We start from the raw sequence: 56,621 nt of genomic DNA, 5'->3' as shown, positions 1-56,621 counted from the left end.
CAAGCCGGCTCCTACAGGTCTACGCGCAGTGTCTGACCACACCCACCCCGTTTGCCAGTAAACTCTCCCCCTTTAGCCGTTGTCATTTTTCCCCGCGGCCATCACCTTTTTTCCTACGGAGTTCGCCTTGCGTCTGTTCCACACCTCCGACTGGCACCTCGGGCAGAATCTGCACGGCCAGGATCGCGACTTTGAGCACGGCTGTTTTCTCGACTGGCTGCTGCGTCAGCTCAAGCTGGATCAGCCGGATGTGCTGCTGATCGCCGGCGATATCTTCGACACGGTCAACCCGCCGGTCAAAGCCCAGGAACGTCTTTACGACTTCATCGTCAGCGCCCATGAGCAGCAACCGTTGCTGACCATCGTGATGATCGCCGGCAACCACGATTCCGGTTCACGGATCGAACTGCCCGCGCCCTTGATGCGCCGTTTGCGTACTCACGCCCTGGGGCGTGTGCTGTGGCTGGATGACGGGCAACTGGACGCCGAACGCCTGTTGCTGCCACTGCCCGATGCCCGGGGTGAAATTGCCGCCTGGTGCCTGGCGCTACCGTTCCTGCGCCCAGCCGAAGTGACGGGCGCGCATTTGGGCGATGACTACCTGCGCGGCATCGGCCAGGTTCATGAATGGCTGATCGAAGCGGCCAATGCCAAGCGCCAGCCCGGTCAAGCGCTGATCGCCATCAGCCATGCGCACATGGCCGGCGGTTCGGTGTCGGAGGATTCCGAGCGCAGCCTGATCATCGGCAACGCCGAAGCCCTGCCCGCCAGCCTGTTCGGGCCGACCATCAGCTACGTCGCCCTGGGGCATTTGCACAAGCCACAGAAGGTCAATGGCGAGGCGCGCATTCGCTACAGCGGCTCGCCGATACCCCTGTCATTCTCGGAGATCGGCTACCAGCACCAGATTCTCGACATCACACTCGATGGCGAAACGCTGGTCAGCGTCGAACCGAAACTGATCCCCCGTGCCGTCAACCTGCAACGTATCGGCCCTGCGCCCCTGGCAGACATCCTGGTGCAACTGGCCGACCTGCCCATCATCGACCTGTTGGCCGACTACCAGCGCCAACCCTGGCTGGAAGTGCGAGTGCGCCTGGACGAGCCGCAACCGGATTTGCGCCATCAGGTGGAAAGCGCCCTGCAGGGCAAAGCCGTGCGCCTGGTACGCATCGCCGCCGAATACGCGGGCAACGGCAGCCGGGAAGGCTCTGATAACGGCGCCGGGTTGATTGAGCTGGACCAGCTCACGCCCCAGGAACTGTTCAGCCGCGCCTGGCAGGACAACTACGGCAGCGAGGTCGATGAGCAAACCCTCAAGGACTTTGCCGAGCTGCTGCAAGACGTGCAGATGGAGGACGAACAACCATGAAGATCCTCGCCATCCGCCTGAAGAACCTCGCCTCACTGGCCGGTCCGTTTGAAATCGACTTCACCGCCGAGCCCCTTGCCAGTGCCGGACTGTTCGCCATTACCGGCCCGACCGGCGCGGGCAAGAGCACCCTGCTCGACGCGTTGTGCCTGGCGCTTTTCGGTGCCGTGCCGCGCCTGAACAATACCGGGCGCGACGCCAAGGTGCCGGACGTCGATGGTGAAATCGGCACCGGCGACCCACGCACCCTGCTACGTCGCGGCACTGGCGAAGGCTATGCGGAAGTGGATTTCGTCGGCATCGATGGCAGGCGTTATCGCGCGCGCTGGGAAGCCAATCGCGCCCGGGAAAAGGCCGGCGGCAAGCTGCAAGTCAGTCGCCAGAGCCTGCGCGACCTCGATCAGGATCAACTGCTGGCCAGCCAGAAAGGTGAATACAAGACCCAGCTCGAGGCCGCGCTGGGGCTGAATTTCGAGCAGTTCACCCGGGCCGTGCTGTTGGCGCAGAGCGAGTTCAGTGCCTTCCTCAAGGCCGATGACAACGACCGCAGCGAATTGTTGGAAAAACTCACCGACACCGCGCTCTACACTCGCCTGGGCCGCCGAGCGTTCGACAAGACCAAGGAAGCCCGTGAAGCGCACAAACTGCTGCAGGATCAGGCCAGCGGTGTCACGCCGCTGGCGCCTGAGGCGCGCGCCGAGCTCGATGAGCGCTTCCATGCCGCGCAACAACAGCTGAAATTGCAGCAGGCGCAACTCAAGCAGCTCGAGCTGCAAGACGCCTGGCTCAAAGAACTGCGCCGTTTGCATGACGCGCAACTGGCCGCCGCCGAACAACTGCACAGTGCCAGACACACCTGGGAAAGCCTGGCTGGCGAGCGCTTGAAGCTGACACGCCTCGAACAGCTGGCCCCGCAGCGGCACCAGTTCGCCCGCAAGGCCGAGGTCGATTCGCTACTCACGCCCTTGGCAGAGCAGATTGCCCAGCATACCCGGCAACATGGCGAACTCAGCGAGCGTCAGGCGCTACTGGAACAGCAATTGGGTGCAACGCGGATCGCCCTGGGCGAGGCACAGCAACGACAAACCGAATGTGCGCCGCTGTTGCGCCAGGCTTTCGAGGAACAAAGCACCCTCGCCCGCCTGGCCAAGGACGCGACCCTGGGCGCCGAAGCCAGGCAAGCCGCCGAACAGGCCTGCACCCAGGGCCAGAACGCGATTCAAACCTTGCACGAGCAACTGGCCCGGGCGACCGAACACTTGCAACGCATGGCGGCCGAGCTGGCCCAGAGCGCTCATCTGGCGCCGTTGAGCGATGCCTGGAATGCCTACCGTGATCGCCTGCAACAGCTGATGTTGATCGGCAATCGACTGAACAAGGGCCAGGCGGAACTGGCGAACCTCGAACAAAATGCCGAACGCACCGCACAAGCCTTCGCAGCGCAGAAACAGCAACTGGAGCTGCTGTTCAAAGAGGCTGGCGCCGAGCCGGATGCCGTCGCCGAGCAGATCGGTATCCTTGGCAGCCTGTTGCAGGACAACCGCAAGCAACTGCGTGCCATCGAAGATCTGACCCGGCTGTGGGACAGCCAACAGGACCTGGACAAGCGCGGCGCCGAGTTGCAACAACGCCAGGTCGCCGCGCAACAGGAACGTGAGCGCCTGACCCAGGACGGGGTAAAGGCCAAGGCTGAACTTGCCGTCGCCGAGCAGACCCTGACGGTCACTCGCGACCTGCTGGAACGCCAGCGCCTGGCCCGCAGCGCCAGCGTCGAGGAACTGCGCGCACAGCTGCAAGATGACCAGCCATGCCCGGTCTGCGGCAGCCAGGAACATCCTTATCATCAACCCGAAGCCTTGCTGCAAAGCTTGGGCCGCCATGATGAAAGCGAACAGGCCACCGCGCAAAAAGCCGTAGACCAGCTCAAGGAAAAGCTGACCGAACTGCGGGCGGAAGTGGGTGGACTGATCGCCCAGCAAAAAGAACTGCTGCAACAGCAGGATCAACTGGCGACCCAGCAACAAGCTCTCGCACCAAGCCTTCAAGCGCATCCGTTGGCCACCACACTGCTCAATCAGGATGCCGACAAACGCGGCGCCTGGCTCAGCCAGCAAAACAGGCAGTTGAACCAGAGCATCACCCAGGACGAACAACGGCAAAGCGCCCTGCTCACCTTGCAACAGGATGCTGCGCGTCTGACCCAGCAATTGCGCCACGCCGAAACCGCGCATCAGAGCGCGGCCCAGCACCTGGACAATCAACGGCGTGAACTGGGCAATGATCGTCAGCGCTTGGACGAAGAACTCAGCGCATTCGCCAGCCTGCTGCCAGGCGATACCCTGGAAGCACTTCGCACTGAACCCGCCGCGACCTTCATGCAGCTTGATCGGCAGATCGCCGAGCGCCTGGCACAACTCGATCAGCAAAAGGAAGAGCTGGCCGAACAGCAACAACGTCAGCAACAGCTTGAGAAGGAACAGGATCGGCAGCAGACCCGCGTGCAGCAATTGCAAATCGCCGAGCAGCAGTTCAATGCGCTGGCCGCACAACAACAGGCCAGCCAGCAGGCGCTTGGACAATTGCTCGGCTCGCACGGCAGCGCCGAGCAGTGGCAGCAGCAGCTTGAGCAGGACGTTGAACAGGCGCGTAACGCCGAAACCACGACGGCCACGGAACTGCAAAACCTACTCACCCAACGGGTGCGAATCGCGGCCGAACTCAAGGCGCAGCAAGAGCGTTTGCACACACTGGAAAGCGAAAACCGCGAACTGAGCGGCAAAATCGCCGAATGGCGCGCCCGTCATCCAGAACTGGATGACGGTGGCCTTGAAGACCTGCTGCAGGTCGACGATGCCCATGTGAGCGAACTACGCCAACGCTTGCAGCACAGCGAAAAAGCCATCGAGCAGGCCAATGTCCTGCTCCAGGAACGCGACAAGCGTTTGCTCGATCACAAGGCGCAGCACATCGGCGACCTGGATGACGAGCAACTCGCCAACGCGCTCACTGAGTTGCAAAACCAGTTCACCGTCAGCGAACAACGTTGCGCCGAACTGCGTGCCGAACAGGCCGAGGATCAACGCCGGCAGAATGCCAATCAGGCCCTGGCGCAACAGATCGCCGACGCGTACACCGAGTACCAGCGCTGGGCTCGCTTGAACGCGCTGATCGGTTCGGCCACCGGCGACACCTTCCGCAAGATCGCCCAGGCCTACAACCTCGACCTGCTGGTGCACCACGCCAACGTGCAATTGCGCCAACTGGTGCGGCGCTACCGCCTCAAGCGCGGCGGCAGCATGCTGGGCTTGCTGGTGATGGACACCGAGATGGGCGACGAACTGCGCTCGGTGCATTCATTGTCTGGCGGCGAAACCTTCCTGGTGTCGCTGGCCCTGGCGTTGGGCCTGGCATCGATGGCCTCGAGCACGCTGAAGATCGAATCGCTGTTCATCGACGAAGGTTTCGGCAGCCTCGATCCGGAGTCCCTGCAATTGGCCATGGACGCCCTCGACGGCTTGCAGGCCCAGGGGCGCAAGGTCGCGGTGATTTCCCATGTGCAGGAAATGCATGAGCGGATTCCGGTGCAGATCCAGGTCCGCCGCCAAGGTAACGGCTTGAGCACCCTGGAGGTGAAATGACCACCCTCTACTCGTTCCGTCGTTGCCCTTACGCCATGCGGGCACGCATGGCGCTACGCTACAGCGAAGTGGCCGTGGACATTGTCGAAGTCAGCCTGAAGGCCAAACCCGCCGAGATGCTCGCATTGTCGAGCAAAGGCACGGTTCCGGTATTGAACGTAGACGGCCAGGTCATTGATGAAAGCCTGGAGATTATGCGCTGGTCCCTGTCACAGTATGATCCGCAGGATTGGCTGCTCAAGGATGATCCGCAAGGGCAGCTCGCCATCGCGGCGTTGATCGAGGAGAACGATCAGGTCTTCAAGGTGCATCTGAACCGCTACAAGTATGCCGAGCGCTATCCGCAACAGCCGATGGCGTTTTATCGCGCAGAGGGTGAGGTGTTTTTGCGTAGGCTGGAGGAGTTGCTGGACGGTCGCGATTATCTGCTGGCCGACCACCCGACCCTGGCCGACGTGGCGCTGATGCCGTTCATACGGCAATTCGCCCATGTTGATCGCGAGTGGTTCGCGCAAACGCCCTATCGACGGCTGCAGGACTGGTTGCAGCGGTTTCTGGCGTCGGCGTTGTTTACATCGGTGATGGCGAAATAACCCGATCCTTGTAGGAGCGAGCATGCTCGCGATAAACCCGAGGGCGCCGCGGGGTATCAGGCACCCCACGTAATCGTTGACGACCATCGCGAGCGTGCTCGCTCCTACAGGAATCGGCGTTTCAGGCCAATACCTCGCACATGCCAATCACCGAGCAATCCACCTGGAACGGCCCGAAAAACCCGCTATCGGGCTCGTGTGGCGGGTTGCCCGCGAGCATCCCCATGGCCTTGGCTATCTCGATGTTGCGCGCGATGTTGTGGTTGGCCTCGATGGCCCGTGCCACCCCGCCTATTGACCCGTGCCCGATCCCCAGCAGGGAAAAGCCATTGGTTATGAATGCCAGGAAGGCGATAAGCAAAAGTTTGCAACGGTTCATGCTCCGGCCACTCCCGCCAGTTCGGCCGGATCGACCATCGCCTGTTGTGCGCGATGTTCAAACTGGATGCCAGGGTGCGCGACGTGAATCGGCGGCTCGACGGTTTGCCGCGACTGCGGCGAAAGACTGACAACCAGCACCATGACCAAATAGAGACCGATTGCTACGTAGGCGCCGTGTTTGGCAGAGGTGATGATGGTGCTGGCCATGATGAACTCCGTGGACATGTTTCAGAGTCCATAGAATCAATCAAAAAAGCAGCGGTAACCAACGAGTCTGATGCATAGCAAATATCAACTTCGTTGATCATTGAGCCAGTCTATCTCAGTCTTCAATAAAACTGATCATGCGCTCGCGCGCAGCGTCGGGTTCGCCGGGAATGGGGTCGGCAGCAGACAGGATCGGGGTCGAATAGAGGAACAACAGCACCACGGCAAGACGCATCGTCATTTTGGCAATCCTTTTCTTGAGAAGGAGGAGTCAAAAAATCAGCGTCAAATTTAGAGATATGGCCACCTGATATCAAGCATTACATCGATGGCTAAATGATATTGTCGCAAACGCGTTATGCAGGAGCGACATCACTTCAACGCCTTTCGCTGCCTGGGCTTCGATCGGCAAGTGACTTCGCTCCTGCATAAAAGGCTGCTGGTCGGGTCTTTCAGTGCTGGGTTTTGTGATCCAGGGCGGCGTAGAAGTTGGCGCTCTGTTGCAGGTATTTCTGGGTGTAACTCTGGGCGTGGGCTTTCTTGTCGCTGATTTCAACGTTGGCGCTGGCTGGCAGGGCCACGGTGGCGGAAATGGCGGAAGCGGCGATTACGGAGAAGAGATTGAAGTTCATGCGGATATTCCTCGAAGTCAGTTGGCTTGCTTGCCCGGTGGGGCCGTGAAGCAAACTTAACCCTCGAGGGTTATCAGCCTGAAATGCTTTGTGACACTTACAGATATCACCCTCATTGATAGAAGGATGCAGGCCCCATCAACCGGAGCCTGCGGCCTATTGACGCACCATGAATTTCAGGTCACTCGGTGCATCCATCGGCAGTTTTTGCACGGTTTTACCCAGCAAGCCGGTGATGGCATCGCGCTCGACGACGACAATCTGGTTACTTTTCTGATTGGCGATCAGTACGAACTTGCCGCTCGGATCGAGGCTGAACTCCCGTGGATGATCGCCCTCTACCGGGCGCCTTTGCAGTTCCTTGAGATGCCCCGTCGCCGGGTCGATGGCGAACACCAGCAGCTGGTTGGCCGTACCACGGTTGCTGACATACAGGAACTTGCCGTCCCTGGATGCGTGCAAGGCAGCGGCGGCCTTGTCCGAAACGGGCTGACCGGCAGCCAGATCGACCAACTGGGTTTGCTCAAGCTTGCCGTCGCGGTAATCGAACACCGCCACTTGCGCGCTCATTTCCATGGTCAGCCAGGCGTGCTTGCCATCGGCACTGAACAGCAGATGGCGCGGCCCGCTACCGGGCGGCAGCTGCACGAACGACGGTGTTGCCGGGGTCAACGGCAAGTCAGGATTGGCCTTTGGGTCGAAGCGGTAGGCAAAGACCTTGTCCGCCCCCAGGTCGTTGGAAAACACGTATTGGCCGTCTGGCGACGGTATCGTCGCGTGCACGTGCGCCGACATCTGCCGCTCGGGGTTGACCCGGCTGGCCGGATGGCTACTCATCTGCACCACCGGCTTCAACGAGCCGTCCGCCGCCACCGGCAACACCGCCAAGGTGCCGCCCGGATCTTCAGCCACCGAGTAGTTGCTGACAAACAAGTGGCTCGCTTCAAGGCTCAGGCTCGAATGCGTTGGCTCGTTGCCCAGGCTCTGTACCTGATTGATCAGGGTCAGTACCAGGGTCTTGGGGTCGATGGCATAACTGCTGACCCGCCCGACCGGATCGGTCTGGCCCGGGCCATTTTCGTTGACCACGAACACCCGCTGCTGATCCCTGGACAGGGTCAGCCAGGACGGGTTTTCGCTCTGGATCACTTGCAGCGGCCTGGCGTCGATCTGCCCGGTCGCACTGTCGAAGTTAAGCCGGTAGATACCCTGGCTTTGCCCGGCGGTGTAGGAACCCACGAGCAATTGATAGTTATCGGCGGATGCCACCTGGACGCCCATCGCGCCGAGGCTGCCGGCGATCAGCAGTGGCCAGACGTTACGCATCCTGTTGATCATCATCGTCGTCGTTGTCGCCGCTGATGACGTCGCCGAGGCATACCAGACGGTGTTCGCCGACGTTATCGCGGATCAGCCAATTCTGCTCTGTGGTGTCAAAGGTCGCGGCCTGGATCTGTGCCGGGGTGAATTCCCAGTGCCTGGCCGCTCGACCGTCCATGCATTCGATGTGCAGGTTGTCGTCGACATCGAGGGCGAATTCGAAGGCGTGCAGCCCGTCGATTTCCACCATCCCGCAATGTTCGAGGGCGTTGAGCAAGGTATCTGTTACGGCAGTCATGGCAGTCAATCTTTGAATGGGAAAAACGCAATGATAGCTCATGCACCTGATGATCGACTGATCGTTCCCACGGTCCCCTTGGTAACGCCTGAACGGACGCTCCGCGTTCGGCTCTGGAAGGGACGCAGAGCGTCCCGGGCTGCATTCCCACGCAGAGCGTGGGAACGATCATGTCAAAGGGCATCGCGAGTCGGCTTGCCATCCACCAGGCGCTGGATACCCAGCGGGTTTGCGTTCTTCAGCACATCCGGCAGCAGGCTGTCGGGGTAGTTCTGGAAACACACCGGGCGCAGGAAACGGTCGATGGCCAAGGTCCCTACCGACGTGCCGCGCGCATCCGAGGTCGCGGGATACGGCCCGCCGTGCACCATCGAATCGCAGACCTCCACGCCGGTCGGATAACCATTGAGCAGGATTCGCCCGACCTTCTGCTCCAGCAACCCCGTCAGTTCGCTGAACTGCTCGAAATCGGCCTGCTCACCGATGATCGTCGCGGTCAATTGACCATGCAGACCGTTCAACGCGGCGCTCAGTTGCGCCTGATCCGCCACTTCGACGACCACTGTGGTCGGGCCGAAGACTTCCGCTTGCAGCACTTCATCAGCCTCGATCAGCAAGCTGGCATCGGCCTTGAACAATTGCGGTTGCGCCTGACGCCCTTGTTGCGGTTTACCCGCCAGGTGTTCGATACGGGGATGGTCAAGGAGCTTTTGCAAGCCCAGTGCATAGCTGCCCAGCGTGCCGGCGTTGAGCATGGTCTGCGGCGGTTGATCGGCCATCATGTCCGCCAGTGACTCGAGGAAAGCAGTGAACTGCGGCGAACGGATACCCATTACCAGGCCAGGATTGGTGCAAAACTGACCGCAGCCTTGCACCACCGAAGCCGACAGGCCGCGAGCGATGGTCTCCATGCGCACTTGCAGTGCCTGGGGCAGCACGATCACCGGATTGATGCTCGACATCTCGGCGAACACCGGGATCGGTTGTGGGCGTGCCGCTGCCATGTCGCACAGCGCCCGACCACCCGCGAGCGAACCGGTAAAGCCCACCGCCTGGATGGCCGGGTGCTTGACCAGCGCTTCACCGACTCCGCCGCCGTAGATCATGTTGAACACGCCGCCCGGCATCGCGGTTTTTTCTGCCGCACGGATGATCGCATCGGCCACCTGCTCGGCCGTGGCCATGTGGCCGCTGTGGGCCTTGAACACCACCGGGCAACCGGCAGCCAGGGCCGATGCCGTGTCGCCACCGGCGGTGGAAAACGCCAAGGGGAAGTTGCTGGCTCCGAACACTGCAACGGGGCCGAGACCGATACGGTATTGGCGCAGGTCGGGACGTGGCAAGGGCTGGCGCTCAGGTTGCGCCTGATCGATGCGCGCCCCGTAGAAATCGCCGCGCCGTAGCACATTGGCGAACAAGCGCATCTGCCCGCTGGTGCGGCCACGCTCACCGATGATCCGTGCGGCCGGCAATGCCGTTTCGCGGCACACCAGGCTGACAAACTCATCGCCCAGCACATCCAGTTCGTTGGCGATGGCATCGAGAAATTCTGCGCGACGCTCCGCGCTCAGATTGCGATAAGCCGAATACGCCTGCGCGGCGGCCTTGGCGGCGGCATCGACTTCTTGCGGCGTGGCCTGGGTGAAATCGTGGGGCAACGCCTCGCCTGTCTCGGCGTCGACACTGTGCAATTTGACGCTGCCCAGCGCACTGCGCTGGCCGCCGATGTAGTTGTGGCCAAGAATTCGAAGCATGGGGAAATTCCTTAAAGAGTGCCGACAGTGCCGGGTTCGAACGCCGCATCGACCGCAACGATGCCATTGATTAACGGCGCGCCGAATTCGCCCTGGCTGATCTCGAACACATCGCCCGGTTGTGGGCGAATGCCGTCAGCGAAGGACAGGGTCGCGGTACCGAAGAAGTGAATGTGCACGTCCCCAGGACGCAGGAACTGGCTGTACTTGAAATGGTGGAATTCAAGGTTCGCCAGGCTGTGGCACATGTTGGCCTCACCACTGAGGAACTCGTTCTGCCACAGCACCTGGCCGTCGCGCAGGATGCGACTGGTGCCGGCCAGGTGTTGCGGCAGCTCGCCAACCCGCAGCTCCGGACCGTAGCTGCAACTGCGCAGTTTCGAATGGGCCAGGTACAGGTAGTTCTTGCGCTCCATCACGTGATCGGAAAACTCGTTGCCGACTGCAAAGCCAAGGCGATACGGCTTGCCGTCGTGACCGATGACATAAAGGCCGCTGAGTTCAGGCTCTTCACCGGCGTCTTCGGCAAACGGTGGCAAGGGGAATGGCTGGCCGGGGCGCACAACGATGCTGCCATCGCCCTTGTAGAACCATTCCGGCTGCACGCCCGCCTGACCGGCCGCAGGCTTGCCGCCTTCCACGCCCCATTTGAAGATGCGCATCGTATCGGTCATCGCGGCTTCGTCACCGGCCTGCTGGTGCATCTTGTCCCGGGCCGACGCGCTGCCCAGGTGAGTCAGGCCAGTGCCACTGACCAGCAGGTGCGCAGGATCCGGGTGATCCAGCGGTGGCAGGATGCGCAATTGCGCCAGCAGTCCAGCATAGTCGTGGCTGATGCCGAGCCCCAGGCTCTGCACCTGTTGCTCCAGATTGAGGCCTGCTTGGATCGCTGCCAGCGCCAGGTCGCGAACCGTGCGTGCCTCACGAACTTCCAGGACCTGCGCCCCCTCGACCACGCCGACACGGCGCTCGCCGTTACTCAATTCGAACTGAACCAAACGCATGATTTTTCTCCTGTGACAAATCTCAAATCCAACGAAGGTCCCCGTGGGAGCGAGCCTGCTCGCGAAGAGGTCATCACATCCAACCTATCTGTTGGCTGACACTGCGCCTTCGCGAGCAGGCTCGCTCCCACAGGAGATCGTTGTGAATCCTCAAGTACGGGTAGCCCCACGCGCACTGGCGGCAAACTCATCCGCCGGCAACACATGCTTGCGCTCCAACTGGCGGTACACCACGCCGGTCAACACCAGGCCGAACACCATCACGCAGGACAGGAAATACAGCCCCGACGCCAGGTTGCCGGTGTATTCCTTGAGCGCGCCGATCACGAACGGGCCGATGTAGCCGCCGAGATTGCCTACCGAGTTGATCAGGGCAATCCCCGCCGCCGCACTCGCGCCGGCAAAGAAGCGCCCGGGCAAGGTCCAGAAAATCGCCGTGCAGGAAAACAGTGCGAACGCCACCAGGCACAGCGCAATCAATTGCAGTACCGGAAACGTCAGCCAGGCGCTGAGGAACAAGCCGATGGCGCCCAACACATACAGCACCGCCAAGTGACCATAACGATCATTCAATCGATCGGAGCTGCGCGGGATGATCAGCAGACCAACGATCCCGAAGACATAGGGCACCGATGACACGAACCCGGTCACCAGGTCGCTGCCGCCGAACTGCTTGATCAGGGTCGGCAGCCACAGGCCCAGGCCATAGATGCTGAGGGTCACTGGCAGGTAGAACAGCGCCAGCAGCAACACGCGTTTGTCCTTGAGCGCGTGCAGCGGGTTGCCGTGGCGGGTCTGGCCGTATGCCTGCAGGTCTTTTTGCAGTTCGCCGCTCAACCAGTCCTTTTCGGCCTGATCCATCCACTTCACCTGTTGCGGGCCATCCGGCAACCAGCGCAGTACCGGCCAGGTCAGCAGGATCGCCGGGGTGCCGATGACGATAAACAGCCACTGCCAGCCGTGCAGGCCAAGAACGCCATCCAGGCCCAACAGCCCGCCGGACACGGGCCCGGTGATCATCATCGCGATGGGTTGGGACAGGATGAACAACCCCAGGATCTTGCCGCGATGGCGCACCGGGAACCACTGGGTGATGTAGTACAGAACGCCAGGAAAGAACCCGGCTTCCGCCGCACCGAGCAAAAAGCGCATCAGGTAGAAGCTGTTCGGCCCCTGGACGAATGCCATGCCGATGGTAATGGCGCCCCAGGTGACCATGATCCGGGCGAACCAGCGTCGTGCGCCAAAACGGTCAAGCATCAGGTTGCTGGGGATTTCCAGGAGGAAATAGCCAATGAAGAACAGCCCTGCGCCCAACCCGTACGCCGCATCACCGAGACCGATGTCGGCGCCCATGTGCAGTTTGGCGAAGCCCACTGCGGAGCGATCCACGTAGGCGATCAGGTACAGCAGGATCAGGAAGGGAATCAGTTTCAGTGTGATGCGGCGGATCAGCCGCAATTCCTGGCTCATGAGATCGGTCTCCGATTGTTGTTTTTATAGAACCTCGGGGGACGCCTCTCACGGCTAACCGTCAGGGCCATCCCTCCGCTGAAAACGACTATATAGTAATACTATTTATCCAACAACACTTCCAAACAGGCGAATTTGCGCTTATGTTACGCCTCAGCTCGAACAATATAGTCATACAATAAGAGAATCGATCATGTCTGATAAGAAACCCACCCTGCGCTCCGCCCAATGGTTTGGCACCGCCGACAAGAACGGCTTCATGTACCGCAGCTGGATGAAGAATCAGGGCATCGCCGATCACCAGTTCCATGGCAAGCCAATCATCGGCATCTGCAACACCTGGTCGGAACTGACCCCGTGCAACGCGCACTTCCGCCAGATCGCGGAACACGTAAAGCGCGGAGTGATCGAGGCTGGAGGCTTCCCGGTGGAATTTCCGGTGTTCTCCAACGGTGAATCCAACTTGCGCCCGACCGCCATGCTGACCCGCAACCTGGCGAGCATGGACGTGGAGGAAGCCATTCGCGGCAACCCGATCGACGGCGTGGTACTGCTGACCGGCTGCGACAAGACCACCCCGGCATTGCTGATGGGCGCGGCCAGTTGCGACGTGCCAGCGATCGTCGTCACCGGCGGGCCGATGCTCAACGGCAAGCACAAAGGCAAGGACATCGGCTCGGGTACCGTGGTCTGGCAACTGAGCGAACAGGTCAAGGCCGGCACGATCACCCTCGACGACTTCCTCGCGGCCGAGGGCGGCATGTCGCGCTCGGCCGGCACCTGCAACACCATGGGCACCGCCTCGACCATGGCCTGCATGGCCGAGGCACTGGGCACCTCCCTGCCCCACAACGCGGCGATTCCCGCCGTGGATGCTCGTCGTTATGTGTTGGCGCACATGTCCGGCATGCGTGCCGTGGAGATGGTGCGCGAGGATTTGAAGCTGTCGAAGATCCTCACCAAGGAAGCCTTCGAAAATGCCATCCGGGTCAACGCCGCCATCGGCGGTTCGACCAACGCCGTGATTCACCTCAAGGCCATCGCCGGCCGCATCGGCGTGGAGCTGGACCTGGACGACTGGACCCGCATCGGTCGCGGCATGCCGACCATCGTCGACCTGCAACCGTCCGGGCGCTTCCTGATGGAGGAGTTCTACTATGCCGGTGGCTTGCCAGCGGTATTACGCCGCCTTGGCGAAGCCAACCTGATCCCGAATCCCGATGCCTTGACCGTCAACGGCAAATCCATCGGCGAAAACACCAAGGACGCGCCGATCTATGGCGAGGACGAGGTCATCCGCACCCTCGACAACCCGATTCGCGCCGACGGCGGGATCTGCGTATTGCGCGGCAACCTCGCGCCACTGGGCGCAGTGCTCAAGCCCTCCGCCGCCACACCCGAATTGATGCAGCATCGCGGGCGAGCCGTGGTGTTCGAGAACTTCGACATGTACAAGGCACGAATCAACGATCCGGAACTGGACGTGGATGCCAACTCGATCCTGGTCATGAAGAATTGCGGGCCGAAGGGTTATCCGGGCATGGCCGAAGTCGGCAACATGGGCTTGCCGGCCAAGCTGCTGGCCCAGGGCGTGACCGACATGGTGCGCATTTCCGATGCGCGCATGAGCGGTACCGCGTATGGCACCGTTGTCTTGCATGTCGCCCCGGAAGCAGCGGCTGGCGGTCCGTTGGCAGCCGTGAAGGAAGGCGACTGGATCGAACTCGACTGCGCCAGCGGTCGCCTGCACCTGGACATCCCGGATGCCGAACTGGCGGCGCGCATGGCCGACCTGCAGCCGCCACAGCAATTGTTGGTGGGCGGCTATCGCCAGTTGTACATCGACCATGTGTTGCAGGCGGATCAGGGTTGTGACTTTGACTTCCTGGTCGGTTGCCGAGGCGCCGAGGTACCCCGCCACTCCCACTGACTCCGTTGCCCTCCCCCTGATCGTTCCCACGCTCTGCGTGGGAACGATCACTTCAAGACTTTGCCGCGCCTGTTATCATGCGCGGCATCGCCATCGCACAGGACCGCGCCGTTCCCCATGGATTACCGCAAACCCTCCGACCGCAAAAGCATGCACTCGCGCATCGTCCAGGAACTGGGCATGCAGATCGTCTCGGGACGTTTCCTGCCGGACGACAAACTGCCCGCCGAAGCCCTGCTCTGTGAGGAGTATGCCGTCAGCCGGCCGGTGTTGCGCGAAGCCACCCGTGTTTTGGTCGCCAAGGGCCTGGTCTATTCCCGTCCGCGGGTCGGCACGGTGGTCAAGCCGCGCAAGGAATGGCACATGCTCGACCCGGACGTCCTGCATTGGCTGATGCAAAGCAGCCCGCAGAACCAGTTCTTCGACCTGCTGACCAGTGTGCGCAGCATCATCGAACCGGCCGCCGCCGCCCTCGCCGCGCAGTTCGCCACCGACGCGGACATTGCCGCCATCGGTGAAGCCTACCAGCGCATGGAGGCGGCACCGACGCCGGAAGCCTTGCTGCAACCGGACCTGGATTTCCACAGCCGTATAGCCGACGCCACCCACAACGACTTGCTGGCCAACCTGTGCAACATGCTGTCGGTAGCGATTGCCGAAGCGTTGAAGCATTCCAATCAGCGGCCAAACCTGCATGAGCTGGCGTTGCCGCGGCACAAGGCGATTCTCACGGCCATCGAAAACCGCGATGCGCTGGGTGCGCGGCATGCAACGCTGGTGCAACTGGACGATGCGCGTAGTGCGCTGAATGTGGTGCTGGGTAGCGATCCCTCGTAAAGCAAAATCAAAAGATCGCAGCCTGCGGCAGCTCCTACAGGGGAATGATGTACATCTGTAGGAGCTGCCGCAGGCTGCGATCTTTTGATCTTCACGCACAAAAAAAAGCCGCAACCCTGAGGTTGCGGCTTTTTTGTTTCAACCAGGGATCAGTGAGCAAACAGCGAATTACCCTTCTGCCCCGCCAGCTTCTCCGGTTTTATCAGGAACCGCGCCAGTGCCGGCAGCAGCCACAACGCACCGAACATGTTCCACAGCAGCATGAAGGTCAGCATCAGGCCCATGTCAGCCTGGAACTTGATGGCCGAGAAGATCCAGGTGCACACGCCGATGGCCAGGCACAAGCCGGTGAACAGCACGGCCTTGCCGGTGGATTTCAGCGTCTGGTAGTACGCCTCTTGCAACGGCAGGCCGGCACGCAGGAAGCTTTCCAGGCGGCTGTAGATGTAGATGCCGTAGTCCACGCCAATCCCCACCCCTAGCGCCACCACCGGCAGGGTCGCGACCTTCACGCCGATGCCCATGAAGGCCATCAGGGCGTTGCCCAGCACCGACGTCAGCACCAGCGGCAACACGATGCACAAGGTCGCCGCCCAGGAACGGAAGGTGATCATGCACATGACCGCGACGCAGATGTACACCAGGATCAGGATGGTCAGTTCGGACTTCTTGATCACCTCGTTGGTGGCCGCTTCAATGCCCGCGTTACCGGCAGCCAGGATGAACTCCAGGTTCTCGGTGTTGTGTTCCTTGGCGAATTCCTGCACCGCATGCACCGCACGGTCCAGGGTTTCGGCCTTGTGATCGTTGAGGAACACCAGCACCGGTGCCAATGAACAGCTGTTGTTGTACAGGCCATCGGCGCGGGCGATGGAATTGTTCAACACGTCCGGGTTACGCGACAGGGTTTCCCATTTCAGGTTGCCCTCGTTCATGCCCTTGATCATCTGCTTGGACACGGTGACCAGCGAGATCGCCGACTGCACGCCCTCGGTGTTCTGCATCTTCCACATCAGCTCATCGATCGGCGCCATGGCTTCGTAGCGCGAGCAGCCTTCGGCCTTGGTCTTGACCATCACCACCAACACGTCGGAACTGGTGGAGTAGTTGCTGATGATGAAGTTGTTGTCCTTGTTATAGCGCGAGTCCGGACGCAATTCCGGCGCGCCCTGGTCGAGGTCTCCGATCTTCAGGTTCTGGCTGTACCAGAGGCCACCGCCAAAGGCGACCAGCGCCAGGAAAATCGAAACCGGTGCAACCTTCGCGCTGGCAAAATTCGACAACAGCCGCCAGAACGGATGCTCGCGGATCGCATCCTTCTTGCTGCGAGCCACGGCACGCTTGCTGATGCCGACGTAGGAAATCGCCACCGGCAACAGGATCAGGTTGGTGAACACAATCACTGCCACACCGATGGAAGCACCGATGGCCAGCTCGCGGATCACACCGATATCGATGATCAGCAGCGTGATGAAGCCCACCGCATCGGCGAGGATCGCGATCATCCCTGGCAAGAACAGCTGGCGGAAAGTGCGCCGCGCCGCCGTCAAGGCGTTTTCCGCCTCGCTGGATTGCAGGGCGATGCCGTTGATCTTCTGCACGCCGTGGGAAATACCGATGGCGAAGATCAGGAACGGGACCAGCATCGAGTAGGGATCGAGCCCGAAGCCGAAGAAGTGCATCAACCCCAACTGCCAGACCACCGCCACCAGGGTGGTACTCAATACCGCCACTGTGCTGCGCATGCAGTTGGTGAACCAGTACAGCAGGATCAGGGTGATGACGAAGGCAACACCGAAGAACATCACAACCATCACCAGGCCGTCGATCAGGTCGCCAACTTTCTTGGCGAAACCGACGATATGGATCTTCACGTTGGGGTTCTGTTTCTCGAACTTGTCGCGGATCTTATCTTCCAGCTCGTGGGAGAACTTGCGATAGTCCAATGCCAGCAACTTGCCCTGGTCCTGCGGGTCCGGGTAGGACTCCAGCAGCGGGATGTCGACGATGCTCGACTTGAAGTCGTTGGCCACCAGGCGCCCGACCTGCCCGGACTTGAGCACGTTGTTACGCAACAGGTCGAGGCTTTGCTGGGAGCCGTTGTAGCTCTGCGGGATCACTTCACCCCCAGCAAAGCCCTCCTCCGTCACTTCGGTCCAGCGCACGCTCGGGCTCCACAGCGACTTGAGGCCGGAGCGGTCGACGCCAGAGATGTAGAACACCTCGTCGTTGATCTGGCGTAACGTCTCCATGTACTCCTTGGAGAAGATGTCGCCGTCGGTGGCTTCCACGGAAATGCGGACGGTGTTGCCCAGGTTCGCCAGGTCGTTACGGTGCTCCATCATCTTCTGGATGAACGGATGCTCGAGCGGGATCATTTTTTCGAAGCTGGTGGACGGGCGGATCAGCGTCGCCTGCCAGAACAGGAAAACACTGACCAGCAGGCAGATGAAAATCACTGCCGGGCGATTATTGAAGATCAGGCGCTCAAGAAACGTCGCCTTGTCCTGATGATGGGTGCTTAAGGATGTCATGACTACGCCTTCTTATTATTAACCCGGCTCATTTGCCCAGCTCAGCGCCATTTGGCGAAGTGGCGCGAACGCCGCCCTGTCCAGCCAGAATCAGATTGCCATTCCCTGCGGCGACGACCGATGAGAGCGAGATACGATCCCGACGGTTGAAGACGCTGAAGGTTTCACCGTTGTCGCTGCTGCTGATCACCGAACCGCCGTTGCCGACGATCACAATGGAACCATCGTCAAGCAATGTACCGCCGGACAGGCCGAATTCCAGATCACCGCGTTCAGCCTTGAGTTTGACCTGCTCCCAAGTGCTGCCGAAATCCGTGGAGCGGTAAAGATTGCCGCGCAGGCCATACGCCAACAGCGTATCGGGTTGCGCGGTGCCGATCACACCGAACAGCGAGCCCTCATACGGACCTTCGAGCTTTTCCCAGGTCTGGCCCCAATCGGCCGAGCGGAACATGCTGCCCTGCTCGCCAACGATAAACAGGCCGGCATCCTTGACCGCCGTGATGGCGTTGAGGTGGAACTGGTCTTCGTTGTCCAGGCGGTCGCTGACGTCTTCCCAGTTCTTGCCGCCGTCGGTGGTGGCCATCAACGCACCGTAGGCGCCCACGGCGAAGCCGCTGTTGGCGTCCTGGAACCAGACGTCGAGCAGCGGCGATTCGCGTTTCAGATCTTCGAATTGCTTGGTCCAGGTGACTCCGCCGTCTGCGCTGCCGAGGATTTGCGCGTCATGCCCCACGGCCCAGCCGTGCTTGTCATCGACAAAGAACACTGAAGTCAGTAGCTGGCGGGTTGGCACCTTGGCCTGGGTCCAGGTGGAACCCTGGTCGTCGGAATACAGAATGTGCCCCCGATCCCCGACGGCCACCAGGCGCTTGCCAGCGTGTACGACATCGAGCACCAGGCTTTTGCTGGCCTTGGCCGATTCAACGGAATAAACGACGTTGGACGCTGGCGCGTCAGCGGCCAGCACCGATGTTGACCACACGGCACAGCCCAACAGCGAGAGCGCTGTAGCCAGCAACGCGAATTTGCGCAATGCCGGCGGGCGGCAGATACCCACACCCATGACAGGCTCACTCATAGACCTTCCCCCTTTATTATTGTTAGGTCGTTCAACCTTTCAGGGCGCCGAAAGGGGTACTCACGGGACGTCCTGTTTCAAAAGCATAGTCTTGAAACCCGCAATCCAGAGCCCCTTCGGAAGCTGGCTTATCCTATCGGTGTTTTTCGACGGCTGACAATCGACGGCACGTTATGTTTTGTTAACCGCGGGTCGATGCGTCCCGGGTGAATGGTCGGGTATTACCGCGGGTGATCGTGTTATCCATGGACGGTCTATGCCGGTGTTTGGCTGATCCATGCAGTCCAGCAAATTGTATCGATGAGCGTTTTTTGTCAGAAGCCGACTTGTCGTTCCCCTATGGTGGCTCGCATTGACTCCCCATGGACAGCAAGAAATGATTCCTTCCCCAATTGGCGCCTCATCCAGCCGCCCTCTCGCAAACAACGACCGTCCGATAGTCCCTACACCCATTGCGAAAGCGGTGAATTTCGTTTGCCAGGGACAGGAGAAGTTTGTGGCACTCGCGCAATCACCGGAGGAAAAACCAGGGCGTGATTCGTCTGCGGCGGGACCGAAGCCAATCGGGGGTGGCCGTAAGAACAGAGTGGTCGCGATGCGAGAGCAAAAGCAGCAGCGCTTCGAAGAGCTAAGGCAAGATCTGAAGGAGTTGCTGCCGCAACTGATACAGACGAAAAAACGCGTTGGTGTCACCTACAACGTCATGCAGAAAAAAACAAACGATCCGTCATGCTCCGAACAGGAACGGGCAAAGTTCAAACAACTTTACCTCACCGAGCTACACGCTCAACGCGCAGGCGATGTCACGATGCTGGGCTTCATCGAGGAAATGACGGGCTTGAGGCCGGATTCTTTCGCCGCTCAAACACGTTGCGACTTGCTGGAACAACTGATCAACAATGCTCGTGCGCAAATCACCATTAAAAGCCTGGATATCGACGCAGCTAAATGCAATTACACCCATTCCAATAGTGATGAGGTGCAGCTCGCTACAGCCCTGCTAACCGAAGGTACTGTCGTAGTGGATGGTTTTTTGGAATACATGGGTGAACTCTGCGAAATCTACGAAACGCTGATCAAGCTTCATACGGAGGTGGGAAGCCGTCTTCGCCAACTTCAAGGGATGTCGCACCACGGGGCCGAGGCCTGGGAGCGATTGACCAGCAACAGGCCCGATAATGACGCTAGCGTGCTGGGTACCAAGGTCTGCCAACTGACCACCTTGACCTCTCTCGGCGCCAAGGAGCCTGGCAGCGACACGTCAGCAGCACTGCTTGACGTTATGGCACCCCTGCAGTTGTTGTTCTCGTCCTATATTGAGCTTCAAATCTCAAAGCACTATAAAAGCGACGATCGTATTGCCGTACTGGATAACCTGGTCAAACACTACGACACCGCAATGGTAGGGCTCACCAGTATTGGCATCCTGAGATCCGATGAATTGCAGCCGGACCGGTTCGCCCATCTGTGTGAAATCGTTGGACAGTTGCGCGACGATGCCGAGCTCCGTCTGGCTGATGAACTGAAGAGCGCTGAAACGCCGTCCCCGACATCGAAAGCCGAACTTCCCGCTACATCGCCCTCCCGCAAGCGGGTCATCCACACTGTCAAAGGCACATTGATCGGAGAGGTTCGGGCTCGAGTTGCCAATCAGGGCACAAACATTGTCGACGTCAGAAGCCCTTTCGAAGACCAGCCACTGGCCTCGTTCCGCGAAGATAAATCGAATGCCTGGGTGGAAATCGTCGAAGCGAGTAAAACCGCACCGAAAGCGCGCGTGACTCCCTACCCGCAACTCAAGGGCGATGCTCGAAAGGCGTTGGCGAAAATCGATGAGCTGGTGCACAAATTCGAGGGCTACGCACGAGGGGCGAGCCATCCAAAGGGAATCGAAGAGAGCTTGCAGAACACGGCTCAGTATCTGATCGACTATGCGGACCGCCTGGAACGCCACGAAAACGCACCGTCAAACTCGCAGAAGGATGCCGACCTCGTCAAAGACCTGCGGCTCACGGCTGGAACAATCAAGGAAAAAGCAACGCAACTGCGTATCCAAATATCCCTGGCCCAAGCCCCTACCAGCGAAGCCGTGGAGTATCTGTTTCGTCACAAGGAGGTTCACCCGCAAAAAATCGGCGAACGCATACAACTGAAAACCGGACGCCAGGACTTTTTGCAGGAATACGTTCTGATGAACAATAACAATCGGCCATTGTGGTATGCGCACTTTCATTACAAAACATCAAGTGATGCCAACGCCGATTACACCGCCGCCAGCCTGAAAACCAAAGATCAGCGCTTTGAAACCAATGCCACGGCACTGGCCAAGGCACAAAACGCTCACCAGAAAATCGACATTTATCGCGGCCACATCGACAAGGAACTGGCCACGAAAATTTTCTCGCTGCCGTAACCCGTTCGCCGCGCAGTGACTGGCACTGCGCGGCATCAGGACCAAGCCAGGCTGATTCACGCAGTCCAGCGAACTGTATCGATGAGCGTTTTTTGTCAGAAGCCGACTTGTCGTTCCCCTATGGTGGCGCGCATTGACTCCCCATGGACAGCAAGAAATGATTCCTTCCCCAATTGGCGCCTCATCCAGCCGCCCTCTCGCAAACAACGACCGTCCGATAGTCCCCACACCCATTGCGAAAGCGGTGAATTTCGTTTGCCAGGGATAAGAGGAGTTTGTGGCGCTTGCGCAGTTACCGGAGGAAAAACCGGGGCGTGATTCGTCTGCGGCGGGACCGAAGCCAACCGGGGGGGCGCCCGTAGGAACAGAGTCGTCGCGATGCGAGAGCAAAAGCAGCAGCGCCGAACTGTAGTCATGATCGTTTTTTGACAGATATCGAATTGCCCCCGCCCTATTTTGATTCAAATTTACTAACCATGAAGGCGTGAAATGATTTCCTCGGTAAACGGCTCCTCATCCATTCAGTCTCTCGAACGCTGCTCCCAACCAACGGGCTCCACACCTGTTTCAAAAGGGTTGGATAAAGCATGCCAAGGAAAAGCTGAATTAGTGCTGACCAAGAACAATCGGCTCAATCAATTCACTGTTCCCAATGGGTATATCTTGACCTCCGGACGCCTAATCACCGTGGCGCGCCCTTATTCGAATGACAGCGCGGCGAAGTCACTCGAACAGACTCTGGCCAATGCGAAAACCATCCTGAACACCGCGCTCACCATGCGCAACCTGATCAAGGAAGGGCATGAACTCGCTGAACTAAAACCTGCAGGCAACTCACCGCAGATAGAACTGGCCACACGCATTCAGTCCAGCTTGGGCGACGCTACAAAGGGTCGTCTATCAGTACTCACCTCACCGATTGCCTTGACCGTCGACAACAGCAAGGTCACTTCACTCAGCCCTTCCAAGAGCGACATGGCCGTTTGGATAAAAAGCCATGACACGCCGGGCAGCTACATAGTATTGAACGGCAACAACGACGAAACCTACGTCTCATACATCGCCGACAAACTCGCGGACAGCAAGCACATCAACTTTATTACCAGCGGCTTCGGTGGCCACGGCACGACGGATCGCCATGCCATCGCGACCAACAAAACAGAAGGTGACCGCTTTAAAGAGTTGCTGATGGAAAAAGGCATCGCCCCACAACGGATCACAGTTGACCCCTTCTCGACCAACAGCGGTCAAAACGCAATTAACGTCGCGGACATCATCAACCGTGACATTCAGGGTGGAAAACCACTCGGCACGGTTATTGTCAGCGGTACGCCCGCCGCGGTGTTTCGACAAACCTACACCTATGCCCAACAACTCAAGATAAACAGCGAGACGCCATTTCAGATTGAATCATTCCCGTTCTGTGATGAAGCCAAATACACCACGCTCGCCGATAATCTCGCCATTATTCGCGAGTTTTCCACCACGCTGAATTACTTGTTTAATACTGCTTATCTACCAAGTAATGCAGGCCTCTACCCGGATGCGTTTTTTTCCTCGGTTCTGGATTGCCTGGCGACGTTCGCTGATAAGTTGACTGCGGACCATCCGAAAGATGCGGATAAATATGGAACGGTTGTCAGAGCTATTCGAACGATCGATCAACAGATGATTGAGCGATTCAAGTCGACGCAGTTGACCTCGGAAGACAAAATGGCCGTCCGCACAGTCGACGACTTCTTCAGATCTCTCTTCAACCCGCTGGAACTTACATTCAATCGCGGCACCGTATAAGCCACAAAAAAATGCCCGTAGCGCAAGATACGGGCATTTCAGTATTTCAACAGCCGTTGCGAAAAAACTCGCTCACACGGTCATCAAGCCAAGCTTTTACTCACCACCTCAAACACGTCACTGGACAACTGCCCCGAAGCACGAATGCGCTCCAGTTCGCCTTTCATCAACGCCTGACGGGCGCTGTCGTACTTGCGCCAGCGAGTCAGCGGTGCCAGTTGGCGCGAAGCGATCTGCGGGTTGAAGCCGTTCAACTCGATCACCAGATCCGCCAGGAAGCGATACCCGGAGCCATCCGCCGCATGGAAGTTGATCAGGTTCTGCCCGGCGAACGCGCCGATCAGGGCCCGCACCTTGTTCGGGTTCTTGATGTTGAACGCCGGGTGCTGCATCAATGCCTTGACCCGATCCAGGCCACCCGGCAGCACACTGCCGGCCTGGACGCTGAACCACTGGTCCATGACCAACGGGTTGTCCTTGAAGTGATCGGCGAAGCTGGCCAGTGCCTTGGCTTTCTGCTCTTCGAATGGCGAGTTGACCAGCACGGCGAGCGCAGTCAGGCGTTCGGTCATGTTGTCGCAGGCGTCGAACTGCTCCAGCGTCGCCGCCAGCACTTCGGGCTTGCCGCTGAGCATCAGGTACGACAGCGCAATGTTCTGCAGTGCGCGACGGGCAAAATGCTCGGCTTCGGCCACGTACGGGGTCTTTTTCGACAGGTCGCGGTTGGCCTGGTAACGCAGCCACAAGCCTTCGAACAACGCATCGGCCAGTTGCTTGCGGGCAAACTCGCGGGCGGTGTGAATCGCCTCGACGTCGGCCACTTCGCTGATTTCGGTGAGGTACGCTTCGCTTGGCAGCGACAGCATTTCAGCGACCATCGCCTGATCCAGCGACTCGTCGGACAGCACGGTACGCAAGGCCGAAACCAGACGCTGATCCAGTACCAGCGCTTCGCCCTTTTGCTGCTGGGCGATCAGTTCCTGCAACACCTGCACCGACAGTTGCTGACCGGCATCCCAGCGGTTGAAGCCGTCGCTGTCGTGCTGCATCAGGAACATCAGTTGGTCACGGTTGTACGGGAAGCTCAGTTTCACTGGCGCCGAGAAACCGCGCAGCAGCGAAGGCAACGGCTGTTCGGCGATGTCGACGAAGGTGAACGTCTGCTCGGCTTGGGTGACCGAGAGGACCCGGGAAGTCCCCTGTGCCGACGCTTCGCCGGCAAGACGCAGGGCAATTTCACCGCCCTGGCTGTCGAGCAGGCCGAGTTCGACGGGAATCACGAACGGCAGTTTTTCAACTTTGTCCGGGGTCGGCGGGCAGCTCTGGCGGAAGGTCAGGCTGTATGTTTTCGCCGCAGCATCATAAGACTCGCTCACCGCCAAACGAGGTGTGCCAGCCTGGCTGTACCAGCGCTTGAACTGAGTCAGGTCGACGCCATTGGCATCTTCCATGGCCTTGATGAAGTCATCGCAGGTCACGGCCTGGCCGTCATGGCGCTCGAAATACAGGTCGCTGCCTTTACGGAAGCCTTCGGCGCCGAGCAGGGTGTGGATCATGCCGACCACTTCCGAGCCCTTTTCGTACACGGTCAGGGTGTAGAAGTTGGAGATCTCGATGAAGCTGTCCGGCCGTACCGCGTGAGCCATGGGACCGGCGTCTTCGGCAAACTGGTGGGTGCGCAGGTAGGCCACGTCCTGGATGCGCTTGACCGTCGCCGAGTTCATGTCGGCGGAGAAGGCGGAATCGCGGAACACCGTGAAGCCTTCCTTGAGCGACAACTGGAACCAGTCGCGGCAGGTCACGCGGTTGCCCGACCAGTTGTGGAAGTATTCATGGGCAACGATGGCCTCGACCCGCTGGTGCGCGGCGTCGGTGGCAGTCTCGGCCTTCGCCAGCACGGCGCTGGAGTTGAAGATGTTGAGGCCCTTGTTCTCCATGGCGCCCATGTTGAAGTCGTTCACGGCGACGATCATGAAGATGTCCAGGTCGTACTCGCGGCCATAGACCTCTTCGTCCCAGCGCATGGATTTCTTCAGGCTGTTCATGGCGTGCTGGCACTTGTCGATGTTTTCCGGCTCGACATAAATGCGTAGCGCTACATTACGCTGGGTCATGGTGGTGAAAGTGTCTTCGACGCACCACAAATCACCGGCCACCAGCGCGAACAGGTACGCCGGCTTCTTGAACGGGTCTTCCCAGGTCGCCCAGTGCCTGCCGTCTTCGCCAGGGCCTGAGGCAATCGGGTTACCGTTGGACAGCAGTACCGGATAGCTGTGCTGCTCGGCGACCACCGTGGTGGTGAACGTGCTCATCACGTCCGGGCGGTCGAGGTAATAAGTGATCTTGCGGAAGCCTTCGGCCTCGCACTGGGTGCAGAACATCGTGCCGGACTTGTACAGGCCTTCCAGCGCGGTGTTGGTTTCCGGGTGAATCCTGACGCTGGTATCGACAGTGAACGTGGTGCTGGTCGGCTGCAGAGTCAAATGATTCTCGGTGAGTTGGTAATCGGCAAGGCCCAGCTCGCGGTCGGCCAGGGTCACCGACAGCAACTCCAGCTGCTGGCCATCCAGCACCAGCGGCGGCAGGCCCGGACCACGCTCGGGGTTGCGGCGCATCACCAGTTGCGCATGGACCAGGCTGTGGTCCTCGAACAACTCGAAGGTCAGGTGAGTTTCGTCGATCAGGTACTCAGGCGCCTGATAGTCCTTGAGGTAGATCATCTTCGGTTGTTCGGTGCGCATGCTGGAGTCCTTAACTATGCACGGCGAGCTGATAAGCCGTGTATTTACGAATGTTGATCACGCCGGTATCGAAGATCAGGTATTGGCCCTTGACCCCCATCAACGTGCCTTCGGCAATCGGGTTCTTGTCCAGGTTGAAGCTGACGATTTTCGCCGGATACTGATCGACCGGGAAGCGGATCTCGAGCGGTTCGACGTCGGCAATAGTCTGGATCGCCTGCAGGCCGAATCGTTCCTGCAAGCCTTGCAGGCCCTCGGCGCAGCTGTCGAACAACTGGTCACGGATCTGCGGCAGGTCCACCGATACCGCGTCCCCCTTGAGCAAGGCACGCCAATTGGTCTTGTCGGCGACCTGGCTGCGAAACAGATCTTCGACGAAGCCTGATTGCTGGCGGGTCGCGACGCGCATGATGGGCAACGCCTGGCTGGCGCCCTGGTCGATCCATCGGGTCGGCAGCTGGGTGGCGCGGGTGATGCCGACTTTTACCCCGGAAGAATTCGACAGGTAGACAATGTGATCGGTCATGCAGAACGTCTGGCCCCACTCCGGCTCCCGGCAGGTACCGGCGTCGAAATGGCAGCGTTCCGGGCTCATGATGCACACATCACACTGGGCCAGCTTGGTCATGCACGGGTAGCAGTAGCCCTGGCTGAAACTGGTCTTGGTCTTGCGCCCGCAATGGGTGCAGTGGATCGCCCCCAGGTATTCCAGGCGCACCGTGGTGCCGATCAACGGATTGACCGGCACCTCGAGATCGCCCAGGCGAAAGGCATATTGCACATTCGGCCCGTCCAGGCGCGCCGACATTTTACTGATTGCACCGCGGCCAATCTCGATCAATGGATGGCATCCGACTTGAACAGGATATTGGGTACTTGAATCGATTTGGAGCTGCATTCCTGCGGCCCCATGTAGCCAGTACGTTCTTCTTCAGGCAGGTTCTTGATTTCCCAGGCGATCATCGCCTGCAACGACAGTTCGCGTTGTTCGGCGGTGAGCTTGCCACCGTCGGACCATTTACCGATCTCCACTGCCAGTTTCAGGCTCTGGTAGATATCCGGGGTGATGTTCTTGATCATTTCGTTAAAAGAGGACATTGGGTCTCCGCGCTCTTTGAATCACATAACAGTTTTAGACGGCCAGTTTACGGCGGTTGTACAAACCACCCAACAAACCGGTCAAGCATCCGACGAGCAGCCCGCCAACGTGGGCCGCGTTGGCTATTTCGCCGAAACCGATCATCGAGACCAGTCCGGACATGCACAACAATAGCCATATCAGCATCATCGCCAATACCCCTCGGGGCAGGCGATAGGCGCTGTTGGGCGACAAAACCTGAAAAATCCAGCAGTGCCCGAGCAGGCCGTACAGCACCCCGGACAATCCGCCAAACAGGGTTGGCCCGCTGAACACGAACTGGGCATAGTTGGACACGAGGCTGAACAACAAGGTCAGGCCGATGAGGTTGACACTGCCCTGGCGCGATTCGATACGACGCCCCAGCTCCCAATACCACATGCCGTTCATGGCCAGGTGCAGGAAGCCGAAGTGAATCAGCATCGGTGTCACCAGGCGCCACCACTGCCCCGCTGCCAGGCTGTCGGCCAATGGCACAAAATGGATGTACTCGCCGACCACGCGAAAATCGAGAAACGTCAGCCAGCGCAACGTACTCAGGTTATCGCCCAGCAGTGTCAGCGCGCCGACGACCATGCTCAGCAACAGCACCGCCGCGGTCGCTTTGCCATGGCGTACCTGCTCGGCGAAGTTCGGCCGGCGAATCGACTGCGCGATCGGGATATCGAGCTTGTGCTCCGGATCGCCCTCGGGATAGCGCTCGTACAACACACGCACGTCGTCGCTGATGTTGGCCGGTACCCAAAGCACCTGTTCACCGGCTTCCTCGCTGACCCGATGCGGCACCTGCATGCGCTGCAACAAATTGACGAACCCGCTCAGGTCCACCGCCAGCGGCAGGCGCAAGACTGCGACGCGGCTCATTGCAACACCTCCGGTCGCTCGACATCGACCCAGACAAACTTGTGCGGGTCGAGCCGGGTTTCCTGGTCCAGTCGATAGGCCACCAGTTTTCCGTAGAGCACCGCACTGTAGTCCAGGCACGCCAGGTTCGGACGAATCGGCGCCGGTTTGCCGCTGCGCCAGTAGTGACCGACAAACAGCAACGGCTGGTCGGCGCCGTAGCGCAGCAGGTTGTTTTTTTCGGTTGACGACAGTGGCGTTCGGGCCACCGGGTCGGGCAAGGCGTCGGGCTGGAACACGATGTCTCCGTAGGTTTGCGGATCGTCTTCCCAGAATTTGGTACGGAAGAACGAGCGTGTCAGGCCATCGCCGCTGGTCATGGTCAGGCCATGGGGCAGGCGCATGTCGGTGCCGCGCAACAGGCGGTCGAACACGGTACAGGCAAAACTGTCGGGCACGGCCGAGGCCTGGAGGAAGTGCTCGTCGATGCAGCCATCGGGGAACAATGCCCGCAGCGGCTCGATCAATCCGGCGTCCCAGCAGGCATGCACCACCCGGAAGCGTCCGGCATCGATAAACAGCGGCAGTTCATAGAACCACTGCTGGAAGTCATGCCAGTCACCCGGATGATGTTCGAACTGGGTTAACGTTTCATGCAGCAATCGAGCGTGGCGCGGCGTGTGTTCGCGCACGAACTGCTTGCCACTGCCAGGCAATGCCGGGGTTACCCAGCCCAGGGCGTTGAATTCATGGTTACCCATGATGCACAGCGCCTGCCCTGCCTCGACCATGTCGTGGACGATGTGCAGCGCCTCGCGAATCCGTGGGCCGCGGTCAATGATATCGCCGACGAACACCGCCATGCGCGAGGCATGACGCCAAACGCCGGCTTGCTTGTGATAACCGAGCCGGTCGAGCAAGTGCTCAAGGGTCAGAGCGCAACCGTGCACGTCACCGATCAGGTCGTAGCTACGCGCGGGATCGAGCATCAGTCGCCTCCACCACCCAACCTGCTGCCCCAGCCGAGTTTGGTCCGGCACACTTCATAGTAGTTGTGGTCGAGGGGGTGGATCAGCCGCAACTTCTGGGCTTTCTTGCTGATGGTGATGGTGTCGCCGGGCGCACAGGTAAAGTGGTTCTGCCCGTCACACGAGACTTGCGGGTATATCTGCATATCCTTGGACACGACGATTTTCAGCTCACTGTTGCCATCGACCACAATCGGCCTGCCTGACAAGGTATGGGGGTACATCGGCACAATCACAATGGCGTCGAGCTTGGGATGCATGATCGGGCCACCGGCAGAAAGCGCATAGGCCGTGGAGCCCGTGGGCGTGGCGACGATCAGGCCGTCGGCCTTCTGACTGCAGACGAACTGGCCGTCGATGTACAGCTCGAACTCGATCATGCGCGTCGATTTGCCGGGGTGCAGCACCACATCGTTCAGTGCATCGCCCTGGCCAATGGCTTCGGCGTGGCGACGAACTTCAGCTTGCAACAGGAAGCGGTTCTCCACCAGATAGTGGCCATCGAGCACTTCGGCGACCTTGATTTCCAGCTCATCGGGGCGGATGTCAGTGAGAAACCCCAGGCTGCCCCGGTTGATGCCGAGCACCGGGATATTGTGCCTGGCCAGCGCCCGTGCCGCGCCAAGCAGACTGCCATCACCGCCCACCACAATGACCATGTCACAGACTTCACCGAGCATCTTGCGCGACGAGGTCTGCAAACCGTGGCCCGGCAGGACTTCGGCAATGGTGTCCTCAAGGATCACGTGCAGGTGACGATCGAGCAGAAAACGTTTCAGTCGGCGGACGGTATCCAGCACCTGGGAACTGCCGAGGCGTCCGATGATGCCGATATTACGAAATTGCTCCATGGGGCTCCTATGGGGACGCGGGGGCCTGCGACGGCGAAAAACACGATTATGGGTGAAAGCGCGAGATAGACAAAATCCTTTCAGCCTCAAGGTGCACCCACGATTCGGGCTATGCTCGCAAGATGATCCTATTTCCAGATTTGCTGCAGTTACCCCACCAGTTGCGCCACCCCGAAGTGCGCGACCTGGCGTGGGTCATCCTCGCCCCGCCGATGCTCGGCGCCACGCCCTGGCCGCAGAGACATCCATTGGCTGGCAGTGACTGGGTACAGGCCCCGGAACACCTGGAAACCTGGCTTAGAAAACTCGACCGGGACAGTTACGGTTTGCTGCACTGGCTGGCCCAGGCCCGCACCCGACGCCTGGGCCTTTATTATGAACGGCTTTGGCAGTTTGCCGTGCAGCATGCGCCCGGCATCGAGTTGATTGCCGCCAACATGCCGATCCGCCGCGAAGGTCACACCCTGGGCGAGCTGGACCTGCTGCTGCGCGATCGCGACGGCGTGCATCACCTGGAACTGGCGATCAAGCTCTACCTCGGCCCGCAGAACGGCGACGGGCACGACACCGCGCAGTGGCTCGGTCCGGGCTGCCACGATCGGCTGGACCGCAAACTGGCCCACCTGAGCCAGCACCAATTGCCGATTTCCGCGCGTGCCGAGAGTCGCGAGGTGCTGGCGGCGCTGGATATCCGGGAGTTCAGCGCGCATTTGTGGTTGGGCGGTTATTTGCTCTACCCATGGCCGGGACAGGCGGCCTCGCCCAGTGGCGCGCACCCACAGCACTTGCGCGGTCGCTGGCTGCATCAAAAGGATTGGACGAGGTTTTTCGCACGGAGTCCGCCCGGCCGCTGGCAACCCCTGCCCCGCCATGCCTGGCTGGCACCGGCGCACTATCCCGCGGAGCAGACCTGGGACGATGAACAGTTGCAAGCTTGGCTCAGCGATCTGGAGCCTTTGGCGCCGGCGCAATTGCTGGTACGCCTGACGGAAAATGCCCACGGCGATTGGGAGGAAGCGGAACGGTTGTTCCTGGTGTCGGATCTTTGGCCGAATGTGCCGGGGCAGTATTGAGTTTTTCGCTGGCTGAACTCCCCCCCCTTCGCGAGCAGGCTCGCTCCCACAGGGGAATGCATTTTAACTGTGGGAGCGAGCCTGCTCGCGAAGGGGCCACCTCAGTCACAACCGAATCACATGCCCCTCCACCGGCGCGACCTGTCCATGGAACAGGCGTGAAATAACCGACTGCGCCGCTTCGTAACCCTGGCTTTCCACCACCTTCAGCAATGGCGCTTCACTGGCCGTCACTTTCCGGAAAAACGCCTGCAAACCCTCGCCGATATGCTGGCTGACCCCTTCCGGCCCCCAATCGGCATTACGCTTGCGAATCTGGATCGGCGCAAAAAAGAACACCGGCTGCGGGCCCTCGATGGCTGTCAATCGCGCCTCATCGGTGCTTTGTGCCGAGCCGGCGAAACAACTGTAGGCCAGCTGTCCGGCGAAATGCCGGTGCACCTGGTCACGCAGCTCAAGGTCGCCGGAAAAATCCACATACAGTGTTGCACGATCATTGGGCACGTCCGCCAAATCCGCGTAAGACACCGCTCGCTCGTAACAACCAAGACTCTCGACAAAAGCCTTGTTACCGGTTGAAGTCAGCGCAACGCGTTCCACGCCGGCAAGATTGCCCAGGCAGACTGCGGTGCCGTAGGCGGTTTTGCTCGAGGCGCTGGAGAACACCAGTCGAGTTGCACCAAAGAACTGCTTGTCCTGCAAAAAGTCCGCGAGCATCGAAGAGGTCAGAAACAAGGGCTTGAGTAAAATCTGCAGGTTTTCGGTCTCCGGGCTGTAGTACGAATCCCAACTGCAGCGGGTGTATTGGTTGTACGCCGAGGTCAACCCGAGTCGATGCTCGGCACCGTCGTAGAAACCACGTTCGGTCACCCGTTCAGGGCGCATCCACAGATGGCTGGCAATCGGGAAATACCCGTAGAAACGTTCCCCGACCTTGATGCCAGCCACGTCAGAGGCCACGACATCGGCAAAGCCCCAGGCAGGGACGTGCCCCCACTGCTCTAATCCTGTAGGAAAGAACCCCCAGTAGTTCATCGAATTGCCATAGGCGGCGTAAGTAATGTTATTGGTCGTCAGCGCGCAACGGTCAATCTTCAAGATCACCTCGCCGGCCGCCGGAATCAGACTTCGCTGCAGCTCTTCAATCCGACTCTGGTCCAAGGCGTTTTTACGGGTTATCAGCCGTGTTACCGTACATGAACTTTGCATCCTTCAATCTCCTGCTGCGCTAGTGTGGCGGGTAGCACCAGAGTAATGGCCGCCGATGAAGAGCGGGTTCGGAAACACCAGGGGCGGCGCGCCCAACGTCAATCCCCGGGCAAAACCGCTGAAACGGCCGAGTCAGGCCCGGGCGATTTTCACCGTCGAAGCGATTTACCAGGCTTTTGTTCGGATTTGGCGCAGAAACGGTTGGCCTGGCTTGACCACCCGGGAAGTGGCACTTGAAGCAGGCGTTGCGATTGGCACGCTGTACGACTATTTCCCGAGCAAGGAAGCCCTGCTCTCCGGCTATATCCGACATCGACTGGATGCCTTGTTGCAGCATCTGGATGAAGCGGTTGTGCAAGCCAATGAACTGGACTGGGCAACCCGGATTAAACGCCTCATCCGCCTGACCTGTACCCCCGACGATGAGCACCAGCCCTTTTTCAACCATGCCGTGCTGCTCATCGAACACCAGATCGCCGAGCCCAAACACCATCGAAGGCTGTTCGACGAGCTGTCGCAGAAATGGCGCGAAGCGATCGCAGCCTGTGGCGATCTGCCTGTACCCCCCTCACAGGCGACTATCGATGCCTGGGTCATCATGGCGTGGGGCGGACGGCGTTATTGTGTCACCGCGCAACCAGCGGCGGCGCAAACCGCCGCATGGTTGTCGGAAATGGAAACAATGATTTGTAGCCGACTGGCTAACGGTTCGTAATCCGATGCATCAAAGCTTCTTGTGTTGCTCGACCCACTTGCCATAGGCATCGACGAACTTCTGCAAGAACGGCCTGACGGATTCCGACAGGTTGCCCGCCTCGTCGAACGCGGCACCGGCGCCACTGAGGTAGGCTTCCGGTTGTTGCATCATCGGCACATCGAGAAACACCATGGACTGGCGCAAGTGGTGATTCGCACCGAATCCACCGACCGCACCCGGCGAAACACTGATCACCGCACCCGGCTTGCCACTCCAGGCACTCTTGCCATAAGGGCGCGAACCCACGTCAATGGCGTTCTTCATCGGGGCAGGCACCGAACGATTGTATTCCGGGGTAACGAACAGCACTGCGTCGGATGAACTGACTTGTTGTCGGAAAGTACTGTAGGCTGCCGGCGGTGAAGCACCATCGATGTCTTCGTTGTAGAGCGGCAAATCCCCGATTTCGACGATGTTGAGCTTGAGGTTGGCCGGCGCCAGATCCGCCAGCGCGAGGGCGACCTTACGGTTGATCGATGCTTTACGCAGGCTGCCGACCACTACGGCGATGTTATAGACATTACTCATGGAAGACGCTCGATTGTCCGTGGGAGGAGCCTGTAGTTATAGATGATCAGGCGACGGTTCAGCCAATAAACACAGTATTGTGCGTCCTGATATATTTTTTTTACGTAGGAAAACTTACCGTGCCCAGTGGCGGTCTACCCCACCGCACATTGAGTGATTTATCTCCAGAGGTTCTAAGCAGATGGCAGCAGTACTCGTCGGTCAGTTCCATGCAAGAGATGCGGAAGGCCGTGTTTATTCCGTACATGAGTTCCAGGAATCCACCCAGTCCGCTGACGGCACGTCTGTCACCACGTACAAACTGGCAATTGGCGACCGCGTCAACAAACTCGATAACAACGAGTTTCAATTGGTGCAAACGGGTGTAACGCTGATCCGCGAACCGGAACCGATCGCCGCTTCATAACTCGGTGTTATGAGCAGAAGTCATATGCGCAGACTTGGGTTAGGATTCAGTCCTGACTCCTTCTTCACCTGCTGAACATGGACTTCACGCATGCGCTTACGCCATATCGAAGTGATCCAGGCGCTCTTGCAAACCGGTCACCTGGGCACCGCCGCTGAATGGCTGCAGTTGCCGGTGGCCGAAGTCGAACGCATTTTGCGCGACGCCGAGGATCAGTTGGGCTTCATGCTGTTCGCAAGCGTTCGCGGACGCTTGCAGGCCACGCGTGAGGCGCGGGCGTTGCAGGTCGAAATCACCCGTGTCTACGATGCACTCGAACCGGTGCAGCGCCTGGCGAGCAGCCTGAGGCAATACCTGGCCGCGCCGTTACGCATCATCTGCACCCCGCCCCTCGCCCAGCAATTGTTGCCGCACAGCATCGCCGCGCTGCGCCGACGCTTGCCTGACGCACCCTGTACGCTCCTGAGCCACCCCACACGCGAGATCGTGCGCAGCCTGCTGCTTCGCGAAAGCGACCTGGGCTTGAGCCTGCATGATCCCGATCACGCCGATATTCATTGCCAGCCAATCGCTCACGGCAAGCTGCAGCTGCTCGCCCCTCACGGCTGGCTGCAACCCAAGCAGAAGTACATCTCGCTCCAGGACCTGGCCGGCCAGGCGATGGTCGGGCTTGAAGGCCATGACCCGCTGAGCCCGGCGCTTGAAAACAAACTGCATGCGCTGCGGCCGGCGCCGGTGATACAGACGCGTGTGCAAACCCACCAGATGATGCGCAGCATGGTCGAGGCCGGTGAAGGCCTGGCCATTGTCGACCCTTTCACCGCCCTGGGCGCCAAATCGACCGGGCTCGACGCCTGCCCGCTGGCACCGGCCGTGCCGATCACCCTCTACGCCCTGACCCTGAAAAACGGCGAGCCCTCGCCAGCCCTTCAGGCTTTGCTGGCGATCATCACGGAACAAGCCGCGGTGATGTTGGCGAACTGATGGGGCTTTCCAGCGGGTTGTCGAACAATCGGTACCAGAACAGCGCCACTTCGGCAGTATTGGGGTCAATACCCCGATAACGCAGATGGTCAATGCCACCGATCATGAAGCCGCAACGCTCGTAAAGCCGACAGGCGCCCAAGTTGTTGTTCTGGGTTTCCAGCATGACGCCGGGCAGTTTCTTCTTGCGACTCCAGAACTGCGCCACATCCAGCAACGCCTTGGCCACACCGTGTCGCCTGGCCGGCGCATGCACCGCCAACTCATCGATATGGGCAAAACCGTTCCAGTTGGTGCTGATCACCAGGTGGCCAACAGGTTCGTCGTCCAGGTACGCCATGAAAATCGCGCTGTCGGCGGCATCGCGAAAGCTGCTGAACTCTTCCGGATCGATGCCATAGCATTTGCGATAAGGGGTGATGGGCGTGACCTGCCACTTCTCTACCGGCTGGCCGATTTCGGCAGCGCCGTAGGCGGCGACTTCAAAACTGAAATCACTGCCCCATATATAAGCGGCAAAGCCCTCGTCGGCCACGCGCACCGACAGCCCTGGGTAATTCGGATTCATAACCGGTTGCATACTGGGAAAGGTCCTCATTCCTTGATGCAATCGACGGTGTAGTGCCGTCCATTGCCCTCGTCTTCGTGTTGCAATCCATGCACATCAGCGACGAAACCCGGGAAACTGCTGTCGAACGTGCGAGCAAACGCCAGGTAGTCGATGATCGAGCGGGTCGCCTCGGTAAAGCGCTCTCCGGGCATGATCAACGAAATGCCCGGCGGGTATGGCACCAGCATCACGGCGGCGATACGTCCGTCCAGCGCATCGATCGAAACCGCTTCGACTTCGCCACGTACCAGATGATCATACGCATCCGCCGGCTTCATGGCGATTTGTGGCAGTACGGTGTACATCCGCTTGAGATGCTTGGCCGTGGCATTACTGCGATAACAGGCGTGCAACTGATCGCACAAGTCTCGCAAGCCCATGCCCTGATAGCGCGCGCCGTGCTGTTGCGCCACGCAAGGCAGGCAGCTGGCCAGACTGACGTTGGCGTCGTAGCTGCGCTTGAACTCCAGCAACTCGGTCAGCAACGTGCTCCACTTGCCCTTGGTGATCCCCATCGAAAACAACACCAGGAACGAATACAGCCCGGTCTTTTCGACCACCAGCCCGCGCTCCCAGAGAAACTTGCTGACCACGGCCGCCGGAATTCCGCGCTCGCTGAGCGCACCGCCCGCGGTCAGGCCCGGCATCACCAGGCTGACCTTGATCGGATCGAGCAAGACATAGTCGTCGCTCACTTCGCCAAAGCCGTGCCAGTCATCCGCAGGTTGCAGCAGCCAGTCCTCGGTCACCACACGGTCGATGCCTTCGACCGACGGCGGCTGCCAGATGGAAAACCACCAATCGTCGGCGGCGATATGCTGGCGCAGATTGGCCAGCGCCCGGCGAAAGCTCAGGGCCTCGTCGAACATCTCCTGCAACAGCGAACGCCCGGCCCCGCCCTCCATCATCGCCGACGCCACATCCAGCGACGCGATGATGCCGTACTGCGGTGACGTGGAAATATGCATCATGAAGGCTTCATTGAAACGATCACGGTCCAGTTGCCGGGCGCCGCCGTCCTGCACATGGATCATCGACGCCTGGCTGAACGCCGCCAGCAGCTTGTGCGTGGAATGGGTGGTGAACACCAGCGGGCTGTCTTCACTGCGGGACGTGCCCATGCCGTAGCGGCCGGTGAAAAACTCATGGAACGCCGCATAGGCGTACCAGGCTTCATCGAAATGCAAGACTTCGACGCTATTGCCCAATTGCTGCTTGATCAGTTCGGCGTTGTAGCAGAGGCCGTCGTAGGTTGAATTGGTCACCACCGCCAGCTTGACCTTCGGCGTCCGGCCCTTGGTCAACGGACTGGCTTCGATCTTGGCCTGGATCGATTCGCGGCTGAACTCACTCAGCGGAATCGGCCCGATGATCCCCAGTTCATTGCGCTCCGGGCACAGGTACAGCGGAATGGCACCGGTCATGATGATCGAGTGCAACACCGACTTGTGGCAATTGCGATCAACCAGCACCAGATCGTCGCGAGCAACCATCGAATGCCAGACAATCTTGTTCGCTGTCGAGGTGCCGTTGATCACGAAGAAGGTGTGATCGGCGCCAAAGTTACGCGCTGCCCGCGCCTCCGCCTCTGCCAGGGGCCCGGTGTGATCCAGCAGTGAGCCCAGTTCCGGCACCGAGACCGATAGATCCGAACGCAGGGTGTTTTCCCCGAAGAACTGATGGAAAGCCTGCCCTACCGGGCTCTTGTGATACGCCACCCCTCCACCGTGACCGGGGGTGTGCCAGGAATAATTGGAATCGGCGGTGTGCTGCACCAACGCCTTGAAGAACGGCGGCAGTAAGCCATCGAGGTACTTGCGCGCGGCCCGCGCCACCTGGCGTGCGAGGAATGGCACGGTGTCTTCGAACAGATACAGAATGCCGCGCAACTGATTGAGCTCGGCCATGGCGTCGGCGGGGGCGTTTTCCAGGGTCACTTGCTCGCCGAGGGCGAAAATGGGCAGGTCCGGCGCCCGCACTCGCGCCAGCCCGATCAGCTCGGCCATATTCTGTAATAAATGCGAATGGGCACTGGCGTCTTCTGCCGCTATCAGCATGCACGAGAGACCATGATGGGTCGACGCGACCAGCCGGCCTTCGGTGTAGTCCATCGCCGAGACGATACTGAAACCTTCCTGCTCCAGTTCCCGGGCGATACCCCGCACGCGATCACCAGCGACGGTGTCGGCCTTGATGTCGCGATGAACGATCAGGACCGGGAATTTCAGATCTTTATACATGGGGCTCAGTGTCCTGAGGCGGCAGGCCAGAGCCTGTCAATCACCTCAGGGTAGAGGGTTGGAGCGGATGTGGCGAGTGCGACGCACTGAAATGGGTCAACTGATCGGCGTGAAGATCAAAAGATCGCAGCCTCGCTTCACTCTGCAGGAGCTGTCGAGTGAAACGAGGCTGCGATCTTGTTAACGGACCTATGCCGAAGCCTCAGCCTCAGCCTCAGCCAATTGCAACCAAAGCGCCGGCCCACCGGCGGATTTGCTGATGATTTCCAGGCGCGCCATGTGCTGGGCCAGCTCTTCTTCAGTGGCGCGAATGATGCGCGCTGGCTGACGGTCGGCCGGCAGGCGGCGGATTTCAGTGGCGGAGTTGTCCGCACCCTCGCCGGAACCATTACCGTCCGACGCATTGCCCGCCAGGGACAGGCTGGTCTGGCCGCCGGTCATGGTCAGGTAGACGTCGGCCAGGATCTCGGAGTCGAGCAAGGCGCCGTGCAGCTCACGGCCGGAGTTGTCGACGCCATAGCGCTTGCACAAGGCGTCGAGGCTGTTGCGCTGCCCCGGGTGACGTTCCCGGGCCATCATCAAGGTATCGAGGATCGAGCAGTGCTGGGTGATGTCCGCACGATCGTGCTGGCCCATCAGGGCAAATTCGTTGTTGATGAAGCCAACGTCGAACGCCGCGTTATGGATGATCAGCTGCGCGCCCTTGATGAATTCGAAGAACTCTTCGGCCACCTCGGCGAAACGCGGCTTGCCCACCAGGAATTCGTTGGTGATGCCGTGGACGCCGATGGCGCCCTCGTCACTTTCGCGGTCCGGTTGCAGGTAAACGTGAAAATGCCGGCCAGTGAGGCGCCGACCGATCAGCTCGACACAACCGATCTCGATAATCCGGTGGCCGTCGGTCACCGGCATGCCGGTGGTTTCGGTGTCGAGTACAACGGATCTGGTGGCCATCGGGTGCTCAGCTCTCAATCGGTCAATCGGGCAAAAGCGGCGATATTAACACGCTTGCCGGGGTCTTTCAGATACACCGTGTCACGGCCTTCGCGAGCAGGCTCGCTCCCACACTGGATCGCAGGTGAACGCAGAATTTGCGCTCAAGGAGATCAAATGTGGGAGCGAGCCTGCTCGCGAAGGCAGCGACACAGTATGTCTTTGGCGTTGAATTCAGGCCTGTTTGAAGCCGCGCACTTCATCCACGCCACGGTTGGCCAGTTGATCCGCCCGTTCGTTGCCGTGATGGCCAATGTGCCCACGTACCCATTTCCAGGTGACGTTGTGGCGATTGACCTGCTCGTCCAGCAGCATCCACAGGTCAGCGTTCTTGACCGGTTCCTTGGCTGCGGTTTTCCACCCGCGTTTTTTCCAGTTGGCCATCCACTCGTTGATGCCTTTCATCACGTATTGGGAGTCGGTCACCAGCAACACATCGCACGAACGCTTGAGCTCTTCCAGGCCACGAATCGCGCCCATCAGCTCCATGCGGTTGTTGGTGGTATTGGCTTCGCCTCCCCAAAGTTCTTTCTCCACGCCCTTGCACACCAGCAATGCGCCCCAGCCGCCAGGGCCAGGGTTGCCCTTGCAGGCGCCATCGGTGAAGAGTTCTACGCTATCGCTCATGCCAATCTATCCAGAAAATGCAGTGGTTCGCCAATTGAAGATCGACGACGCCCAGGACCGGGGCAACCCCGGTCGGAAAAAAGGAAGTATCACGGTTCGATGTTACGACGATTGACCTTGGCCATCGGCAACGGGATCAGCTTGCCCATCGGCTCGCGACGCTCCTGACGGAGCGGTCGCAGGCCTACCACGATCTTGCGCGCCACCAGTAGATAGAAGCCGCCACCGGACAATTGCCAGTCACCGGCCTTGCGCTCCCAGCCGGCCAGGCGAGCCTGCCACGTGGGTGAAGCCAGCGGCGGACGATAGCACCCGAAGCGGCGTTTCTCCAGCGCGAAGCCCAGCAGGTTCAGCCAGTCCGCCACCCGCGAGGGGGAAATGCAGCGTGCCTTGCGCAATCCGTCATGGGCAAACACATGGCGCAGTCCCCAAGTACTCCAGGGATTGATGCCGATGATCAGCAAATGCCCGCCGGGCCGCACGCTGCTGGCCGCCTCCCGCAGCAAACCGTGGGGCGACAGGCAGAAATCCAGCCCATGCTGCAGCACCACCACATCGGCGGCATGCTCACTCAGCGGCCAGGCTTGCTCCTCGCAGACGATCTCGACCCCGGGCAACGGTGCACCCAGGCGCACGTTGCGCTGCACCTGCGGCGCCGACGGCGGGGTCTGGGCCGACGGCCCGTAATGCACCAGGTAGCCTCCGAAGAAACGCCCCAGCTCGTCTTCGAGCATGCGCCGCTCTTCATCCAGCAGCAGTTGCCCAAGGGGACCGGACAGCCAGTCACGTGCTGCGCTGATCAACGCCAGCCAGTCAGGATCAGCCTGAGCGAACGCTTTATCGGTCATTGCATTCTCCAACGCGCCAGGAAGTTCTAAGATGCGCCATTGTTTTCCGCTTGGCGAATCCGACGATGATACAGATCACTGCCCTGCCCGCCTTCACCGACAACTACATCTGGTTGTTACAAGACCCCGACACCCGACGTTGCGCGGTGGTCGACCCGGGCGATGCCGCGCCCGTAAACGCCTGGCTCGCGGCCAATCCGGGCTGGGTCCTGAGCGATATTCTGATCACTCACCATCATCATGACCATGTCGGTGGCGTCGAACAGCTCAAGAAAGCGACGGACGCGACCGTCTATGGTCCTGCCAGCGAAAGCATCCCCAAGCGGGACATCGCGCTCAAGGATAACGATCGTATCAATGTGCTGGGCCATGACTTCGAGATCATTTCGGTGCCCGGTCATACCCTGGGACACATTGCCTATTATCACCCCGGCCTGCTGTTTTGTGGCGACACCCTCTTCGCGGCAGGTTGCGGGCGCCTGTTCGAAGGCACGCCCCAACAGATGTACACCTCGCTGTCGCGCCTTGCCGCGCTTCCCGAGGACACCCGGGTGTATTGCACCCATGAATACACTCTGAGCAACCTGCGCTTCGCTGCCGCGGTCGAACCCGGCAACGCCGACACCCTTGAACGCCTGGCCAGCGTGGCCCGTCAGCGCGAAGCCGGCATCATCACGCTGCCCTCCACGGTGGCCCTGGAAAAACGTACAAATCCGTTTTTGCGTACCGGTGAAACATCCGTTAAAGAAAAAGCGGATGAACGGACCGGCACCGATAACTCCGCGCCCGATATGGTTTTTGCTGCACTAAGGGCCTGGAAAGATACGTTCTGAGCAGTTTGCACGATGGTCCAAAAACTCTGAAAGGTTGACCGCAGAGGGTGTGCTTTCTAGAATCGCCCGACATTTTTGCCCGGAACTTACTTCCAGCCAATGTCGTCATCTATACGCAAAGCCATCAATTCGGACGCACTGACCCGCCTGGCGCAAGCCATAGCGGTGGCTGTGTCCGCGACATTGGCGGGCTGTTCCAGTCATGTGCCGCAGACCGATGCGGCACACGCACCGAATATTGCCGCGCGCGCCAAGCAGAAACCCGTCTTCCTCACTGAAAAGCCCAGCCCACAGATCCCGCAGGATGTCTGGGAGCGTATGCGCCAGGGTTTCCAGCTGCAGGATGGCCTGGGCGTCAACCCGCGCATCGAGCAGCAACGACTGTGGTTCGCCAGCAACCCGTCGTTTCTCGAAAACGCCGGCGATCGCGGCAGCCTGTACATCCACTACATCGTCGAGCGCCTTGAAGAACGCAACATGCCGCTGGAACTGGCGCTGCTGCCAGTGATTGAAAGCGCCTACAACCCGATGGCTTATTCCCGGGCCAATGCAGTGGGCTTGTGGCAGTTCATTCCCTCCACCGGACGTTACTTCAACCTGCGCCAGACCCGTTTTTATGATGGCCGGCGCGATATCACCGCTTCGACGACGGCGGCCATGGACTACCTGACCCGCCTGCACGACATGTTCAACGGCGACTGGCTGCTGGCCCTGGCCGCCTACAACGCCGGTGAAGGCACGGTCAGCCGTGCCATCGAACGCAACGAGCGACTCGGCCTGCCAACCGATTACTGGAACCTGCCCCTGCCCGCCGAGACCCAGGCCTATGTGCCGAAGTTGCTGGCACTCTCGCAGGTGGTGATGGCGCCGGACGCCTACGGCGTGAACCTCAACCCGATTGCCAACGAACCGTATTTCCAGGTCGTCGAAATCAACCAGCGCATGGACCTGTCCAAGGTCGCCGCGGTGGCCAACATCGACGAAGACGAACTGTTCCAGCTCAACCCCGCTTTCAAGCAACGCACCACCATCGACGGCCCGCAGCACTTGCTGGTACCCACCTCCAAAGCACAACTGCTGACCACCAGCCTGCAGACCATGCGCCCCGAAGAGTTGATCAGCAAGAAGCAGCTCAAGCCGGTTTTCGAAGGCGCGGACGATACGCAACTGGCGAGCGCCAAACGTAGCTATCGGGTCAAACGCGGCGATAACCTGGGCTCCATCGCCAAGGCCAACAATGTCGACGTCAAGGACTTGCAACGCTGGAACAAGTTGAGCGGCAAGAATCTCAAGCCTGGCCAGACGCTGGTCATGCAAGACACCGGCAAGCGCAACTCGGGACGCATCAACACCGTGGTCGCGGCCAAGTCGAAGACCCAGAAGCCGCAGTCGCAATACAAAGTCCAGCAAGGCGATTCGCTATACATGGTGGCCAAGCGCTTCAACGTTGAAATGCAGCACCTCAAGCGCTGGAATCCTCGTGTCGGCCAGGCGTTGAAGCCGGGGCAAATGTTGACGGTTTCCAGTCCGCATTAAAAATTGATGTGATGCCGAAAAGATCGCAGCCTGCGGCAGCTCCTACAGGGGAATACGTTTCCCTGTAGGAGCTGCCGCAGGCTGCGATCTTTTTTGTACCCGAACACTGCTTTCGAACCCCGTCTTTTTCCTGTCCATACAAGCTGTTACTGTACGATCCACAATGCCCAAGCCGCCCGGATCGGATTCCTTATTTGAAGCGTCCCCTCCTCCTGCTCCTGATCAGCCTGGCCTTGAGTTCCACCGCAAGCGCGACGATCAGCGAAAGCCACGGTTATGCGCAGTTCGGCACGCTCAAGTACCCGGCCAGATTTACCCACTTCGACTGGGTCAACCCGCAAGCGCCCAAGGGCGGTACGTTGCGGGTCATGGCATTTGGCACCTTCGATACGCTCAACCCCTACACTTTCAAGGGCACGAGCCCGGTTGCAACATCCAATTTCCTGCAATACGGCATCAACGAGCTCAACGAGCCGCTGATGGTCGGCACTGGCCAATACGCGCCGTCAGGTGACGAGCCGACCTCCAGTTACGGCCTGATCGCCCAATCGGTGGAATACAGTGAGGACCGCAGCTGGGTCGTCTTCAATTTGCGTCCGCAAGCCCGCTTCCACGACGGCACGCCAATCACCGCCTTTGATGTGGCATTCTCCTACCGCCTGCTGCTCAAGGAAGGCCACCCGCAATATCGCACCAACCTGCAGGAAGTGTCGCGGGTCGACATCCTCAACCCCCTGCGTATACGGTTCGTGTTCAAGCGTGCCGGCAATCCCTTGCTAATCCTGCGTCTGGGGGAGTTGCCAGTGTTGCCGCAGCATTACTGGAAAGGCCGCGACTTCAAGGCGACCACCTTCGAGCCGCCGCTGGGCAGCGGGCCGTATCGCATCACCTCGGTTGCGCCGGGACGACAGATCGTGTTCGAGCGAGTCAAGGACTATTGGGGCAAGGACCTGCCAGCCAATCGCGGCAAGTACAACGTCGATCGCATGGAAGTCGAGTTCTATCGTGACAGCGATGTCGCGTTCGAAGCGTTCAAGGCCGGCGAGTTCGACATCTATATCGAGCACCAGGCAAAAAACTGGGCCACCGGCTATGACTTTCCGGCGATTCGTCGTGGCGAGGTGATCAAGGCGCAGATCCCGCACCAGATCCCGACCCAGACCCAGGGCCTGTTCATGAACAGCCGCCGCGCGACGTTCGCCCAAGCGAGGGTTCGCGAAGCACTGGGCCTGATGTTCGACTTCGAGTGGACCAACCGCACGTTGTTCAGCGGCGCCTACCAACGCGCCATGAGTTACTACCCCAACAGCGAGTTTTCCGCCAGCGGACTTCCAGTCGGCCACGAATGGCTGTTACTCAAGCCGTATCGCGAGCAATTGCCAGCGAGGTTGTTCACCGAGCCTTTCAGCCTGCCGCAGACCCAGGGTCGCGGCATTCCCCGGGATACCCTGCGCAAAGCCTTGGCCCTGCTTGCCGAAGCCGGCTGGAAGCTCAACGGCCAGCGCTTGCAGAACGCGGCCGGGCAACCGCTGCGCCTGGAGATTTTGCTGGTCAACCCGAACCTGGAGCGCATCCTTCAACCCTATGTCGAAAACCTGGCCAGCATCGGCATCGACGCCAAGCTGCGCACGGTCGATCGTGCACAGTACAAGCAGCGCCTCGATCAGTTCGATTTCGACATGATCCTGATGACCCTTAACCAGACCCTCAGCCCGGGCCTGGAGCAATGGCAGTACTTTCATTCCAGCCAGGTCACGGTCAAGGGCAGCAAGAACTACGCAGGCATTGCCAATCCGGTGGTGGACCACCTGCTCGAACAATTGCTCGCCGCCAAGACCCGCGATGAACAAGTCGCCGCCGGCAAGGCACTCGACCGCACACTGCTGTGGCAGCACTACATCATTCCCAACTGGTACCTCAATTATCACCGCCTGGCCTACCGTAACCGGTTTGGCTTCGTCACGACGCCGCCCTACACCCTGGGCCTGAGCGCGTGGTGGCTGAAATCTTCGGAGAAAGATCGATGAAACCCGCAAGCGCGCTACTCCTGCAGGCCAGCGCTCTGTTGTTCGCAGGATGGGCCTTCGCCGCCCCGCAACATGCCCTGACCCTGTACAACGAACCGCCGAAATACCCGGCTGACTTCAAGCATTTCGACTACGTCGACCCGGACGCGCCCAAAGGCGGAAAATTCCGTCAGGCCGGGTTCGGCGGGTTTGACAGCCTCAACCCGTTCATCAGCAAGGGCGTGTCGGCCAACGACATCGACTTGATCTACGACACCCTGGCCCGACAGAGCCTGGATGAACCTTTCACGGAATATGGCCTGATCGCCGGCAAGATCGAAAAAGCCCCGAACAACGACTGGGTGCGTTTCTATTTGCGGCCCGAAGCGCGTTTCCATGATGGGCATCCGGTTCGCGCCGATGACGTGGTGTTCAGCTTTCAGACCCTGGTCAAGGATGGCGCACCGATGTACCGCGGCTACTACAGCGATGTCGAAGACGTGGTCGCCGAAGATCCGCTGACCGTAGTGTTCAAGTTCAAGCACAGCAACAACCGCGAATTGCCGTTGATCCTTGGTCAGTTGCCGGTGCTGCCCAAGCACTGGTGGGCGAGCCGCGACTTCAACAAGGGCAACCTGGAAGTCCCACTGGGCAGCGGCCCGTACAAGGTTACCGAAGTGAAGGCCGGGCGCTCGGTGCGCTATGAGCGGGTCAAGGATTACTGGGGCAAGGACCTGCCGATCAACCGCGGCTTCTACAACTTCGACGTGATGACCACCGACTACTACCGCGACAATACGGTGGCGCTGGAAGCCCTGAAGGCCGGGCAGTTCGATTACTGGTTGGAGATGACCGCGAAGAACTGGGCCAACGCCTACAATATCCCGGCGGTGACCGAAGGCCGGCTGATCAAGGAACAGATCCCCAACGGCAATCCCACCGGTATGCAAGGCTTCGTGTTCAATCTGCGCCGCCCGCTGTTCCAGGACGTGCGCGTGCGCCAGGCCCTGACCCTGCTGCTGGACTTCGAATGGACCAACAAGCAATTGTTCAACGGTGCCTACGCAAGGACCCGCAGTTACTTCGAGAACTCGGAAATGGCTGCCACCGGCTTGCCCGATGCCGATGAGTTGGCAATCCTCGATCCGTTTCGCGGCAAGATTCCCGAGCAGGTATTCAGCGAGGCGTTCCAGAATCCCGTGACCGACGCCAGTGGCATGATCCGCACCCAGCAACGCAAGGCTTACCAACTGCTGCAAGAGGCCGGCTGGCGCATCGCCGATGACAAGATGGTCGACGCCACCGGCAAACCGGTGAGCATCGAATTCCTGTTGGCCCAAACCGAATTCGAACGGGTCCTGCTGCCGTTCAAGCGTAACCTGAGCGACCTCGGCATCGAACTGGTGATTCGCCGGGTCGACGTTTCGCAGTACGTCAACCGCGTGCGCTCGCGGGACTTCGACATGATCGTCGGCAGCTTCCCGCAGTCCAATTCGCCGGGCAACGAACAGCGTGAGTTCTGGATGACCGCGGCCGCCGACAAACCCGGCAGCCGTAATTCCATGGGCCTGAAAGACCCGGTGGTGGACCAGTTGGTCGAACAACTCATCAACGCCGACTCACGAAGAAGCCTGGTGGCCCACGCCCGCGCGCTGGACCGCGTGCTGCAATGGGGCTATTACGTAATCCCCAACTGGCACATCAAGACCTGGCGCGTGGCGTACTGGAACCACATCGGCCACCCCAAGGTCTCGCCTAAATATGACATCGGCATCAACACCTGGTGGATCAAGCCCGATGCGAAACCGGCCATAGAGATCGAAACCAAATTGCAAGCCGACCCTGCGGGCACGGAGTAATCAGATGCTGGCGTATATTTTTCGGCGACTGCTGCTGATCATCCCGACACTGTTCGGCATCTTGCTGATCAACTTCGTGATCATCCAGGCCGCCCCCGGTGGCCCCGTGGAACAGATGATCGCCAAGCTCGAAGGCTTCGAAGGCGCCACCAGCCGCATCGCCGGCGGCGGCGCCGAGGTGTCGGTGGCCGGCTCCGCCTATCGCGGCGCACAAGGCCTGGACCCGGCGCTGATCAAGGAAATCGAGCACATGTACGGCTTCGACAAATCGGCGCCGGAACGCTTATGGATCATGGTCAAGAACTATGCCTCCCTGGATTTTGGCGACAGCTTTTTCCGTGATGCCAAGGTCATCGACCTGATCAAGGAAAAGATGCCGGTATCGATCTCCCTCGGGTTGTGGAGCACCCTGATCATGTACCTGGTGTCGATCCCGTTGGGGATCGCCAAGGCCACGCGGCATGGCAGCCACTTCGACGTCTGGACCAGTTCGGCGATCATCGTCGGCTATGCGATCCCGGCATTCCTGTTCGCCATCCTGTTGATCGTGGTGTTTGCCGGCGGCAGTTACCTGGACTGGTTCCCGTTGCGCGGGCTGACCTCGAACAACTTCGACGAGTTGAGCATGGGCGGCAAGATCCTCGACTACTTCTGGCACCTGGCGCTTCCGGTGACCGCATTGGTGATCGGCAACTTCGCGACCATGACCCTGCTGACCAAAAACAGCTTCCTCGATGAAATCAACAAGCAGTACGTGGTCACCGCCAAGGCCAAGGGCCTGACCAATCAACGCGTGCTGTATGGTCATGTATTTCGCAACGCCATGCTGCTGGTGATCGCCGGTTTCCCCTCGGCATTCATCGGTATCTTCTTCACCGGTTCGTTGCTGGTGGAAGTGATCTTCTCCCTCGACGGCCTCGGCCTGATGAGTTTCGAAGCGGCGATCAACCGCGATTACCCGGTGGTCTTTGGCACCTTGTTCATCTTCACCCTGCTGGGGCTGGTGGTGAAGTTGATCGGCGACCTCACCTACACCTTCGTCGATCCGCGCATCGACTTCGAAAGCCGGGAGCATTGAGATGAACCTGTCCCCGCTCAATCGACGACGTTTCGAACTGTTCAAGGCCAACAAACGCGGCTGGTGGTCGCTGTGGCTGTTCCTGATCCTGTTCGGTGCCAGCCTTGGTGCCGAGTTGATCGCCAACGACAAGCCACTGGTAGTGCACTACGACAATGGCTGGTACTTCCCGGCCCTCAAGCGCTACCCGGAAACCACCTTCGGCGGCGAGTTCCCACTGGAAGCCAACTACAAGAGCCCGTACATCCGCGAACTGCTCAAGGCCAAGGACGCCTGGGTGTTATGGGCGCCGATTCCCTACAGCTACCAGAGCATCAATTACGACCTGAAGGTCCCTGCCCCCGCGCCGCCATCGGCCGATAACCTGCTGGGCACCGATGACCAGGGCCGCGATGTGCTGGCCCGGGTGATCTACGGCTTCCGCATTTCCGTGTTGTTTGCCCTCACGCTGACGTTGCTCAGCTCGCTCATCGGGGTGATCGCCGGCGCGCTGCAGGGTTTCTACGGTGGCTGGGTGGATCTGGCCGGGCAGCGTTTCCTGGAGATCTGGTCCGGTTTGCCGGTGCTGTACCTGTTGATCATCCTCGCGAGCTTCGTCCAGCCGAACTTCTGGTGGCTGCTGGGGATCATGCTGCTGTTTTCCTGGATGAGCCTGGTGGACGTGGTGCGCGCCGAGTTCCTGCGTGGGCGCAACCTTGAATACGTGCGTGCAGCCCGGGCCTTGGGCATGCAGAATGGCGCGATCATGTTTCGTCACATCCTGCCCAACGCCATGGTCTCGACCATGACTTTCATGCCGTTCATCCTGACCGGCGCCATTGGCACCCTGACCGCCCTGGACTTCCTTGGCTTCGGCTTGCCGGCCGGCAGTCCGTCACTGGGTGAACTGGTGGCCCAGGGCAAATCCAACCTGCAAGCGCCCTGGCTGGGCATGAGCGCGTTCGCGGTGCTGGCGTTGATGTTGAGTTTGCTGGTATTCATCGGCGAGTCCGCTCGCGATGCCTTCGACCCGAGGAAGTGAAATGAATCAGGACAATCTGATCGAAGTGCGCGACCTGGCCGTCGAATTCGTCGTTGGCGAGCGCTGCCAGCGAGTGGTCGAAGGTGTCAGCTTCGATATCAAGCGTGGCGAGACCCTGGCGCTGGTGGGCGAAAGCGGGTCCGGCAAATCGGTAACGGCGCATTCGATCCTGCGCCTGTTGCCCTACCCGCTCGCCCGGCACCCGTCGGGGACCATCGAATATTCCGGGCAGAACCTGCTCAACCTGAAAGAGAAAACCATCCGCCATATCCGCGGCAACCGGATCGCGATGATCTTCCAGGAGCCGATGACCTCGCTCAACCCGCTGCACTCGATCGAAAAGCAGATCAACGAGGTGCTGGGCATCCACAAGGGCCTGGTCGGCAAAATCGCGACCAAACGCACCCTGGAACTGCTGGAAATGGTCGGCATCCCGGAACCGGAAAAGCGTCTCAAGGCCCTGCCCCACGAATTGTCCGGCGGGCAGCGCCAGCGCGTGATGATTGCCATGGCCCTGGCCAACGAACCGGAACTGCTGATCGCCGACGAGCCGACCACCGCGCTGGACGTGACAGTCCAGCTTAAAATCCTCGAATTGCTCAAGGAACTGCAGGCCCGCCTGGGCATGTCGTTGCTATTGATCAGCCACGATTTGAACCTGGTGAAAAGAATTGCGCATCGCGTATGTGTCATGCAGCGCGGTTGCATCGTCGAACAGGCATCGTGCGAACAATTGTTCCGCGCGCCGCAGCATCCGTACACTCGGGAGCTGCTGGCAGCGGAGCCCAGCGGGACGCCTGCGACCAATGTCGTCGGCCCGCCCATGCTCACGGTCGAGGACCTGAAAGTCTGGTTCCCGATCAAGAAAGGCTTGCTGAAAAAGACCGTGGATTACGTCAAGGCAGTCGACGGCATCAATTTCAGCCTGCCCCAGGGCCAGACCCTGGGGATCGTGGGAGAAAGCGGTTCCGGCAAATCGACACTGGGCCTGGCGATCCTGCGCTTGATCGGCAGTAAAGGCGGCATCCGTTTTGAAGGCAAGCAGCTGGACAACCTTACGCAGCAACAGGTGCGGCCACTGCGGCGGGAAATGCAGGTGGTGTTCCAGGACCCCTTCGGCAGCCTGAGCCCGCGAATGTGCGTGAGCCAGATCGTCGGCGAGGGCCTGCGGATCCACAAGATGGGCACCGAGGCTGAACAGGAACAAGCGATTATTGCAGCACTCAAGGAGGTAGGTCTGGACCCGGAAACCCGGCACCGCTACCCCCACGAATTTTCCGGCGGGCAACGGCAGAGAATCGCCATTGCCCGGGCATTAGTGCTAAAACCGGCGTTGATTCTGCTGGACGAGCCGACTTCGGCCCTCGACCGCACCGTGCAACGCCAAGTGGTCGAGCTGTTACGATCACTGCAAAGCAAGTACAACCTGACGTATCTGTTTATCAGCCATGACCTGGCTGTCGTCAAGGCGCTGAGCCACCAGTTGATGGTGGTCAAGCAGGGCCAAGTGGTCGAACAGGGAGACGCGCAAAGCATTTTTGCCGCCCCCCAACATCCGTATACACAGCAGTTGCTGGAAGCCGCCTTCCTGGTTCCAGCCACTGCGCAATAACCTGAAAAGAGGAGCAACACATGGGTTTTCTCGCCGGTAAGCGCGTACTGATCGTCGGTGTCGCCAGCAAGCTGTCCATCGCATCCGGCATCGCTGCCGCCATGCATCGCGAGGGCGCTGAGCTTGCCTTCACTTATCAGAACGACAAACTCAAGGGTCGTGTCGAAGAATTCGCACAGGGCTGGGGTTCGAGCCCTGAGCTGTGCTTCCCGTGCGACGTGGCCAGCGATGCGGAAATCGCCAAGGTCTTCGAAGAGCTGAGCAAGAAGTGGGACGGCCTGGACTGCATCGTGCACTCCGTAGGCTTCGCCCCGGGCGATCAACTGGACGGCGACTTCACCGAAGCCACCACCCGTGAAGGTTTCCGCATCGCTCACGACATCAGCGCCTACAGCTTCGTGGCCCTGGCCAAGGCCGGCCGCGAAATGATGAAAGGCCGCAATGGCAGCCTGCTGACCCTGTCGTACCTGGGCGCCGAGCGCACCATGCCCAACTACAACGTGATGGGCATGGCCAAGGCATCCCTGGAAGCTGGCGTGCGTTACCTGGCCGGCTCCCTGGGCCCGGACGGTACTCGCGTGAACTGCGTATCGGCTGGCCCGATCCGCACCCTCGCCGCTTCCGGCATCAAGAACTTCCGCAAGATGCTGGCGGCCAACGAAGCGCAGACCCCGCTGCGTCGCAACGTCACCATCGAAGAAGTCGGCAACGCCGGCGCCTTCCTGTGCTCGGACCTGGCGTCCGGCATCAGTGGCGAAATCATGTACGTGGACGGTGGCTTCAACACCACGGCCATGGGCAACCTCGAAGAGTGATCTTCGGTTAGCCATTAAAAAACCCGCCTTTTTGGCGGGTTTTTTATTGGGTCGAGATCAAAAGATCGCAGCCTTCGGCAGCTCCTACATTGGATATGTGTACACCTGTAGGAGCTGCCGAAGGCTGCGATCTTTGATCTTCAAATAAGGCACTGCGCAAACAATTGCTGAATCGGCTGCGTCCGTTGGCTGTACCGCTGCGCCAACACAATCTCCCGGTAAAACGTCAACTCGCCCAACGGAATCACCCTGACGTTCGCCCCATGCTCCAGCCACAGCCCCGCTTCGGGCAGCAACGAAATGCCCAGCCCGCACTCGACCATCTTCACAATGGCTTCCAGCTCATCGAGCTCCAAGGCAACGTGCACGTCGATTTGCTGCTCACGAAGAAATCTTGTCACCAGTCGCCCGCCGAACGAATTGCGGTCGTAACGCACATGGGGATGTTCGGCGAGCAACTTGAGCGGCTCGTCGCCTTCAAGATCCGTCGGCACGATCAGCACAAAGGGCTCGCGGCGGATCACTTGCGCCGACAGTTCCTTGGGCAGTTCGAACGGTGGCTTGATGAGGATCGCAAGGTCCACTTCGCCGGTGTCCACCTGGCTCAACAGGTTCAAGGACACGCCCGGCACCAGTTTTGGCTCCAGGTGTGGCGCCTGCTGGCGCAATCGTAACAGCGCCTGGGGCAGCAATCCGGTCTGCACCGTGGCCACGGCGCCGATCTTCAACTCGCCCCTGTACTCGCTGACGTCATCACTGACCGCCATTCGATTGAAGATTTCCAGCATTTCCCTGGCCATCGGCAACGCGCGCTGCCCCGCCGCATTCAGCAAGGCCTGACGCCCGGTGCGATCGAACAAGCGAATGCCGAGGGCCTGTTCCAGGTTGCGGATCTGCGCGCTGACTGCCGACTGCGTGAGGCCGATGTGCATGCCCGCTGCGGCGAACGTGCCGTAGCGCGCCACCGCGATGAAGGTTTTCAGTTCCCGAAGCATGGGGCCACCGATTGATCGAAAAAATTTGAGCTCGACGCAAAAACTATCGTCTTTCAATCAAAAAGCACAGAGCTAAACTCAGCGTCAATATTCCATAACCGAGGCACGCCCTATGCAACTCTCGCCTTTCCACCTGGCCATTCCGGTCTATGACCTGGCCGCCGCGCGGCACTTCTACGGGAGCGTGTTCGGCCTGGAAGAAGGTCGTTCCAGTGACCACTGGGTCGATTTCAACTTTTTCGGCCATCAACTGGTGATTCACCTCGCGCCAAAAAATGCTTCGCAAGAAGCCGCCCATACCAACGCGGTTGACGGCCATGACGTGCCCGTACCGCATTTCGGCGTGGTGTTGGGCATGAAAGAGTGGGAGGCACTGGCCGAACGATTGAAGTCGCTGCAGACGCGTTTCGTGATCGAGCCGGGGATTCGTTTTCAGGGACTGGTGGGCGAACAGGCGACGATGTTTTTGTTCGATCCGTGCGGGAATGCGCTGGAATTCAAGGCGTTCAAGGATATTGGGCAGTTGTTTGCCAAATGAATGCAGGCGTGGCCTCCAAGGCCGCCTTCGCGAGCAAGCTCGCTCCCACACTTGACCGATTTGAAATACTTTCAACTGTGGGAGCGGGCTTGCCCGCGATGGGGCCAGTCATTGCACCACAATGCTACCGGCCCAACGCTTTTTCAGCCTCAACCAGCATCTCTTCAACCGAGCCATGAACCACAGGATCATGCTCAATCTGCCCGATACTGAAACGAATCTCATACCCGCTATGCGCCGTGGCCATGCGTTCATCGAGCATTTCTTCGAGCCGCGCCTTGATCGCCTCGATGTCCACGCTGCCGGAACCTGTGAGCAAGGCCACGAAGGTGGCGCCCTCCAGCCGCCCGACCACGTCGTTTTCCCGAAAACCGATGCGCAGTACATCGGCAAAGGTTTTCAGCGCCTTATCACCTTCGGTGCGACCAAACAGGTAGTTGATGCGTTTGAACTCGTCAAGATTGAAAAACAGCAACGTCGCCGGTCGGTCCAGTTGCTGGCAGGCGTCCAGCCCCAATTGGGCCAACGCGAGGAAACCGTGCCGGTTGGGCAATAGCGTCAACTCATCCATGCTCGCCATCTGTACCCCGATCAGCTCTTGCTCTGCCTTGCGGGCCAGATCGCGCAAAAGCTCACGCTCCTGCTGTGGCGTCCCTGCACGTACACACGATTTGTGCGGTTTGCCTGAGATCAGCATCACATACTCCATAGGTGGGTATGTTCTTTAGAGTCCTCGATATCGGGTTTGACTCCATGTCGACTCGCCGTTGGTCAGCTACCCACTACCGGACACGGCCCGCCGGCGTCCGCCCAGCGCTTGAACTGTGTGACAAAAACATCGTGCGGCACCGGCACTGGCGCGCGATCACCGCCAGGATTCCAGCCCCACAACACCAGTTTGTCTTCGCTGACGTGCTTGATCAGCGCTGCAAAATCGCGATCACCGTTGCTCGCGCGGTCCTTGATCATGCTGCACAACATGTCCGGAGGCAGGCCGATCCAGGCCATTTTGTGCGCCGCCGGTGGCAGGCTCCAATGCGGTGCCCCAGGCGGGGCATTGGCGCCGTAACTGGCGGGTGGATTGGCCTCGGCATGGCAGCTGGCGCAAGGCAACCCCGAAGCCCCCTTGCCGTCCATGCCGCGTACCACGTTCATCGCATGGGGTAGCCCGGCGTCGAACTGCAAGGGGGCGTCCCCGGGAATGTGGCAGTTCTGGCATCGGGGGCTCTGGAACACCTTCTGTACGGTGTCGAAGGCCTTCACCGCCTCCTTGTCATCGGCGAACAGCTCTGTTGCATAGACAAAAAGGCAAATCAGTATCAGCGAGCCGAGTAACCAATGGTGTCGTTTCATCTCACACCCCCGACAGTTGCAACGGCAGTTCACGCAGGCGTTGCCCGGTCAGGGCGTACACCGCGTTGGCCACTGCTGGCGCCGTGGGTGGAACACCGGCCTCGCCGATGCCACCGGGTTTTTCGTTGCTGGGCAGGATATGCACTTCGACCACCGGCATCTCGTTGAGCCGCAGCACCTGGTAATCGTGATAGTTGGACTGCACTACCCTGCCATCCTTGATCGTCAGCTTGCTGTGCAAGGTGAAACCCAGGCCGAAGGCGATGCACGACTCCATTTGTGCGGCGATGCTCTGCGGATTGACCGCGATCCCACAGTCCACCGCACACACCACCCGATGCACACGAATCGCCAGGTTATCCTGGGAGACTTCGGCGACCTGGGCCACGTAGCTGCCAAATGACTCATGCACCGCCACGCCCAGGGCGTGGCCGTCCGGCAGCGGCGCCTTCCAGTTGGCCTTCTCTACCGCCAGGTTCAATACGCCAAGATGCCGTGGATGCGCCTTGAGCAAGGTCCGTCGGTACTCCACCGGGTCCTGGCTTGCCGCCGCGGCCAGTTCGTCGATCAGCGATTCCATGACGAAGGCAGTGTGCGTATGCCCCACCGAACGCAGCCACAACACGCTGATGCCGGTCTTTGGCGAATGCAGCTCAACCTGATGATTAGCCAGCCCCTGCAGGTAGGGACCGTCCGCCACGCCCTCCACGGACGTCTTGTCGATGCCGTTCTTGACCATGGCCGCTTCAAGCGAGGTGCCGGCCATGATCGACTGTCCGACCAGCACATGCTTCCAGGCCAGCGGCAGGCCATCAGCGCCCAGGCCGACTCGCGCCTGATGCAGGAACGCCGAGCGATAATAGCCGCCACGGATGTCATCCTCCCGCGCCCACACGGTTTTCACCGGCCCGCCCGCGGCCTTGGCGACCTGGACCGCTTCGGCGACAAAGTCCGAGGTCGGATTGGCGCGCCGGCCGAATCCGCCGCCCAGGAACTCGGTATGGATCTCGACCTGCTCAGGCTTGAGCCCGGTGATTTTGCCGGCGATCATCTGGTCCAGGGTCTGGAACTGCGTTCCGGTCCAGATCTCGCACTTGTCCTGGGTAATGCTCACGGTGCAGTTGAGCGGCTCCATGGGTGCATGGGCCAGGTAGGGCACGCTGTACTCGACGTCGAGGGTCCTGGTCGCTTTGGCCAGTGCAGCCTGGGTATCGCCGGCCTCGCTCACGGGCAGCCCGGGCGTGGCAGCGAGCTTGCGGAATTCCTCGAGCAATTGCTCGCTGTCGAGCCCTGCGTTCGGCCCCAGGTCCCACTCGACGTGCAGCGCATCACGTCCCAGTTTCGCCGCCCAGTAGTGATCAGCAATCACCGCCACGCCGGTCGGCACCTGCACCACCTTGTGCACACCGGGTATCGCCAGCGCCTCGGCGCCTTCAAAGGATTTGACGCTGCCACCAAACACCGGAGAACGCGCGACCATCGCCGTCATCAGGCCATCGAACTGCACGTCCATGCCAAATTTGGCGCGGCCGGTGATTTTCTCCGGCGTATCCAGGCGCTTGGTGGGTTTGCCGATGATGGTCCAGTCCTTGGCCTCCTTGAGCTTGATGGTCGCAGGGTCCGGTACCGGCAGCTTGCCGGCGTCGTCAGCCAGTTCGCCGTAGGTGGCGTGCCGGTCGCCGGCAATCACCACGCCCGACTCCGTGCGAATCGCCGAGGGTGCGACGTTGAAGCGCTTGGCCGCGGCCTCGACCAGCAGCAAACGCGCCGCCGCACCGGCCTGACGGTAACGGTCGAACTCCATCCAGGTCGAGGTCGAGCCGCCGGTGATCTGCATGCCGCCGAACCCGGCCAGACCGTAATCGGCGGCCGAAGCCGGTGCGTGCTCGACGCGAATTTTCGACCAATCGGCGTCCAGCTCTTCGGCGATCAGCATGGTCAACCCGGTCCAGATACCCTGACCCATTTCCGAATGACCGAGCAACACGGTGACGCTGTTGTCATTGCCGATGCGCAGGAAGGCATTGGGTGCGAACACGTTGCCCTGGTTTTCCACGCCCCGGGCAAAGCGATGGCCGCCTGGGATAACAAACGCCACTACCAGCCCGCCGCCCAGCATGGCGCTGCCCTTAAGAAAATCGCGGCGCGATAGTGGATCGATGCTGTTCATGGCCATCAGCCCAATTGGGCGGCGCGTTTGACCGCGGCGCGGATTCTTGGGTAGGTGCCGCAACGACAGATATTGCCTGACAACGCCTGGTCGATGTCGCTGTCGGTCGGTTGCGGGATCTTTGCCAGCAAGGCCGCCGCAGACATGATCTGCCCAGACTGGCAATAACCGCACTGCACCACATCGAGTTCGGCCCAGGCTTGTTGCACCGGGTGCGAGCCGTCGGTGGACAGGCCTTCGATAGTGAGGATTTTCTGTCCATGGGCCACGGCCGTGGCCGGTGTGATGCAGGAACGCAAAGGCGTGCCGTCGATGTGCACGGTACAGGCGCCGCACTGGGCCATGCCACAGCCGAACTTGGTGCCGGTCAGGTGCGCAACATCGCGCAGGACCCACAGCAGCGGCATGTCCGCAGGGACATCCAGCTCCTGGTCCTGGCCATTGATATTCAAGGTCAGCATTGCGACGGCCCTCAGACTCACGGTGTTCTGAAGTTGGCGCCGCTGTGGCGATCAGGAACCTGCGCGCGCCTTGGGGTTATCCCTACAGCTAAGCGCAAATTGTCCGGCAGGCCGAGGTGTATCGACCACCGGTCACAAAAACTACCTGGTGACCGACCCTTTATTTGTTGTCGGAGTACATATCCGTTGAGTACATATCCATTGCTG

49 protein-coding genes are annotated in these 56,621 nt (G+C 60.0%); 20 read left to right on the top strand and 29 right to left on the bottom strand.

The annotated features are described in order from the left end of the window. The first annotated feature begins 127 nt into the window (after positions 1–127). From PG5_RS21955 to PG5_RS21945, 3 genes are read left to right on the top strand one after another with little or no spacing between them, the layout of a single operon-like run. Positions 128–1,372: an exonuclease SbcCD subunit D C-terminal domain-containing protein gene (locus PG5_RS21955; RefSeq protein WP_020799322.1), complete on the top strand. Its 1,245-nt coding sequence runs from the start codon at positions 128–130 to the stop codon at positions 1,370–1,372. Next, the gene (locus tag PG5_RS21950) at positions 1,369–5,010 is read left to right on the top strand and encodes an AAA family ATPase (RefSeq protein ID WP_020799321.1); all 3,642 of its coding nucleotides are present in this window, start codon (positions 1,369–1,371) and stop codon (positions 5,008–5,010) included. The genes PG5_RS21955 and PG5_RS21950 overlap by 4 nt, the downstream gene beginning before the upstream one ends. Beyond that, the gene (locus PG5_RS21945) at positions 5,007–5,603 is read left to right on the top strand and encodes a glutathione S-transferase (protein ID WP_020799320.1); all 597 of its coding nucleotides are present in this window, start codon (positions 5,007–5,009) and stop codon (positions 5,601–5,603) included. Before PG5_RS21950 ends, PG5_RS21945 begins: the two co-directional genes overlap by 4 nt. A 121-nt stretch (positions 5,604–5,724) precedes the next feature. Here PG5_RS21945 and PG5_RS21940 read toward each other — a convergent pair whose 3' ends face one another. From PG5_RS21940 to PG5_RS21905, 9 genes are all read right to left on the bottom strand, one after another. After that, on the bottom strand, positions 5,725–5,982 hold the full coding sequence (locus PG5_RS21940) for a hypothetical protein (protein WP_020799319.1): 258 nt from the start codon (positions 5,980–5,982) through the stop codon (positions 5,725–5,727). Continuing rightward, entirely contained in the window at positions 5,979–6,191 is a 213-nt protein-coding gene (locus PG5_RS21935) for a hypothetical protein (protein WP_033045345.1), read from the bottom strand. The genes PG5_RS21940 and PG5_RS21935 overlap by 4 nt, the downstream gene beginning before the upstream one ends. Positions 6,192–6,306: 115 nt before the next feature. Continuing rightward, positions 6,307–6,432 carry a hypothetical protein gene (locus tag PG5_RS35010; RefSeq protein WP_020799317.1) on the bottom strand — a complete coding sequence of 42 codons (126 nt, stop codon included), beginning with the start codon at positions 6,430–6,432 and terminating at the stop codon, positions 6,307–6,309. A 211-nt stretch (positions 6,433–6,643) separates the two neighbouring features. Further along, a complete protein-coding gene (locus tag PG5_RS21930) occupies positions 6,644–6,823 on the bottom strand; it encodes a hypothetical protein (RefSeq protein ID WP_020799315.1) in 180 nt (59 codons plus the stop codon). 156 nt (positions 6,824–6,979) lie between these two features. After that, positions 6,980–8,149 carry a lactonase family protein gene (locus tag PG5_RS21925; RefSeq protein WP_020799314.1) on the bottom strand — a complete coding sequence of 390 codons (1,170 nt, stop codon included), beginning with the start codon at positions 8,147–8,149 and terminating at the stop codon, positions 6,980–6,982. Beyond that, on the bottom strand, positions 8,142–8,483 hold the full coding sequence (locus PG5_RS21920) for a DUF5629 family protein (RefSeq protein ID WP_042955632.1): 342 nt from the start codon (positions 8,481–8,483) through the stop codon (positions 8,142–8,144). The genes PG5_RS21925 and PG5_RS21920 overlap by 8 nt, the downstream gene beginning before the upstream one ends. A 131-nt stretch (positions 8,484–8,614) precedes the next feature. Beyond that, on the bottom strand, positions 8,615–10,195 hold the full coding sequence (locus PG5_RS21915; protein ID WP_020799312.1) for an aldehyde dehydrogenase (NADP(+)): 1,581 nt from the start codon (positions 10,193–10,195) through the stop codon (positions 8,615–8,617). Between the two features lie 11 nt (positions 10,196–10,206). Then, positions 10,207–11,199 (bottom strand): AraD1 family protein, encoded by a 993-nt coding sequence (gene araD1, locus PG5_RS21910; RefSeq protein WP_020799311.1) that lies wholly within the window; start codon positions 11,197–11,199, stop codon positions 10,207–10,209. Between the two features lie 150 nt (positions 11,200–11,349). Continuing rightward, positions 11,350–12,672 carry an MFS transporter gene (locus PG5_RS21905; protein WP_020799310.1) on the bottom strand — a complete coding sequence of 441 codons (1,323 nt, stop codon included), beginning with the start codon at positions 12,670–12,672 and terminating at the stop codon, positions 11,350–11,352. A 193-nt stretch (positions 12,673–12,865) separates the two neighbouring features. Here PG5_RS21905 and PG5_RS21900 point away from each other — a divergent pair, with 193 nt between their 5' ends. Further along, positions 12,866–14,602, top strand: coding sequence for an IlvD/Edd family dehydratase (locus PG5_RS21900; protein WP_020799309.1), 1,737 nt, complete (start codon positions 12,866–12,868; stop codon positions 14,600–14,602). A gap of 117 nt (positions 14,603–14,719) precedes the next feature. Further along, the gene (locus PG5_RS21895; RefSeq protein WP_020799307.1) at positions 14,720–15,439 is read left to right on the top strand and encodes a FadR/GntR family transcriptional regulator; all 720 of its coding nucleotides are present in this window, start codon (positions 14,720–14,722) and stop codon (positions 15,437–15,439) included. 149 nt (positions 15,440–15,588) lie between these two features. Here PG5_RS21895 and PG5_RS21890 read toward each other — a convergent pair whose 3' ends face one another. Next, positions 15,589–17,973 (bottom strand): RND family transporter, encoded by a 2,385-nt coding sequence (locus tag PG5_RS21890; protein ID WP_020799306.1) that lies wholly within the window; start codon positions 17,971–17,973, stop codon positions 15,589–15,591. A 28-nt stretch (positions 17,974–18,001) separates the two neighbouring features. Continuing rightward, a complete protein-coding gene (locus PG5_RS21885; RefSeq protein ID WP_020799305.1) occupies positions 18,002–19,054 on the bottom strand; it encodes a YCF48-related protein in 1,053 nt (350 codons plus the stop codon). Between the two features lie 496 nt (positions 19,055–19,550). Here PG5_RS21885 and PG5_RS21880 point away from each other — a divergent pair, with 496 nt between their 5' ends. After that, positions 19,551–21,467: a hypothetical protein gene (locus tag PG5_RS21880; protein ID WP_256228596.1), complete on the top strand. Its 1,917-nt coding sequence runs from the start codon at positions 19,551–19,553 to the stop codon at positions 21,465–21,467. Between the two features lie 489 nt (positions 21,468–21,956). Continuing rightward, on the top strand, positions 21,957–23,261 hold the full coding sequence (locus PG5_RS21875; RefSeq protein ID WP_081648182.1) for an ElyC/SanA/YdcF family protein: 1,305 nt from the start codon (positions 21,957–21,959) through the stop codon (positions 23,259–23,261). Positions 23,262–23,344: 83 nt separating this feature from the next. Here the strand turns inward: PG5_RS21875 and pepN are convergent, their stop codons facing one another. From pepN to PG5_RS21845, 6 genes are read right to left on the bottom strand one after another with little or no spacing between them, the layout of a single operon-like run. Beyond that, a complete protein-coding gene (pepN, locus tag PG5_RS21870) occupies positions 23,345–26,002 on the bottom strand; it encodes an aminopeptidase N (protein ID WP_020799302.1) in 2,658 nt (885 codons plus the stop codon). Positions 26,003–26,012: 10 nt separating this feature from the next. Next, the gene (locus PG5_RS21865) at positions 26,013–26,843 is read right to left on the bottom strand and encodes a DUF2797 domain-containing protein (protein ID WP_020799301.1); all 831 of its coding nucleotides are present in this window, start codon (positions 26,841–26,843) and stop codon (positions 26,013–26,015) included. After that, complete coding sequence (locus PG5_RS21860) at positions 26,840–27,100, bottom strand: YeaC family protein (protein ID WP_020799300.1); 261 nt, start codon at positions 27,098–27,100, stop codon at positions 26,840–26,842. Before PG5_RS21860 ends, PG5_RS21865 begins: the two co-directional genes overlap by 4 nt. Before the next feature lie 34 nt (positions 27,101–27,134). Further along, a complete protein-coding gene (locus PG5_RS21855; protein ID WP_020799299.1) occupies positions 27,135–28,004 on the bottom strand; it encodes a rhomboid family intramembrane serine protease in 870 nt (289 codons plus the stop codon). Further along, the gene (locus PG5_RS21850; protein WP_020799298.1) at positions 28,001–28,972 is read right to left on the bottom strand and encodes a metallophosphoesterase; all 972 of its coding nucleotides are present in this window, start codon (positions 28,970–28,972) and stop codon (positions 28,001–28,003) included. Before PG5_RS21850 ends, PG5_RS21855 begins: the two co-directional genes overlap by 4 nt. Continuing rightward, on the bottom strand, positions 28,972–29,862 hold the full coding sequence (locus PG5_RS21845; RefSeq protein ID WP_020799297.1) for an NAD(+) kinase: 891 nt from the start codon (positions 29,860–29,862) through the stop codon (positions 28,972–28,974). The genes PG5_RS21850 and PG5_RS21845 overlap by 1 nt, the downstream gene beginning before the upstream one ends. A gap of 122 nt (positions 29,863–29,984) precedes the next feature. On the opposite strand from PG5_RS21845, the gene PG5_RS21840 reads away from it, so the two are divergent. Then, complete coding sequence (locus PG5_RS21840; protein ID WP_020799296.1) at positions 29,985–30,935, top strand: DUF1853 family protein; 951 nt, start codon at positions 29,985–29,987, stop codon at positions 30,933–30,935. 105 nt (positions 30,936–31,040) lie between these two features. Here PG5_RS21840 and PG5_RS21835 read toward each other — a convergent pair whose 3' ends face one another. After that, the gene (locus PG5_RS21835; protein ID WP_020799295.1) at positions 31,041–32,144 is read right to left on the bottom strand and encodes a DUF2855 family protein; all 1,104 of its coding nucleotides are present in this window, start codon (positions 32,142–32,144) and stop codon (positions 31,041–31,043) included. 55 nt (positions 32,145–32,199) lie between these two features. On the opposite strand from PG5_RS21835, the gene PG5_RS21830 reads away from it, so the two are divergent. Then, a complete protein-coding gene (locus PG5_RS21830; protein WP_020799294.1) occupies positions 32,200–32,859 on the top strand; it encodes a TetR/AcrR family transcriptional regulator in 660 nt (219 codons plus the stop codon). Between the two features lie 9 nt (positions 32,860–32,868). On the opposite strand, the gene PG5_RS21825 is transcribed toward PG5_RS21830, so the two are convergent. Continuing rightward, positions 32,869–33,429, bottom strand: a complete 561-nt coding sequence (locus PG5_RS21825; protein ID WP_020799293.1) for an NADPH-dependent FMN reductase — start codon at positions 33,427–33,429, stop codon at positions 32,869–32,871. Between the two features lie 181 nt (positions 33,430–33,610). Between PG5_RS21825 and PG5_RS21820 the strand changes: the two genes are divergently transcribed. Both PG5_RS21820 and PG5_RS21815 read left to right on the top strand, forming a co-directional pair. Then, positions 33,611–33,835: a hypothetical protein gene (locus PG5_RS21820; RefSeq protein WP_020799292.1), complete on the top strand. Its 225-nt coding sequence runs from the start codon at positions 33,611–33,613 to the stop codon at positions 33,833–33,835. Positions 33,836–33,925: 90 nt separating this feature from the next. Then, on the top strand, positions 33,926–34,819 hold the full coding sequence (locus PG5_RS21815) for a LysR substrate-binding domain-containing protein (RefSeq protein ID WP_020799291.1): 894 nt from the start codon (positions 33,926–33,928) through the stop codon (positions 34,817–34,819). Here PG5_RS21815 and PG5_RS21810 read toward each other — a convergent pair. The 5 genes from PG5_RS21810 to PG5_RS21790 all read right to left on the bottom strand — a co-directional run bounded on the left by PG5_RS21810 (position 34,785) and on the right by PG5_RS21790 (position 40,137). Beyond that, the gene (locus tag PG5_RS21810; RefSeq protein ID WP_020799290.1) at positions 34,785–35,399 is read right to left on the bottom strand and encodes a GNAT family N-acetyltransferase; all 615 of its coding nucleotides are present in this window, start codon (positions 35,397–35,399) and stop codon (positions 34,785–34,787) included. The two genes, PG5_RS21815 and PG5_RS21810, sit on opposite strands and share 35 nt — an antisense overlap. Positions 35,400–35,413: 14 nt before the next feature. Further along, a complete protein-coding gene (locus PG5_RS21805; RefSeq protein ID WP_020799289.1) occupies positions 35,414–37,669 on the bottom strand; it encodes an Orn/Lys/Arg decarboxylase N-terminal domain-containing protein in 2,256 nt (751 codons plus the stop codon). A 189-nt stretch (positions 37,670–37,858) separates the two neighbouring features. After that, positions 37,859–38,623, bottom strand: a complete 765-nt coding sequence (gene dnaQ / locus PG5_RS21800) for a DNA polymerase III subunit epsilon (protein ID WP_020799288.1) — start codon at positions 38,621–38,623, stop codon at positions 37,859–37,861. 213 nt (positions 38,624–38,836) lie between these two features. Beyond that, positions 38,837–39,289 (bottom strand): ribonuclease HI, encoded by a 453-nt coding sequence (rnhA, locus tag PG5_RS21795; RefSeq protein WP_020799287.1) that lies wholly within the window; start codon positions 39,287–39,289, stop codon positions 38,837–38,839. Between the two features lie 89 nt (positions 39,290–39,378). Beyond that, positions 39,379–40,137 carry a class I SAM-dependent methyltransferase gene (locus PG5_RS21790; protein ID WP_020799286.1) on the bottom strand — a complete coding sequence of 253 codons (759 nt, stop codon included), beginning with the start codon at positions 40,135–40,137 and terminating at the stop codon, positions 39,379–39,381. 65 nt (positions 40,138–40,202) lie between these two features. On the opposite strand from PG5_RS21790, the gene gloB reads away from it, so the two are divergent. From gloB to fabI, 8 genes are all read left to right on the top strand, one after another. Then, positions 40,203–40,970, top strand: a complete 768-nt coding sequence (gene gloB, locus PG5_RS21785; RefSeq protein ID WP_020799285.1) for a hydroxyacylglutathione hydrolase — start codon at positions 40,203–40,205, stop codon at positions 40,968–40,970. Between the two features lie 99 nt (positions 40,971–41,069). After that, entirely contained in the window at positions 41,070–42,506 is a 1,437-nt protein-coding gene (locus PG5_RS21780) for a transglycosylase SLT domain-containing protein (protein WP_020799284.1), read from the top strand. 212 nt (positions 42,507–42,718) lie between these two features. Beyond that, the gene (locus tag PG5_RS21775; protein WP_371106617.1) at positions 42,719–44,533 is read left to right on the top strand and encodes an extracellular solute-binding protein; all 1,815 of its coding nucleotides are present in this window, start codon (positions 42,719–42,721) and stop codon (positions 44,531–44,533) included. Further along, a complete protein-coding gene (locus PG5_RS21770) occupies positions 44,530–46,371 on the top strand; it encodes an extracellular solute-binding protein (RefSeq protein WP_020799282.1) in 1,842 nt (613 codons plus the stop codon). The genes PG5_RS21775 and PG5_RS21770 overlap by 4 nt, the downstream gene beginning before the upstream one ends. A 4-nt stretch (positions 46,372–46,375) precedes the next feature. After that, a complete protein-coding gene (locus PG5_RS21765; protein ID WP_020799281.1) occupies positions 46,376–47,449 on the top strand; it encodes a microcin C ABC transporter permease YejB in 1,074 nt (357 codons plus the stop codon). A gap of 1 nt (position 47,450) precedes the next feature. After that, positions 47,451–48,470: an ABC transporter permease gene (locus PG5_RS21760; protein ID WP_020799280.1), complete on the top strand. Its 1,020-nt coding sequence runs from the start codon at positions 47,451–47,453 to the stop codon at positions 48,468–48,470. Position 48,471: 1 nt separating this feature from the next. Further along, on the top strand, positions 48,472–50,082 hold the full coding sequence (locus PG5_RS21755; RefSeq protein WP_020799279.1) for an ABC transporter ATP-binding protein: 1,611 nt from the start codon (positions 48,472–48,474) through the stop codon (positions 50,080–50,082). A gap of 20 nt (positions 50,083–50,102) precedes the next feature. After that, positions 50,103–50,897 carry an enoyl-ACP reductase FabI gene (fabI, locus tag PG5_RS21750; protein WP_020799278.1) on the top strand — a complete coding sequence of 265 codons (795 nt, stop codon included), beginning with the start codon at positions 50,103–50,105 and terminating at the stop codon, positions 50,895–50,897. Between the two features lie 140 nt (positions 50,898–51,037). Here fabI and PG5_RS21745 read toward each other — a convergent pair whose 3' ends face one another. After that, positions 51,038–51,892, bottom strand: coding sequence for a LysR family transcriptional regulator (locus PG5_RS21745; RefSeq protein ID WP_020799277.1), 855 nt, complete (start codon positions 51,890–51,892; stop codon positions 51,038–51,040). 112 nt (positions 51,893–52,004) lie between these two features. Here PG5_RS21745 and PG5_RS21740 point away from each other — a divergent pair, with 112 nt between their 5' ends. Then, the gene (locus PG5_RS21740; protein ID WP_020799276.1) at positions 52,005–52,430 is read left to right on the top strand and encodes a VOC family protein; all 426 of its coding nucleotides are present in this window, start codon (positions 52,005–52,007) and stop codon (positions 52,428–52,430) included. A 124-nt stretch (positions 52,431–52,554) separates the two neighbouring features. Here PG5_RS21740 and PG5_RS21735 read toward each other — a convergent pair whose 3' ends face one another. The 4 genes from PG5_RS21735 to PG5_RS21720 form a co-directional block, all read right to left on the bottom strand. Further along, positions 52,555–53,127 (bottom strand): GGDEF domain-containing protein, encoded by a 573-nt coding sequence (locus PG5_RS21735; RefSeq protein ID WP_020799275.1) that lies wholly within the window; start codon positions 53,125–53,127, stop codon positions 52,555–52,557. Between the two features lie 74 nt (positions 53,128–53,201). Further along, the gene (locus PG5_RS21730) at positions 53,202–53,783 is read right to left on the bottom strand and encodes a hypothetical protein (RefSeq protein ID WP_020799274.1); all 582 of its coding nucleotides are present in this window, start codon (positions 53,781–53,783) and stop codon (positions 53,202–53,204) included. Position 53,784: 1 nt separating this feature from the next. Then, positions 53,785–55,953 carry a xanthine dehydrogenase family protein molybdopterin-binding subunit gene (locus PG5_RS21725; RefSeq protein WP_042955633.1) on the bottom strand — a complete coding sequence of 723 codons (2,169 nt, stop codon included), beginning with the start codon at positions 55,951–55,953 and terminating at the stop codon, positions 53,785–53,787. 5 nt (positions 55,954–55,958) lie between these two features. Beyond that, the gene (locus PG5_RS21720) at positions 55,959–56,414 is read right to left on the bottom strand and encodes a (2Fe-2S)-binding protein (protein ID WP_020799272.1); all 456 of its coding nucleotides are present in this window, start codon (positions 56,412–56,414) and stop codon (positions 55,959–55,961) included. Between the last annotated feature and the right edge of the window lie 207 nt (positions 56,415–56,621).

This window comes from Pseudomonas sp. G5(2012) (assembly GCF_000408945.1).
GTDB lineage: Bacteria > Pseudomonadota > Gammaproteobacteria > Pseudomonadales > Pseudomonadaceae > Aquipseudomonas > Aquipseudomonas umsongensis.
The sequence above is the reverse complement of the archived record's forward strand: the minus strand, read 5'-3'. Positions and strand labels throughout refer to the sequence as shown.

Bases quoted from the DNA above. Each gene is read 5' to 3' on its own strand.
- PG5_RS21950 (WP_020799321.1), top strand. From the start codon at position 1,369: ATGAAGATCCTCGCCATCCGCCTGAAGAACCTCGCCTCACTGGCCGGT.
- PG5_RS21945 (WP_020799320.1), top strand. From the start codon at position 5,007: ATGACCACCCTCTACTCGTTCCGTCGTTGCCCTTACGCCATGCGGGCA.
- PG5_RS21940 (WP_020799319.1), bottom strand. From the start codon at position 5,982: ATGAACCGTTGCAAACTTTTGCTTATCGCCTTCCTGGCATTCATAACC.
- PG5_RS21935 (WP_033045345.1), bottom strand. From the start codon at position 6,191: ATGGCCAGCACCATCATCACCTCTGCCAAACACGGCGCCTACGTAGCA.
- PG5_RS35010 (WP_020799317.1), bottom strand. From the start codon at position 6,432: ATGACGATGCGTCTTGCCGTGGTGCTGTTGTTCCTCTATTCGACCCCG.
- PG5_RS21930 (WP_020799315.1), bottom strand. From the start codon at position 6,823: ATGAACTTCAATCTCTTCTCCGTAATCGCCGCTTCCGCCATTTCCGCC.
- PG5_RS21925 (WP_020799314.1), bottom strand. From the start codon at position 8,149: ATGCGTAACGTCTGGCCACTGCTGATCGCCGGCAGCCTCGGCGCGATG.
- PG5_RS21920 (WP_042955632.1), bottom strand. From the start codon at position 8,483: ATGAGCTATCATTGCGTTTTTCCCATTCAAAGATTGACTGCCATGACT.
- PG5_RS21915 (WP_020799312.1), bottom strand. From the start codon at position 10,195: ATGCTTCGAATTCTTGGCCACAACTACATCGGCGGCCAGCGCAGTGCG.
- araD1 (WP_020799311.1), bottom strand. From the start codon at position 11,199: ATGCGTTTGGTTCAGTTCGAATTGAGTAACGGCGAGCGCCGTGTCGGC.
- PG5_RS21905 (WP_020799310.1), bottom strand. From the start codon at position 12,672: ATGAGCCAGGAATTGCGGCTGATCCGCCGCATCACACTGAAACTGATT.
- PG5_RS21900 (WP_020799309.1), top strand. From the start codon at position 12,866: ATGTCTGATAAGAAACCCACCCTGCGCTCCGCCCAATGGTTTGGCACC.
- PG5_RS21895 (WP_020799307.1), top strand. From the start codon at position 14,720: ATGGATTACCGCAAACCCTCCGACCGCAAAAGCATGCACTCGCGCATC.
- PG5_RS21890 (WP_020799306.1), bottom strand. From the start codon at position 17,973: ATGACATCCTTAAGCACCCATCATCAGGACAAGGCGACGTTTCTTGAG.
- PG5_RS21885 (WP_020799305.1), bottom strand. From the start codon at position 19,054: ATGAGTGAGCCTGTCATGGGTGTGGGTATCTGCCGCCCGCCGGCATTG.
- PG5_RS21875 (WP_081648182.1), top strand. From the start codon at position 21,957: ATGATTTCCTCGGTAAACGGCTCCTCATCCATTCAGTCTCTCGAACGC.
- pepN (WP_020799302.1), bottom strand. From the start codon at position 26,002: ATGCGCACCGAACAACCGAAGATGATCTACCTCAAGGACTATCAGGCG.
- PG5_RS21860 (WP_020799300.1), bottom strand. From the start codon at position 27,100: ATGTCCTCTTTTAACGAAATGATCAAGAACATCACCCCGGATATCTAC.
- PG5_RS21855 (WP_020799299.1), bottom strand. From the start codon at position 28,004: ATGAGCCGCGTCGCAGTCTTGCGCCTGCCGCTGGCGGTGGACCTGAGC.
- PG5_RS21850 (WP_020799298.1), bottom strand. From the start codon at position 28,972: ATGCTCGATCCCGCGCGTAGCTACGACCTGATCGGTGACGTGCACGGT.
- PG5_RS21845 (WP_020799297.1), bottom strand. From the start codon at position 29,862: ATGGAGCAATTTCGTAATATCGGCATCATCGGACGCCTCGGCAGTTCC.
- PG5_RS21840 (WP_020799296.1), top strand. From the start codon at position 29,985: ATGATCCTATTTCCAGATTTGCTGCAGTTACCCCACCAGTTGCGCCAC.
- PG5_RS21835 (WP_020799295.1), bottom strand. From the start codon at position 32,144: ATGCAAAGTTCATGTACGGTAACACGGCTGATAACCCGTAAAAACGCC.
- PG5_RS21830 (WP_020799294.1), top strand. From the start codon at position 32,200: ATGAAGAGCGGGTTCGGAAACACCAGGGGCGGCGCGCCCAACGTCAAT.
- PG5_RS21825 (WP_020799293.1), bottom strand. From the start codon at position 33,429: ATGAGTAATGTCTATAACATCGCCGTAGTGGTCGGCAGCCTGCGTAAA.
- PG5_RS21820 (WP_020799292.1), top strand. From the start codon at position 33,611: ATGGCAGCAGTACTCGTCGGTCAGTTCCATGCAAGAGATGCGGAAGGC.
- PG5_RS21815 (WP_020799291.1), top strand. From the start codon at position 33,926: ATGCGCTTACGCCATATCGAAGTGATCCAGGCGCTCTTGCAAACCGGT.
- PG5_RS21810 (WP_020799290.1), bottom strand. From the start codon at position 35,399: ATGCAACCGGTTATGAATCCGAATTACCCAGGGCTGTCGGTGCGCGTG.
- PG5_RS21805 (WP_020799289.1), bottom strand. From the start codon at position 37,669: ATGTATAAAGATCTGAAATTCCCGGTCCTGATCGTTCATCGCGACATC.
- dnaQ (WP_020799288.1), bottom strand. From the start codon at position 38,623: ATGGCCACCAGATCCGTTGTACTCGACACCGAAACCACCGGCATGCCG.
- rnhA (WP_020799287.1), bottom strand. From the start codon at position 39,289: ATGAGCGATAGCGTAGAACTCTTCACCGATGGCGCCTGCAAGGGCAAC.
- PG5_RS21790 (WP_020799286.1), bottom strand. From the start codon at position 40,137: ATGACCGATAAAGCGTTCGCTCAGGCTGATCCTGACTGGCTGGCGTTG.
- gloB (WP_020799285.1), top strand. From the start codon at position 40,203: ATGATACAGATCACTGCCCTGCCCGCCTTCACCGACAACTACATCTGG.
- PG5_RS21780 (WP_020799284.1), top strand. From the start codon at position 41,070: ATGTCGTCATCTATACGCAAAGCCATCAATTCGGACGCACTGACCCGC.
- PG5_RS21770 (WP_020799282.1), top strand. From the start codon at position 44,530: ATGAAACCCGCAAGCGCGCTACTCCTGCAGGCCAGCGCTCTGTTGTTC.
- PG5_RS21765 (WP_020799281.1), top strand. From the start codon at position 46,376: ATGCTGGCGTATATTTTTCGGCGACTGCTGCTGATCATCCCGACACTG.
- PG5_RS21760 (WP_020799280.1), top strand. From the start codon at position 47,451: ATGAACCTGTCCCCGCTCAATCGACGACGTTTCGAACTGTTCAAGGCC.
- PG5_RS21755 (WP_020799279.1), top strand. From the start codon at position 48,472: ATGAATCAGGACAATCTGATCGAAGTGCGCGACCTGGCCGTCGAATTC.
- fabI (WP_020799278.1), top strand. From the start codon at position 50,103: ATGGGTTTTCTCGCCGGTAAGCGCGTACTGATCGTCGGTGTCGCCAGC.
- PG5_RS21745 (WP_020799277.1), bottom strand. From the start codon at position 51,892: ATGCTTCGGGAACTGAAAACCTTCATCGCGGTGGCGCGCTACGGCACG.
- PG5_RS21740 (WP_020799276.1), top strand. From the start codon at position 52,005: ATGCAACTCTCGCCTTTCCACCTGGCCATTCCGGTCTATGACCTGGCC.
- PG5_RS21735 (WP_020799275.1), bottom strand. From the start codon at position 53,127: ATGCTGATCTCAGGCAAACCGCACAAATCGTGTGTACGTGCAGGGACG.
- PG5_RS21730 (WP_020799274.1), bottom strand. From the start codon at position 53,783: ATGAAACGACACCATTGGTTACTCGGCTCGCTGATACTGATTTGCCTT.
- PG5_RS21725 (WP_042955633.1), bottom strand. From the start codon at position 55,953: ATGAACAGCATCGATCCACTATCGCGCCGCGATTTTCTTAAGGGCAGC.
- PG5_RS21720 (WP_020799272.1), bottom strand. From the start codon at position 56,414: ATGCTGACCTTGAATATCAATGGCCAGGACCAGGAGCTGGATGTCCCT.